Origin of the sequence: Paenibacillus polymyxa M1 (assembly GCF_000237325.1) — a bacterium.
In the GTDB taxonomy this organism is placed as follows: Bacteria; Bacillota; Bacilli; order Paenibacillales; family Paenibacillaceae; genus Paenibacillus; species Paenibacillus polymyxa_C.
Genome location: NC_017542.1, coordinates 2378794 through 2436464 on the forward strand (window position 1 = coordinate 2378794; position 57671 = coordinate 2436464).

Consider the following 57671-nt stretch of genomic DNA (forward strand, 5'->3'; position numbering starts at 1 on the left):
TGGTCGGGTAGTCGCCGAGGGGACGGTAGATGAACTGAAAGCGGCAGTGGGGTCGTCAACTCTGCAACTCAGAGTGCAAAATCAACAGGATATCGGAAGGGCTGCTCGAATCGTTGAACAAGTGCTTTCAGTCAAGTCCAGCGTGTCGGTGGAGGCTGGAAAAATTATTTCTCCGATGGCTAATGCCGATCGGGTGACGGACCTGCTGATTGCTCTCCGTGCTGGAGAAATTCACCTGGCAGAGATGAGTGTGCAAAAGCCAACGCTTGACCAGGTGTTTCTGTCCATCACTGGCCAAGGCGTACAAGTAAATGAGCAGCAGACGGCCCATGAAGCACCTGCCGTAGAGGGGGTGAGAGCATGAAAAACGCTACTGCTATGACAGCTTCTCATCGCACCTTGAAAAAGTCTGTGAGTTTCAAACAGGCGTTCGCCAACTCCATGACGATGGCCTACCGGGGCATTCTGAAGATCAGGCATACTCCTGAGCAGTTGTTTGATGTCACGCTCCAGCCGATTATTTTTACTCTTATGTTTACCTATATCTTTGGCGGGGCTATCTCAGGAGACGTGCAGCATTATCTACCGGTCATCATTCCAGGCATCCTCGTCCAAACAGTCATCTCGACCTCCGTCGTTACCGGTGTGCAACTGCGGGAGGATATGGACAAGGGAGTGTTCGACAGGTTCAAGTCACTTCCGATCGCACGTATTGCCCCTTTGGCTGGAGCTCTGCTGGCCGACAGTCTTCGTTATACTATTGCGACTGTACTTACCTTTGCCATGGGGTATATTTTGGGGTATCAACCAGAGGGAGGACTGCTGAGTGTTGCGATCGCTGCACTTCTAGTCATCGTGTGTTCCTGGGCGGTCAGCTGGATATTCGCCTTCTTTGGCGTGATTGCCCGCACGGCCTCAAGTGTACAGGGTATCTCCATGATTGTTCTGTTTCCACTTACCTTTATTTCCAACGCATTTGTGCCTGTAGATACTATGCCTGGCTGGCTACAGTGGTTTGTGAACGTCAACCCGATTTCACATCTTGTGAACGCGGTTAGAGAGCTTGCGAATACGGGGATGATTGGCGGAGAACTGGCGATCTCTTTGCTTGGGGCGGCAGTTATTGTGGCGATCTTCGCCCCGCTTACAGTTCGTGCTTATATGCGTAAAGCATAGGAAGGGTAACTCTTGACGAGGATGAGAGATTCAAGGCAGAGTTAGTCTGTAGTTAGGGGGTTAAAATGACACGTGTATTAGTGGTTGATGATGACCCGCATATTCGTGAACTCGTCGGACACTTTCTGAGACTGGAAGGTCTGGAAGTCGTCGAGGCGGTGGATGGTTTGGACGCTATGCGCTTGTTTGATGAAACTAAGGTCGATTTGCTTGTCCTCGATATCATGATGCCAGGGATGGATGGCTGGGAGCTGTGCCGTAAGCTGCGCGAGCAGACCGACCTGCCGCTGCTGATGCTTACTGCCAAAGGCGAGACGTCACAGATTGTAAAAGGCTTCGCGCTTGGAACGGACGATTATCTTGTTAAGCCCTTCGATCCTATGGTGCTTGTTGCACGCGTAAAGGCTTTACTAAAACGCTATCGGATCATGGCTTCAAAATCGGTGACTATCGGAGATCTTGTCCTGCGCAGCGATACATTTGAGTGTCAGGCTGGAGAGCAGGGAATTACCCTGCCACGCAAGGAATTTGAACTGCTCTTCAAGCTGGCCAGCTATCCTGGCAAAACCTTTACACGCGACCATTTGATCGAACAGATCTGGGGTTATGATTACGAGGGAGACGAAAGAACGGTTGATGTGCATATCAAGCGCCTTCGGGAACGATTTCCGGAGGCAACCCAATCCTTTGCGATCCGTACGATCCGGGGATTGGGGTATCGGCTGGAGATAAGGCAATGAAGCGGGAACCGGGGTTCCTTCGTATCCTTGCAAGATTCATGCTCGTGTTATTGGTGCTGTATCTTAGCTGGACTGCTGCGTATTTTATTACGGCGGTGATCTATTCACGCTTGTCATGGACTCCGCATGAATTGTTCGTCTATCTTATTAATGCGACACTTGGCTTTTTCTTTTTCGGTATAATTAGTATGACTGTGAGGCGCTTTATCCAGCCTAGAGAACAGCATTTTTTTACCGAAATGATCGATGCTTTAAAGCGAATTTCAGAAGGGGATTTTCACATAAATCTGGGATGGAACTTTGGCACGAGAAACGGAAACCATGATAGGACACATCCTTATATACAGCTGGTGGACAGCATTAATGATATGGCGGCAAATCTGAAGGTCATGGAAGAACTGCGGGAGGCGTTTATTTCAAACGTATCCCATGAAATTGGCTCGCCCCTGACCTCAATCATAGGTTTTGCTAAGGCGCTCAAGGACGATAATCTGGATCGGGAGCAGCGGGACCGATATTTGACGATTATTGAGACAGAGTGTATTCGTCTATCCAAGCTAAGCGATAATCTGATGAAGCTGGCGGTGCTGGATTCGGAGCGGCATCCGTTTCATCCGTCCTCTTATCGGCTGAACAAGCAACTGATCTCGCTTATCCTCGCCTGCGAACCGCAATGGGAGGCTAAACAAATTGACATGATTGTGGACACCCATAACGTTCAGGTCAACGCGGACGAGGATCTAATGGGCCAGGTGTGGGTGAATCTCCTTCACAATGCTATTAAATTCACCCCACAGGGTGGAAGCATATCTGTTTCTCTTTCAAGTAATGGTAATCAGGCAGTTGTCTGCATTACTGATACAGGACCGGGTATTAATGAACAGGATCAACAGCGCATTTTCGAACGATTTTATAAAGCAGACAAGTCACGAACCCGAACCGCAGGAGGTAGCGGCTTGGGACTTTCCATCGCCCATAAAATAACGGAGATGCATAGCGGCTCTATTTCTGTGTCCAGCAAGGTGGGGGAAGGAACGGCGTTTACAGTATTGCTGCCTCTGCAAGAGGAAACAGTAAAGGGGAACAGCAACCATGAAATGAGCGGAAATAGTGGTGATTAACCGGGCTATTGCTGACACTGGTATGCAAGCGTTGATATAGGTTCGACACAGGCGAAAGAAGTTCATCATGATTTATACAATGGTGGGTTTAGACTACAAGCGCTCGGTACAATTACCTACAGCATGGCTGGTACTACTAAACAACAGCTTACGAGTTCATTTGGGAGAATGATTTAAGAAGAAATATGGGACTCCTTACCTTGTTGGGTCATATTAATCTGTAAAAAAATCAAGAAGACGTTTCTGGTACATCTGGAAACGTCTTCTTGATTTTTCATTTTCCAAATCCATTGGCTAAGTGTATGACGTTTAGGAAAGAGTCAGATGTTAGCGAATAACAATGTTTTAGACTAAACAATAAAGAACTAGACTGAGATCAATAAAGTTATAGACTGGAAAATAAAGTATAAAAGATATAAGCTACAAATATGCTTTTTTCTTGAGCCCTCTCATATGATGAGAGTAATTCGGTATTCGAGGAGATGATCTTGATGAACAAGAACATAGGGATTAAGGATATTTTGGTAAGGTTCGACGAGATTTCGAAGCATTATGTTCGGGAGCTGGACAAGTATAGTCTGGCGGAACTGTGCCGCAAGCCAAGCGAGAACGAATGGTCGCTTGGGCAAATGTACCTGCATCTGCCCCATTCCACGCTGAACTTGCAGCTCCGTCTTGCGGAGCAGTGCATGGCGCTCGGTGGCGGCAGCGAGGAGGGCGGCGGGAAGACGGAGGCCGGCCATGCCGTGTTTGAGCAAGGGAGTTTCCCACCGGTTCGCATTCAGGTACCTGCCGACTTGCAACATACGCCTCCTCAGCCAGAGAGCAAGGAGCAGCTTGTCGCCAAGCTGGAGGAAGCAAGGCGCCGCATGCATGAGATTGGGGCGTCGCTACAGAACATAGACCCAGAGCGGCTGCAGCGAAAGGCGACTCATCCGGCCGTAGCCTTCGGCGCGTTAAACGCGGTCGAATGGTTCACGATGGTGGAGATGCATTACCGTCATCATCTTCTTCAAAAGGAGCGGCTGGACGCTTTCTTACAAACTGCAGAGTTATTAGACTAACGGGACACGAAAGTTGAATGTTGACCACAACAGCGGCCAGTCTAGGATTTTATTTTCGCGTCCTTATCTGCCGCTGTTGCATTTGTCGGTCAGTCTAAAACACTTTCTCAAAAGATGACGACCTTTGAAGTGGACAATCGCGTAAAATCAGCAACTCCAGTCTACAACTTTATTTTCTTCGAACATCAGAACCTTTACGTGGCTATGTTTGTTGCAGCAAATTTGATAGAAATCAGGGGTGTTTCTGGAATTTATTCTTACGGGCCATTCGTATGTGTCAGGAATTAGATGTATTTATCGGTTTCATCTCTTGTATAGCTTCCTTCAAACTTTGTGAGCATTGTTCATACAGCTGTTTTCTTTGCTGCTCACTGGAACCAGATGCGAGTTTTTGCAACTCCGTTGTGCATTGCTCCAGCAAAGTCAGCACGGCTTGATTCGAATCCTTCACCTTGCTTAGCTGCACATTATCGCTGTATGGGTCAATATATAGCTCCCCTTGGGTGTCTACCTGGGCAAAAAACACATCTTTGACCGTTAGACTCTTTTCCTTTAGCTTGGCATCCAGCCATTGCTGAGTAATCCCCATATATGCCATTTGTTGTTCCATGAGTTGTCCATCCATAATGACAGCTGTGGGTTCCTTCTCCGGTAATTGCAGCATATTCAGATCCTTAAGTGTCACAGGCTGCTTGTCTTTGGTTAACAGCACGTTGACTTCACCACTGGTTTCCATAAGAGCAAATTCTACATCAGCTACTCTAAATACATTCTTGCTTCGGAGCTGCTCCATGAGTTCATCCAGGGTAAGTCGTTCTTTTCTCAGATTATCCTCTAAAATTTTGCCGTCTTTGATCAGGATGGTTGTCCTTCCATCTGTTATATCTCTGACTTTCTTGCTTTTGATTTGCAGATATTCTATGCCAAGTGTTGTCAGTACCCATACTGACAAGGCTATGAGGCCTAAATACCAAGTGGATTCACGCTCCATAGGAATGGTAGCGGCCAGGTTACCTATCGTGATTCCTGTTATATATTCGAACAAGGAAAGCTGGGATACCTGACGTTTTCCAAGAATTTTGGTGATTAAAAATAATATAGCGACAGCCATTAATGTGCGTATAGCAACCTCGGCCCAATCCTGCATTTGCTCAACCCCATTTCATTTCGCCACAAGGGCGCTACTATTCCAAGGATATCCGCGTCAAGGCACATTTAAACTCCAATTCCCCTAAATTTAAATAACCAAGCTGCCAATAAGCGATGAAATACATTAAAATTTTCTATCGTTCAATTACCATTGTCTATTACACAAGCGATTGACGGAAAAGAGGGAGCAGGATACATTATAGATATAATTCTTATTTAATTCATCGGGATTATAAACATTAAACTCACGGAGGTATGTATATGTCGTCCAAACCTAAAGTTGTAGTGTGGAGCAAAACCGGCTGTCATTTTTGTGGAGAGATCAAATCGTACCTGGAATCCCAAAATCAGCCGTATGAAAATATCCAGGTGGACGGAAATGATGCACTGCGTGATGTGTTGGAGACCAAATATGGTATTCGTTATGTTCCTGTCGTAGAGATAGGTGGAGATAACAAATATGAAGCACTTCTTAACCCGGATCTGGAAGAGCTGGGTAAAGTGCTGGAAAGTTATAATCAAGCGGTATAACAATTATATTCAAGAGAGGTGGAAGAGTCATGGCTAAGAATAGACAAATTAAATTGGGTGCGATTATTCACGGTGTTGGGGGAAGCATGACGACTTGGCGTCACCCTGATGTACCTGCGGATGCAAGTATTAATTTTGATTTTTATAAAACGCAGGCACAAAAGGCAGAGGAAGGGAAGTTTGATCTCGTATTTATTGCAGACGGTCTGTTTATTAACGAAAAATCCATTCCTCACTTTCTGAACCGTTTTGAGCCAATTACGATTTTGTCTGCTTTGGCTGGGGTGACGAAGCATATCGGATTAGTTGGCACATTGTCGACTTCCTATAGCGAACCGTTCACGGTAGCACGCCAGTTTTCTTCCATTGATCATATTAGCGGAGGTCGTGCAGGCTGGAATGTGGTGACTTCCCCGCTGGAAGGTTCTGCTCTTAACTTTAACAAAGGTGAGCATCCATCGCATCCACAACGCTATAAAATTGCCGATGAATACTTGCAAGTTACCAAAGGACTGTGGGACTCGTGGGAAGAGGATGCGTTCGTTCGTGATAAGGAAGCCGGCGTATTCTTTGATCCTGACAAGCTGCATACACTGAACCACAAAGGTGAGTTTTTCTCTGTGCAGGGTCCGCTAAACATTGGACGATCCAAGCAGGGACAGCCGGTTATTTTCCAGGCAGGTTCCTCAGAAGATGGAAAAAACCTGGCTGCCAAGGAAGCGGATGCCGTATTTACAGGACATGAAACATTGGAGGAAGCACAGCAGTTTTACCGTGATGTGAAGGAACGTGCAGTACGCTATGGCAGAGCGGAAGAGGATATTGTCATTTTGCCGGGCATTTCGCCGATTATTGGCAGCACGCCAGAGGAAGCGGAACGTAAGTATGAGGAGATTACCAATTTAGTAACGATTGAGGCTGCGTTAAAATATTTGGGGCGTTTCTTCGATCATCACGATTTCTCACAATATCCGCTGGATGAGCCATTCCCTGAGCTTGATGGTATTGGCAGTAATTCATTCCGCAGCGGTACAGATAAAATCAAACGAACAGCCAAAGAGCAGAATTTGACGTTGCGTGAGGTTGCGTTGCGTTCAGCTACGCCGAGAACCTCTTTTATCGGAACTGCTGAGCAGGTGGCAGATCGAGTGCAAGAGTGGTTTGAAAGAAAAGGGGCAGACGGATTCATTATCGGTTCCGATGTGCCAACGGGCCTGCATGATTTCGTAAATCTAGTTGTGCCTATTTTGCAGGAGCGTGGCATTTATCGTCAGGATTATGAATTTAACACACTACGTGAAAACCTGGGTGTGCCTATTCCTGAGAATCGTTATACAGCAGCCAGATCCAAAGTGAAAGTTGACGCATAACAGAAGGAGGGAAAGAGATGTCCAAGGTTGTCATCCTATCGGGCAGTCCGTCTACACAATCCCGTTTATACGGTTTGATTCACTATACAACTGAGCAGTTGCGAGAGGCTGGAGCGGAGGTTACATTACTGAATGTGGTCGACTTGCCCGCTGAGGATTTGATCAAAGCTAACTTTAATAGTCCCGACGTCACAGCAGCGCTTGCGTTGATTGCAGCAGCGGATGCCGTCATTGTGGCTTCGCCAGTATATAAAGCGGCCTATTCAGGGCTATTGAAAATATTTCTGGATCTGGTTCCGCAGGAGGGACTGAGAGGGAAACCTGTCTTGCCTTTATTTATCGGCGGTACACTCGCCCATCTGCTGGTTATTGACTATGCCCTGAAGCCGGTTCTGAGCGCATTGGGGGGAAGACATATTCTTGGTGGGGTGTATGCAGTGGATCAGTGGGTCGAGCGCCTGCCGGGTGGAGCATATGGGTTGTCCGAAGAGTTGATTGTACGATTGGAACGTTCTGTTAAAGAACTCAATGAGCTATTGAAGTTATAGATATTTTCAATATTTCCATTGACAGGTCGTTCAGTGAGTTTTATGATACAAAAAAACCAAGTTAACTCATTGGATAAATGTATATAAAACTTACTGGGGGACTTGCGTATGAATATCGAGAATATTGAAGCCTTTGTATACGTGAATCATTATGGAAGCTTTAACAAGGCGGCAGAAGCATTGTTCTTGTCACAGCCCTCTGTCACAGCCCGGATTCAGACGCTGGAACGCGAGCTTGAGTGTAAGTTATTCGACCGCCAAAGCAAACAAACGATTCTGACGGAGGATGGACGAAAGTTCCTTCCTTATGCGGAGCAGATGCTGCAAGTGCTGCAAAAAGGGAAGCAAAAGCTTCAACAGCGCAAGAAAGCCCCTCAGCAAATTCGAATTGGCTGCACGATATCGGTGTCGAACTATATCATTCCTGAAATACTAAAACAGCTTCGTGCTCGCTATCCGGAGGTTAACTACAAAATTGTGACCGCTACGACGGATCAACTGCTACATAAGCTGTTGAACCGTGAGGTAGACATTAGTTTTGTCCGTAAAGTGATGCATCCGGCTATTCGTACGCTTGCCTTTTATGAAGATCCGATTTCCCTGTATGTATATGAAGGCCACCCGTTTACGAAGACAGGAAAGGCCAGCATACAGGATATCCAGCGTGAAACCCTGGTATTTTTTGAATGCGGCTCATTAGATTGGATGAGGATTCATCGATCTTTTGAATCACTGGAGCAGCCACCGGATATTGCTTTTCAGGTAGACAATGTGGTCACGGCCAAAAAGCTGGTATTGCAAGAAGCGGGCATTGCCTTTTTGCCGGATGTCTGTGTGAGCCGTGAAGTGAAGGATCAGAAGCTGTTCCGTATTCATATTCCGGAGGTGGCTGGGGTATCTATGCAGATTAGCATAATCGCAACCAAAGAAGACTGCGCAGTGTCCTCCGATTTTGCAGATGCACTGACAGAAGGCTTCAGGGAGGCTGTTTTGTTATAGAAAAGTCCTATAGGTTGGTGGATTGACGTATTGGATTACAGGTGTTAAATTAATCACATCCTAAAACCGATTAAGTTTATAGGAATTGTTAATTATTAAATATTATAGCTACCATGTATGTCGCAAACTGCTGATATGCAAAGAGATGAGGGGGATTCATATGAAAAAGTGGTTTGCAATATTGTCTGTTATGGCAATCATTCTGGTGTTGGCAGGCTGCGGTTCCTCAGATGACACGTCTAGTGCGTCAGGTTCAAGCGGAGACGTGAAGAAAATTATTGTAGGCACAGGCACTCAATTTAAAAATGTATGCTTTATTGACGAAAACGGAAATTTAACAGGCTTTGATGTGGAGCTGATTAAGGAGCTGGACAAGCGCCTACCTCAATACGAGTTTGAATTCAAAACGATGGATTTTGGAAATTTGCTGCTCAGTCTCGATGCCGGCAAGATTGATCTGGTATCGCATCAAATGGAAAAAAACCCGGAACGCGAAGCCAAGTATCTGTTCAACAAAAATCCGTATAGCATTTTTCTAAACAGAGTAGCTGTAGCGAAGGATAATAATAGCATTCATTCCATTGATGATTTGAAAGGGAAAAAGGTACTTACCAGTCCAACCAGTAATGCGGCGTATGTGCTGAAAGAATATAACAAAACCCACGGAGATGCTCTGAATATCGTGTATACGAGTGGTGCAGCCAATGATATGGTGCAACAAATTACGAGCGGCCGTATAGATGCTACCGTTACGACAGACTTTGCGAACCGTTTTAACACCGATGAAAAAGGAGAAGTAGCTCTGAAAACCGTTGGTGATCCTTTAACTCAATCAGATGTACTATATGTACTGAACAAAAATGAGCAAGGATTGGCGGATGACCTGGACAAAGCCATTCAGGAAGTGAAGGACGACGGTACGCTGTCGAAGCTGAGCATTAAATGGCTTGGAGAGGACTTCACGAAGTCCCTGGAGGATGTGAAAAAAGAGAGTACCAGCAGTAAGAAGTAAGGATAGACTTGGACATTTCAGCGGTCAGGGTACTTTATGTATTCTGACCGCTGATGTATAGAAAGGAGGCAGGCATATGAGCAGAGAGTTCAATATTGATTATGTTTTTAGCTTTATCCCGAAAATGCTGTCCTATTTGCACATCACCTTGTTTATTGTAGCAAGCTCGCTTGTGTTGGGACTGATCATTGGTCTGTTGGTTGCGCTGCCTCGCATGTATAACATTCCATTTCTCAAACGTGTTTCTCAGGTGTATGTTTCCTTTTTCCGTGGGACCCCGATTCTAATTCAATTGTTTCTGGTGTATTACGGCCTGCCAGAGCTACTAAAGCTGGTGGATATCAATTCCTCCAGATGGGATGTGTTGTGGTTTGCCGTAGCGACCTACGCGCTCAATAGTGGAGCATTTATTTCCGAAATTATCAGGTCTGGCGTAGGTGCTGTAGATCGGGGACAAATCGAGGCTGCACAGTCCGTCGGCATGTCAGGCTATCAAACTTTTACACGTATCATCTTGCCGCAAGCGTTGGCTGTAGTGGTTCCGGTATTTTCCAATCTGGTCATTGGCAATCTGAAGGATACTTCGCTGGCGTTTACGATCGGTGCGATGGAGATGACAGGAAAATCGCAAACATTGGGTTCGGCTACCCAGCATTTTGTGGAAACGTATATCGCGTTGTCCTTTATCTATCTAGTGATCAGTCTAATTGTACAAAAATTATTCAAGGTGCTGGAAAATACACTTCTCCGGCATGAGCATAGAGATTCAGTACAGAAAGAGCCCGCCAAACGAAAAGGTTTTGTGTTGCGTTACCTGAGAAGTCCTCGTCTGAGTAAAGGAGGTAAAGGCATATGAGTCTGGACTTTGGATTTGTATACACCGCCTTTTTAGGATTGTTCTCCGCGTTGCCCAACACTTTAATCATTACAGTGGTTTCCGTGCTGGCAGGGTTGGTCATTGGGATTATAACGGCGTTGGCACGAATTTATAACGTTCCTGTGCTGTCCCAGATCTCTCACGGTTACGTTACTTTTATCCGAGGTACACCGATGCTCATGCATCTGCTGCTTATTTATTTCAGTTTGCCTTTGTTGATTGATGCAGGAGCGAAGCATTTCGGATGGTCACTGCAATCCAAAGACGTTCCTTATATGGTATTTGCACTCATTTCGTTCTCCATTACCAGTGGCGCCTATATGTCTGAGGTCGTCCGTTCTGGAATCCAGTCGGTCAACAAGGGGCAGATTGAGGCGGCTTATGCGGTTGGTATGACGACATGGCAAGTATTAAGACGCATTGTATTTCCGCAGGCATTCGTGGTGAGTTTGCCGAACCTGACGAATTCTGTTATTGGGATGCTGCATGGTTCTACCTTGGCCTTCACCGTTTCGGTCACAGAAATACAGGCTCAGGCTGAAATTCTGGCATCCACAAACTGGAAATATTTAGAGGTGTATATTGCGGCAGCTCTGCTATTTTGGGGATTGACGGTATTGATTGAGCGAATATCCGGCTTGGTGGAGAAAAAAATCAATGTATTTAATGGAGGTCGAGCATCATGATCCGTCTGCAAAATATTACAAAGTCGTTCGGCAAACATGAAGTGCTCAAAGGCATTGATTTGACCGTGAACAAAGGCGAGGTCGTCGTTATTTTAGGACCAAGCGGTTCAGGAAAAACAACCTTGCTACGCTGCATTAATTATCTGGAAAAGCCGAATGACGGAGAAGTCAGCATTGGAGATTTTACCTTGAATTGCAAGCGACCTGCGAAGAAGGATGTTGTGGCCTTGCGTAAAAAGACGGCTATGGTCTTCCAGCAATATAATTTGTTCAAGCATAAAACCGCGCTGGAAAATGTCATGGAGGGACTTGTCGTTGTCCGCAAGTTTAAGCAGGAGGAAGCGAAAAAAATCAGTGTTGAAGTGCTGGAAAAGGTTGGCCTCGGCGAAAAACTGAATCATTATCCGAGCCAGCTATCCGGTGGGCAGCAGCAGCGTGTCGGCATAGCGCGTGCTTTGGCGCTGAACCCGGAAGTGATTTTATTCGACGAGCCGACTTCGGCGCTGGACCCTGAGCTGGTGGGTGAGGTGCTGTCAGTAATCCGTAAGATTGCGAAGGAAGGCATAACCATGATTGTCGTGACACATGAAATGGGCTTTGCGCGCGATGTTTCAAACCATGTGGTATTTATGGATGGCGGTCATATTATCGAGGAGGGCACACCAGACGCCATTTTTAACCACCCCCAAGAGGAGCGTACCCAACAATTCCTGAAACGAATTACACCAGAATATAACTATTCAATTTAGACGGGAGAGGGAGACATGAGCATTAAAATCGGAGTGTTGGATCAAAGCCCTATACACGAGGGTGAAACGGCGGCACAGGCCCTTCGTAACACGATTAAGCTGGCGCAGCGTGTAGAAGAATTGGGATTCACGCGCTTTTGGGTATCAGAGCATCATGATTCCGAGCAGGTTGCAGGCTCATCGCCAGAAGTACTCATTTCCCATCTGTTGGCACGCACCGAGCGTATTAGAGTCGGGTCTGGTGGGGTGATGCTTCAGCATTACAGCCCATATAAAGTGGCTGAAAACTTTAATGTGCTAGCCTCTCTTGCACCGGGTCGTGTAGATTTGGGCATCGGACGTGCGCCAGGCGGGTTGCCAAAATCCACACAGGCGTTACAACGCAACGTGCATGATGCACCTTCTCTCGAAGAGAAAATTGATGAAGTAAGTCGCTATATTCATAATATCCCGCCTGAAGAAGGACCGCTGGCCGGATTACAGGCGAATCCGATTCCGGAAACACCAGCAGAGATTTATGTTTTGGGTACAAGTACAGACAGTGCTGGAATTGCTGCGCGTTTGGGGTTACCCTATGTTTTTTCGCAATTTATTAATAGTAGTGAGCAGGTTGCACTGGATTCATTCCGTACGTATCGGGAGTCTTTCGATTACAGTTATGGACGTGAGCCGAAGGCACTTTTTGCGCTATCGGTTATTGTGGCAGACACTTCCGAAGAAGCAGCGGAGTTGGCAGGTGAGCAGAAGCTGTACAAGATTCACCTGGCCAGTGGCAAAACGGCTACGGTGGGTGCGCTGGAAAGTGCAGAGGAATTCGGTAAGCAATCGGGTGAAGAATATACAATTGAAGTTACACAAGCACAAATTAACAAAGGAAATAAAGATGAAATCTATGCTGTGCTGACGGAAATTCAAGCGAAGTATCAAGCAGATGAGCTGATTGTAACGACAGGCATACGGGATATCGACAAGCGTGTGCGCTCATTCGAGTTGTTGCATGAAGCTTTTGCCGGGTTGCCTGTGCAGTCCTAGATACTATTGACATAAGAAAGTTGTAACCAATATGGATTCACGAAGGAGGAGTAGGGATGAGTGGATCAACCGGGACGAAGGAGCAGGTTTTGGAGCAGAAGTTGGTAGAAATTCGCCGTCATCTGCACCGTTATCCCGAGCTGTCTAACGAGGAGGTTGAAACTACCGCCTATATTCGCCGCCTGCTCGAAGAACAGAATATAACTATTCTGGATGTGCCGCTGCGTACCGGATTGGTAGCGGAAATCGGCGGACAGCAGGACGGTCCAACTGTCGCGCTTCGTGCAGACATTGATGCACTGCCCATCCAGGAGGAGACGGGATTGCCTTATGCTTCGATATATCCTGGCAAGATGCATGCCTGCGGGCATGATTTTCATACGGCATCCCTGTTAGGTGCAGCCGTATTGCTGAAGCAGCGGGAGCAGAAGCTGAAGGGGACGGTTCGACTGGTGTTCCAGCCAGCCGAAGAGAAAGCCAAAGGCGCTGCCCAAGTGCTGGACAGCGGTGCGTTAGCAGGGGTGCAGGCCATTTTCGGCCTGCATAACAAGCCAGACCTGCCCGTAGGCACGGTCGGCATCAAAGAAGGTCCGCTAATGGCAGCGGCAGACGGATTTTACATCGAGGTGGAGGGTCTGAGCACACATGCGGCAGTGCCGCATGCAGGGATTGACCCCATCGTGGTATCGTCACATATCATTACGGCGCTGCAATCCATTGTGAGTCGGAGCGTTAACCCGCTCGATAGCGCGGTCATCAGTGTCACGAAGCTGCACAGCGGCAATGCCTGGAACATCATTCCAGACTGCGCTCATTTGGATGGAACAATCCGCACCTTTGATGAGAATGTTCGAGCTCAGGTGGCTGAACGCTTCGAGCAGATCGTCAAGGGCGTAGCTGATGCTTTTGGTACGAAAGCGAACATCCGCTGGATCGAGGGTCCGCCACCTGTGCTGAACGACAGTAAGTTGGCTGTGATCGCGGAGCAGGCGGCCGAAGCAGTCGGCCTGGAGGTCGTTCGCCCCATACCTTCCTCGGCAAGCGAGGACTTTGGGCTTTATCAGAAGTACATCCCTGGTGTGTTTGTCTTTGTCGGCACTGCGGGAAGCCAGGAATGGCATCATCCTTCCTTTGATTTGGACGAACGCGCACTGCCGGGAACAGCGAAGCTGCTGGCTTCACTGGCTGATTTGGCATTGAAATCCATAGAGTAGGAACCCGATCCTACTCTATGGAGCTGATCCCCTCTCTATTAAGAGGGGATCTTTTTGTTTGACGGTATATTATTCCAATGATAATATAAAATTGTTATTTAATTCAAAATTTAGAGTGGGTGTAGGTGAGAGAACAAACGTTGTCATTTTAAATGTGCTCGTAAAAATAACAGGTACGGAGGTTGAAAAAATGCCGAAGAAAAAAGGAATGATCATGGCTTCTTTTTCATTGGTAATGGCTGCTTCTTTACTGGTTGGCGGGGCTAATGTCGGTTTAGCAGCCTCAGATTTGGAAAGTACTTCGAATACAGAAACAATGAGTAATAGCTTGGCTGCCGCTGAACTACCTGCTAAATTTAAGCCTTCGGTAGAATGGGTTTGGAAGAATAGGATGGTCAAAGAAGGCTCAACCAACCGTAAAAACTTGATTTTTGATCAAATTTATGCAGGCAAAGGAACACTCAATTATGTAGTTCGCTGGCAATCCTCTAAAAATATCACTCTTCAGCAGCGTAAAGATATGGCTTCCATGCTAAGTCGCCAAATAAATAACTGGAATAAGCAGTTAAAAGGATATGATGGCTGGCCGTATGATCATATTACTGTAAAAATAGTTGGTTGGGCCGTTGCAAATCCGTCGCAGATTCTTAATAAACAATCTAATGAAATCGTTTACACAGATACGATTACCGATGACTTAAGTAAAACAGACCCCAATATTCCTGCTAAACTTCCGGTTGCTCCTAATGCACTATCGAGATTTGAACATTTTATGGACCCTAACTATACTTATCCGGGTGGACTGGACAAGCGGTTTGATATGTACTTATGGGGAACGTCTAATTTTCAGGGTGGAGCCGGTGGTGACTGGGGACAACGTATGCCTGATGATTATATCCTGAACACCTTGAATTGGGATGAAGTTCAGATTACTGAGCATGAGATGGGGCATGGATTCGGCTTGCCTGATTTCTATGAAGAGCACGAGCGTCCACCTGGCGGGTTCCCTGTGCCTACGATTATGTGGGCCGGAAATTCTCCTAAGATAACAGAGTGGGATACCTGGATGTTGCGTTATACCTGGAGCCAGATCAAGAAGGACACCTCTCGTTTTCCTACCCGATAAAAGATACGTAGAATAGAAATATAGGTATTCAAAGGTTGTCTCCTGCGATTCTTGGTGGGTGATAACCTTTTTTAGGATATTCGGATTTTATGGTGGAGAAGGGCTTATAGCTGATCCTTCTCCAATTTCTCGATCAAGGTGGAAAAATCGATTCCCAGCAAGATTATTTCTTCTGGCTCACGAACAACTCCAACAGGTGGCATATTAAGCATCGGGAAGTTTTCCTCCTGTAGATCGTAGCTATCAAACCGCCTCTGGTACTTAGGCTTACGTTGCTTTTTAAGTCCCTCTGTAAAGAGTATCTTGGCTCGTAGGGCTTCAAAAGAGTATCCCCTGCCTAAACGATTAATGACTCGAACAAGGCTGTTTAGAGATTCCGTATAAGCGTTTGTAATGCGATGGTCGAAGTAGGCGAATATTTCCTGTTCCCAGTTCTTCATAGCCTTTGTAAGTGGTTCAAAAGCGGATTGCAGTTCAGTTGGTATTTTAACTTTCCATTCGTGGTATTTAAGGAATGCCGTCTGTCTGCTATCACATTCCCAAATATCGAAATATGATTCCTTTAAGTCATAAGCAGTGCCGAGAGAAGGATGATTTTTTGTCCAAAGGTCAAGCGTAATCTTATCCATCTCTGTAAGCTCTATACGGCGTTTTAGGAGGATAAAACGGTCGTGCATCAGCCCGCGGCGCTCTCTTGGCGATAATCCGTCTCGGAGCTGCTTACGAATGGTTTCTAACGCTTGGTTTGCCATACGGACAACGTGAAACTTATCGACGATGATAAGAGCTTTTGGCAATATAGCCCTCACGGCGTCCTTATATGGCTGCCACATATCCATTGTGACGTATCGTATTTGTCCTCGATTTGGAAGGCGTGAGAGGTAGCCTACAACGGTTTCCTTGTTACGATTGGGCAAAACGTCTAACAAAGTATGTTCCTCAATGTTGGTTAAAACGCATCTTGGCTTAATAATGTGTATTTCGTCAATCCCAAGCCAATTAGGAGTTTCAAATCGAAGCGTTTCTTTAAGACGATTAATGTAATCACGAAAGATGTTACGTATCGTTTTTTCATGCAATCCAACATCCTCGGATATGCTGACAAATGTGCGTTTAAGGCTTTGCTTCTCTATATAAGACAATAATCGTTTGGTGCAGTTTCGCTTTTCGTCTATGGTGTGGTTTAAGTGTTCCCAAAAGGTTCGATTGCAGTCTCTACAGCGATACCTCTGACGCTTGATAAGAAGGCCTACACGCTTGCCGTGAATAGGCAAGTCCATGCAGATCTGTTCCCTGCTATCGTGTTTGTAGAGGTTGGCTATGCACCCACAATGAGGGCAAGCCAAAGGTGGAGAGTTCGTCACCACTTGTATTAGAAAATCAAATTCATTCTCACTAATACTTAGGATGTTGAATTTTGAAAGATTTAGAATATCCATATGAATTTCTTCTATGCATTTATGATGCAAGTTCCTTTTTTGTTTTTGCGTGACTGGTCAAAATACCGCTGAATATAAAGGATAACAACGAACCGGCAAAGCATATTGCCGCAAACATGCCTACGGCGGAAAAACCGTTAAAAGTCGCGTAAATCAGGCCTGCGATCCAAGAACCGAGCGTTGTCGCAGCGTACATGATTGAATTGGCCAAGCTGGAGATCGTGCCGCGGATGGTCGGATTTAATGAATTCAGCATTCCCAATATTAGGGGAAAAGCGATCCCCATGTTAACGAATATGAAAAAGTAAACACTTTCGAAAGCCGCAACCGACGGCAAGAGAGGCAAAAAAATAAAACATATGATAGAGACAAGAAAGCCTACAACCAGCGTATTGAAACGGTTTAACGTTTTGATCACATAGGCACCGCCGAAGCTCCCGACTATATTCCCAAGACCAAGAAAAAACATTACGTATCCCGCTTGATCAATTGAAAGGTGAAAGCGATCCGTCACCCATTTTCCAATGAAAGAAAAGGCAGCAAAGAATCCACATTGAAATAAGAAATGAGCGAGGAAAGCCTTTCTCGCCATTCGGCTATTCAATAGTGGGATGTATCTACTGAAAACCGGAGTCTTGGTTTTTTGGCCTTGATTTGGTTTCATTTTGGGCAAAGCATAGAAGATGAATACTGCTACCAATAATGCACATGCACCGATTGTAAAAAAAGGATAATACCAATGGGTTGAGGCAAGCAGACTTCCAATAGGGATGCCGAACGCTTGGGAAGCAGCCAAGCCTGCCATGACGATTCCTGATACTTTGGCGATTTTTGACGTTGGAAACAGAGCAGGGATCGAGGCCCAGACTTGAGGCGCCGTAAATGCTGCGCTGACTCCGGCTAAAAAACGGAAGAAGAACATTGACCAAAAACCTGTGGCAAAGCCGCATAACATGGTTGAAACCGAGAAGCATACCATGCCGGCAAGCATTACTTTTTTGCGGTCCCATCCATCGGAAAGCGGTCCAGCAATCAGTGCAAAAATGGCATAACCTAAAGCATAAGACCCCACCATCCAACCGGAATATTCAGTCGGGATATGAAACAAGCTCTGAAGAGTGGGGATGAGCGGAGAAATCAAAAACGTATCCGTACCGATAACAAACATGATGAGGAAAAATAAAGCAGTTAATTTGATCATTCTAATCACCCTTTTTAGTTAGTTCTATAGTTCAAAGATTATCGAACTAATGAATAAAAAAAAAGAATTTCTTTCTACAACGTATCCAGAAATCCAGGTAAGTAAGTTTGAAATGTCTCCAAATCGATGCTCATATACTTCGTTTGAGCTTCTTTTCGTACCTTGATCAATTTCGCCTCCTTTAAAGCACGCAAGTGATACGAAGTATTCGATTTCGTAGTATCGCGAATATGTCCTACTTCTCCACAATTCATTTCCTTCTTGCTGGCGTATAGAGCTCGTATGATGTCCAATCTTGTTTCATCGGCTAACGCCTTAAATATTTTGACTCTGAGCTCGTCATTTATTACTTTTTGAGTAGTCATAAAACCATTGTACTAAGATATCGCTACAAATCAAGTCTTTAGAAAAATACCACCATATTCTCCGATTTTTAAGGCAAATGTTTTGATTTTGTTTCCACCATAAAATCCGAATACCCTTTGTTTGTTTTATAGATAAACAGTTTGACTCTAACGGATCTGGCTTTGGCCTTGCATCAGTAATGTGCTAAATTCTCGTATGAATGAATCACTAAGAATGAACGGATGTACGATAGTATGTATAATGGACATCAGATATGAAAGAAAAGAGGACAGAAAGCGATGAGTCACAACGTGAATGCTCCTTACGATGTACATGTAGCATACGGACCGGTGTTTGAACTGCTCAGCAGCTTACACACTTTTATTTGCCGCAAGGCTTACAAAAAAACTGATTTATCATCCGGGTGGGCGGAACAAGTGCGTGGAACGCTGTCTCCAAGTCTGTCCGCGTTACTGGAGTCCATGGAAATCAATACAGATTGGAAGGTTATTTATGGATTTGTCTGTATGCTTTCTGATCAGGGGGGCATTGAAGAGGTCGTAGACCGCTTGGAAAGCCAGACTTTACCGGAATTAAAACAACAGGCATCAGCCTATGGGATTCCGCTGTCTGACGACATGGAGAACCTCCGTAAACTTGCTTTACAACTGCTATCCGGCTGGAACGAGGAGTATTTTAGTCACATGGATACAAGGATTCTCAGCGACCTGAAACTGGAAGCTGAACGCAGAAAGCGGGAGAAGAACGTATATAGCTCTATGGAGTGGGTGGATCGTATAACTAATGGATTCCGATTCGAGCCTTCCGCAGGACTAACGCAGGTGTTGCTGGTACCGCAATATCATTTTCAGCCGATGAATATTATTTATCAATTTGGCTCACTTTTGTTATGTCATTATTCAGCAGGAGTATATGTCCAGGAAGATGATTTTTTATCACCACAAGAATATCGTATGATTCGAAGTTTGGGGGAGAAGAGCAGGCTCAAGATTTTAAAATATTTGTACCAGAGCCAATCTCCGCGAACCTTTATTGAGATTGTACGTCATCTCCAGCTATCCAAGGGAATCACACACGATCATATATTTAAGCTCCGTGCCGCTGGCTTCATTCATGCACATTTTGATGGCGAAACATTGCTCGGCTACAGTGCACGGCTTGCAGCTGTGGATGAGATGCAAGGGAGTATCCTTGGCTACATGGAGCGAATATAGAATTATTTGTTTGCCAAGATCATCGGGAAGTTTGATCGTTTTTGATTATGCAGACGATTCATTATATCCATGCTGTAAAAAATATATAGTAATCAGTAAGAGACTGCCTCTCAATCTACTATTAGGGATTGAGAGGTTTTATTTATATTTGTACATGAATTCGGATCGATGTTTATGAGCAGATTTTTTATATAAAAAAATGCAGTTCTCCCTTTACAGAACCCCAATAAATTCCTATAATGAGGTTTATCTTCTTAATCACAACTTGTTCTATCGGAATTTAATAATTTAACTCGGGGGGATTATGTTGAAAAAAGGTATTATTTTACTTAGCAGTCTGCTTCTAGCGAGTTCTACCTTGCTGGCAGCTTGCTCTAACGGTGGATCGGATAGCACCAACAATACTACTGCCCAAAATAATGGGGACACACAGACAACTGCTATAGCGCAGCCATTAACAAGTCTGGTAAAGGCTTCTGATATGTCCAAATTGCCGGAAGTGTCTAAAAAAAGAAACGACACCATTATTGTCGGCCTGACTGACCCGGCCGGGGTATTCACTCCGTATTTTAATCAAAGCGGCTATGACGGCAACGTCATTTCGCAGTTATGGACTCCGCTGGTGACCGTAGACGAAAAAGGGCTTCCACTGCCCAATCTAGCGAAGAGTTGGGATATTTCCAAGGATAATCTGACGTATACGTTTCACTTGGTTCCCGGTACCCAATTCAGCGATGGCTCGCCTTTGACAGCAGAGGATGTCGCTTTTACCTGGACGTTGATCTATGACAAAGCTTATCCTGGCGACAGCCAAATTCGGAAGCTGAACATTAAAGGCGGTAGAGCCTACAGGGAAGGCAAGGCAAAGCAAATTGATGGAATTAAGGTAATCGATCCACAGACTATTTCAGTAACATTGGAAAAGCCGAACGCGCTGGCTCTAACCATTCTCGGTGAATATGTGCTGTCCAAAGCTTACTACGGCAAGGATTATAAGTTCGGACAGCTGGATTATTTTAAAAATCTGCATGGTAGCCCATTGGGGAATGGGGCATATAAGCTTGAAAAATTCATTCCCGGGCAAGAAGTTCGTCTGGAGGCGAATGATCACTTTTTTAAAGGCAAGCCGAAAACGAAACACTTCATTTATAAGACAGCGGAAGGTGATGCATGGCAATTCATCGAAACAGGTGATACCGATTTTGCTTCCTTTACCGCAACGCAGGAAAATATCGACAAGCTGAAAGGGCTTGGCTTTTTGAATATTCTTCCATATACCCCGAGCACCTACGGATATTTGCAACTCAATCTGGAAAATGAAAAGCTGAAGGATAAAAAGGTTCGTCAAGCATTGACCTATGGATTGGATCGCAAAAGCATTTATGTTGATGCAGCACAGGGAGCAGGGGCGGTCGCCAACATTCCGGCTTCTCCTATATTCTGGTCATACACGACCGATGGGATCAATCCATACAACTACGACCCGGAGCAAGCAAAAAAGCTGCTGGATGAAGCAGGCTGGGTAGAAGGCAGTGACGGCATCCGTGAGAAAAACGGTCAAAAGCTGACCATTCACTTGCTGACCTCTAAACGTCCGGAAACAGATACGTTTATTGCGCTTGCGGCTGAGAACTATAAAGCGATTGGTGTTGACCTGCAACCGGAAATCTTCGCAGATTTTAATGCGATGGTCGCTAAAGTAGAAGGCAAAGATTATGATCTCGCGGCCTTCTCGACAGCCATGCTGACAGACCCATCGGATGGAATTGAGCCATTCGTCAATGGTGAAATCAAGGGATATAACAATCCGAAGCTCAAAGAGCTCTATGAAAAAGGCTTGGCTACGACGAATATAGAAGAACGCAAGAAAATATATAAAGAATTATATGTGCTGCTAAATGATGAACTCCCTGTTATTTTCACCAACTACAAGAAGACAGTATATGCTTACAATGGTCGGATGGAACATGTAAAGGTCAGCCCATTCATTGGCTTGTCTGGTAATCTGTTCGAATGGTCCCTTAAATAAGCCACCTTTGCAGGCCCCTTGTGAAGAACGCCAGGTTCGGATCAAGGGGTCTCCCAAATGGAGGATGCGTAATGGGTAGCCCGACCATGAATTGAAAGGAGTCTGTCATGAGCTCGTTTTTAACGAAAAGACTGTCGTATATGATTATTATTTTGTTGGCCGCTTCAATGATGATTTTTTTCCTGTATGCCATGACACCGGGAGATTTCATTAGCGGTAATCTGAAGCTATCGCCAGAGAGAAAGGCGGAGCTCAGGGAAATTTACGGGTTGAATAAGCCTATTCTTGAACGCTACGGAAACTGGCTAGGCAACGCGCTGCATGGTAATTTCGGCTATTCGCTCGCCCAACAGAAACCAGTGCTGACCTTGTTTAATGAATATATCTGGAACTCGTTCTTGTTAGCCATTGTATCGACTTTCCTGACCTGGCTGATTGCGGTCATTATTGGTGTAGTAGCTGCTTACAAGCAGTATTCATGGTTCGATACGTTGGTCATGGTGTTAATTTTTGCCGCGATGTCTGTTCCATCTTTTTTTATTGGACTATATCTAATCAAAATTGCGGCGGTCGATCTGAAGTGGCTGCCACCGGGCAGCATGCTTAATACGGGCAGTAACGCTACAGGCTTGGAGTATGTGAAGGAGGTTCTCCAGCACATGACCTTGCCGGTGATCGTAATGACACTGCTGGGATTGGGTTCGCTGACCCGCTACTTCCGCAGCAATATGATCGACGTGATCCAGCAGGACTATGTCCGCACAGCCCGTGCAAAGGGCTTAAAGGAAAGAAAGGTGCTTTTTACACACGCATTGAGAAATGCATTATTGCCTGCGATTACGCTCGTTGGCTTTGAATTGCCTGCGCTGTTTGGCGGATCTCTGATTATTGAAAAGATTTTTAACTGGCCCGGGATCGGTCAGTTGTACATGCAATCCTTTTCGCTTCGGGATTATCCGCTGCTTATGGGCTTTACGATGTTAATTGCCATATTGAGCGTGATCGGGACGCTGTTATCCGATATTTTGTATCGCATTGCTGACCCGCGTGTGAAAGTGTAGTAAGGGGGCTAAGGAATGTCATCCGTGAGCAGTAATTTGAGCACGAGCAACAGCAGACTGCGCACAACTGCCAAATCTTCAATGTGGCAGCAAGCGCTCCGGCAGCTGTTCAGAAACAAGCTTGCTATGGCTGGACTACTCGTCGTGGTATTTATGTTTTTGCTCTGTTTTATCGGTCCGTTATTTTCTCCTTATTCCGATAACAAAACGAACATATTAATAATGAACAAAGCGCCGAATATCCATCACTGGCTAGGAACAGACAAGCTGGGACGGGATGTGCTGACACGTGTGATGCAGGCAGGTCAAATTTCTCTTACTGTGGGTTTGGCTTCTATGGTGTTGTCTGTTTTTTTAGGAGCAACGCTAGGGGTTATATCCGCCTATTTTCGCGGAATTGCGGATCAAATCATTATGCGCATTGCCGATTTGCTGCTGACTATACCCAGTTTACCATTGCTATTTATTATGGGGGCGCTGTTATCTGACTGGAAGGTTCCGCCTGATCAACGGATGTATATCGTCATGTTGATGCTGAGTCTAGTCAACTGGCCGGGGATTGCACGGATGGTGAGAGGTCAGATGCTTAGTTTACGGGAACGTGAATTTATGCAAGCCGCGACGGTGCTAGGACTATCGAATCGCCGAAAGCTCTTTAAGCATCTGCTGCCGAATATTTTGCCGTTGCTGATCGTTATCGCTACATTGAATATTGGCGGAGCTATCTTGAGTGAATCTGTACTTAGCTTCTTTGGTCTTGGGGTGCTGCCCACGACACCGACTTGGGGCAATATGATTGATGCTGCCAACAATGTATTGGATTTTCAGCAACGACCTTGGTTGTGGATACCGCCAGGCCTGTCTATTTTTGCTACAGTCATCGCTATTAATATTTTTGGTGACGGGCTGCGGGATGTACTCGACCCGAAACATAAGAGGTAGGTGATCATGCACCATGGACAATTTACTTTCTATTGAACATTTAAGCACTCATTTTTATACAGAAGAAGGAACGGTCAAAGCGGTGGATGATATCAGCTTTCGCGTGAAGCCGGGGGAGACGGTATGCATTGTGGGTGAATCGGGCTGCGGCAAAAGTATTACCGCCATGTCGATCATGGGCCTGATTCAGAGTCCCGGTGGTAAAGTGGCAGGTGGAAGTATCCGTTTTGAGGAAACCGATCTGCTAGAGCTTAGTAGAAATGAGATGCGCACGATTCGCGGACATGAAATCTCCATGATTTTTCAGGAGCCGATGTCTTCATTAAATCCGGTTATGACCATTGGTGAACAACTGTCGGAGCCACTGATTGAGCACTTAAAGATGGGCCGAAAGCAAGCTCGCAAGCGGGCACTGGAGTTGGTTGAACAGGTCGGTATATCCCGACCGGAGCAGATATTAAAAAGCTATCCCGATGAACTGAGCGGAGGGATGCTGCAGCGCATTATGATTGCCATTGCTGTTTCTTGCGGTCCAAAGCTGCTTATTGCGGATGAGCCGACCACGGCACTGGATGTAACAATTCAGGCACAGATTCTCGACATGCTGCGTGAATTTAAAGCCCAGTCCAATATGTCGCTTATGCTGATCACCCATGATTTGGGTGTTGTTGCGGAGATGGCAGATTATGTAATTGTGATGTATGCGGGCAAGATCGTCGAGGAAGGCGAAGTGGTGCAGCTATTCAATCACCCCAAGCATCCCTATACACAAGGCTTGCTCAAGTCCAAACCGGTGCTTAATCAGCGCCAAAAGGAGCTGTATTCCATCCCTGGGCAGGTGCCTAATCCGCTAGAGCTGACGACGTCCTGTTATTTTCATGACCGCTGTGGGCATTGTATGGACATTTGTCGTATAAAGGAGCCTACATTAAAAGAAGTTGCAGCTCAGCAGAAAGCATCCTGCTGGTTGTATGAGGAGGCGGTTGTTCATGGCTGAGCCGTTGCTGGAAATAGACCGTTTAAAAACGTACTTCCCGGTGAAGTCGGGGTTTATGAACCGTACTTCAGGACATGTGCGGGCAGTAGACGATATAAGCTTTACGATCCGTCAGGGTGAAACCTTTGGCCTGGTGGGGGAATCGGGGAGCGGTAAAAGCACGGTGGGCCGCACGATTGTTAGATTGACGGATAAAACAGATGGTACCGTCAAATACAAAGGGGTGGATCTCCACAGCTTGTCAGCCAAAGGGATGCAGGAATTTCGTCCCAAAATTCAGCTGATCTTTCAAGACCCGTACAGCTCGCTGAATCCGCGTGTACGAATCGGAGATGCCATTGGTGAGGCGCTGCTCGACCACGGTATAGCTACCAAAGAAGAGGTCCGGCAGATCGTGCTGGACGTGCTCAAGCTGTGCGGATTGTCGGAATATCATATCGACCGTTTCCCACATGAATTTTCAGGAGGTCAACGTCAACGGATCGGCATTGCCCGCGCGTTGGCGCTCCAACCGGATCTGATCATCGCTGATGAGCCGGTGTCAGCGCTGGATGTGTCCATCCAGGCACAGATTATTAACCTCTTTGCTAAATTGCAGGCCGAGCGGGGGCTGACATATTTGTTCATCTCTCACGATTTAAGTGTAGTTGAACATTTATGTTCCCGTATTGGCGTGATGTACCTAGGCTCTATGGTCGAAACAGCTTCGCGTGACGAGCTATTCGGCAATCCGCTGCATCCGTATACGAAGGCGTTGCTGTCGGCTGTGCCTATTCCGGTGCCGAAGCTGAAAAGAGAACGTATTTTGCTAAAGGGGGATATTCCAAGTCCGGTGAATCCGCCTTCGGGCTGCAAGTTTCATACTCGCTGCCCCTTTGCAATCGACCGTTGCTCTCAAGAGATTCCACGCTATCGTGAAGCTCGTCCAGATCACTGGGTGGCTTGCCATTTGGCTGAATGAACGAAGTTAAGTCAGCAAGTTTTGCAGCCGTTGACACAGCAGAACGTTCACCGCAATAAAAAGGTTCTGCTAGATCAACGGCTTTTTGCTTTGAGGAATCCGTAGCTACGATCTTCCGTTTCGTGAGAGTCATGGGGAATCTTTACGATGGAATATATTATCATGAGTATTGATTCTCCTCAGTTGGTTAGGTAGAATATGGACGGGTTAAAAATAATACATAACAAGCGATTACATAATGTGGATATGTCAGATTATGTATACCTCAGGAGGAGCTACAAGATGGAAGTGAAACAGAGAGAGGACTCCTTTTGGAGTATGGTCAAAAAAGGAAATAAATCTTCAGGCTCGGCGGCATTGGGTAATACTGGCATTGCCCTGATTAAGGGGATTGCTTTTGCCTTGACAGGCAGCGGCTCTATGTTTGCTACGATGATGCATTCCATTGCGGATGCGGTGAACCAAATGTTTGTATTTGCGGGCAGTGTATTGGCAGAGAAAAAACCTACGAAACGTTTTCCTACCGGCTTCGGACGGGTAATTAATCTTTTTTGTATGGTTGCCGTTATTGTCGTAACGATTATGGCCTACGAAACTGTATTGGAAGGAGTTCATTTGCTGCAGCATCCGGCCGAATCCGCACAAGGATTTTGGATTAATGTAGTGGTGCTGGTTTTGTCATTGGTGGTTGACGGATTTGTATGGAGCAAAGCGATGAAAGAAGTGCTGCATGAATCCAGAGTGGAAGCGAAGGGGCTAGGTATTTTTACCTCTGCCTTTCGTCATGTGGGACGTGCTGCGCCACCAACCCGCTTGGTGTTCTATGAGGATTTGGTAGCAACGACAGGCGGGGTACTTGCCCTGCTTGCTGTAGTTGTCACATCGCTGACAGATTTTAAGCTGCTGGACGGGATTTCGAGTATTCTCATCGGCTGTCTGATGGTCGGTGTAGCTTTCCGGGTCGGTTATGACAACATGGTGGGCTTGATTGGTGTATCTGCACCTCCTGATATCGAAGAACGTGTGGCTTCCATTATTTTGGCAGATACACATGTGACCGATATTTCTCAAATGCGTATTTTGCAGGAGGGACGTTACTATCACGTCGAAGGGGTGATCGAGCTTACTTCGGGCATGACGCTGGCAGATGCTGATGATATTAAATTTAGAGTCGAGGATGCTCTGCTGCGTGATCCTAATATTTCAGATGCCGCATTGGGGATTCTAGAGGATGACGGGATTAGAAACTGGAAACAAGAGAAGCCTAAAGCGTAGAAAAATGGACCAAAGCGAATCTGGACGGAACTCAAGAACGTAAATAAGAACCTTCATGACCACGACAACGTGGCGTGGAGGTTTTTTTATATTTTTCCAATTATATTCTTACCCCCCTTTGAATTTAGGCAGATTGTTAGATACAATGAAAGCGTTAACAAAAAAAGAAAGTGAAACGAATGCTTCTCATGGGGAGGAAATGCGAATGAGTCTTCTGAAGGAGGCTTGGCCTGCTTCGCGGCTCGTCAACGCGCTGGCTGGCGGAGTGCAGAATTCGGCAAGACAACGGTTAAGGAGCAATTGGACCCAAAGGCTGCGGGCAACTGTCGATGAACCGGCATACGCCGAGCTTTGGAAGGACATCGAACGTATCTGCAATGATGTTCGGGAAGCACCACGGCTTGAACTACCGTTGTCTCTGTTCCAGCAATTTGCTAATACAGGGGAGCGCAAGCCGTATGAGGATGTATACTTTGAACGGCGCGGACGACTGGTTGCTATCGTGCTGGCAGCAGTTGCCGATCCGGAGCATCGGAAGATGAGAGAGGTGGAAAGCGGACTGCTGGACATATGCACCGAGTACACTTGGGCGCTTCCTGCACATGTCAACGAAGAGGACACTGTAACACCGCCTTGGCAGCAGGTGGATTTATTCGCATCAGAAACAGCGCAAATGCTGGTTGAAATTTTATTGCTACTTGGAGAACGACTGGCTGATCACGTAGTCGTTCAGGTACACAAAGAGGTTGAACGCCGTGTACTGGAACCTGTGTTTTGGCAGCCTCACCATTTTGAGTGGGAAACGGCAGAGCATAACTGGTCGGCAGTATGCGCTTCAGGTTGCGGAATTGCTGCATTGCTGCTGGCAAAAGACGACTTTTCCAGAGCGGTAGCCATCGAGCGTATGCTGGGTGCACTGGATTGTTTTTTGGCAGGCTACAGAGAGGACGGGGGATGTCCCGAAGGCGTAGGTTACTGGGTGTATGGCTTTGGGTATTTTATATATTTTGCCGATATGCTGCGTGAGTTTACCGAGGGAGCTGTGGATATTTTGAACTCAGAAAAGGTAAGACAAATCGCAGCCTTTGCAGAACGAGTCCATCTGTCAGACGGTATTTTCGCTAATTATTCAGATAGTAGTGAAACTGAACGGTTGCCTTCTGGACTCATCTCTCATGTGAATTTTTTGCAAGGACGCCCATCTACACTCCCCTTTCGGGTACCTGGTTTGTTGGAAGATCCGTGTCGCCGCTGGGCTCATGTATTGCGTAACCTAGTCTGGACCAATCCCTTGGTATATGGATGCGGTGAAGCCGTAATCGATTATTTGCCGCAACTCGGCTGGTTGATGTGCCGCAGCCTCTGCTCTAGTCATCATGGATCTGGGGGACAGCAGGATAACCCAGGTGCCGCACTTGCATTTTCAGCCAAGGCTGGGCATAACAATGAGCCGCACAATCATAATGATCTTGGACACTTCATCCTTCATGGCGGTGGCGAAAATCTACTCTGTGATCTAGGAGCAGGCTTGTACACGAAGGCCTATTTTTCACCAGGACGGGAGTCGATTATCAACATTTCCTCCAGCGGTCATTCCGTGCCTATCATTAATGGAGTCACGCAGCAATCCGGAGCAAAGGCAAGGGCGGTTGTGCTGGATATTGCTATGGATGAGCAGGAGGGAGCACAGACAGTTACAAGCTTTAAGCTCGATTTGACATCTGCTTATGCTGTAGATGAATTGGTTGTTTTCACTCGCTCCTTTGCCTGGAGTGTGCCGGAGGGTAACGAGGGAGCAAGGCTTACTGTCACAGATCATTTTGAGTTTGAGACGTCTGGTATGAACGTGAAGCCGTGGGAGGTGGAGGAGCTTTTGATCAGCCGTATTCAGCCTCATACAGGAGTAGGCTTCGTGGAATGGAAGGGAACGAACGCAGTGGTTAGGCTAGATTATGATGCTGGCGTGCTGAGACAGCGGCTGGAGGCTGTGAAGCATATAGATCATGACGGAGTGGCTTTTGTGTTTTATAAGACATCACTGCAACTAGACTCTAATCGCTGGAACGGTTCAGCAAGCATCGATTGCAATCTGTTTTTTACCATACATCAATCTTCATGTTGAATGGGAGGCATACAGAATGAATAAGCTTCAAACAGGCAGCGTGTACCCTTGGCAGACGGAACTGGAGAGATTTATAGAACAGGTGGAAAGCGCACCAAATCGAGAAAATGATGGATGGACTCACGAACGTAAGCTGGATGTGCTGGAAAAGCTGGTTCGCGCATATGCCTCGTATCAAGATGAAAACGGAGCTATCATTGATCCTCATTCTGAAAGTGAACGGTATTACTCCACTCCATCCTATGCGTTGGCTGCGGCTGTGCTGGTCAAAGAAGGCCGGCATGATTTACTTGAGTCTGCTGCTGCGGCCTTGACGCATAGCATAGCCTGTGTAGTCGAGGAAAAAGCACCAGATCATCACCCGGACTTTTTTCCAATTATGATGATGGGGGCGTATCGTATCCTTAAAAATCTGCTGCCAGAGCAGGCCACGGCTTGGAAACAGCAATTGAGCAGGATTCAGCCTGAGCAGACCTACATTTTTACGATGAGCAAAATGAAAAATCCAAACCGGATGATCAACTGGAATGCGATCATGATTTCCGGCGAGTTTTTGCGTGCCACTGAAGGGATTGCAGCCGATTCTGAGTGGATGGAGACGTATATCCGCAACTACCACTTACCTCGCTTTACCAGTTTGGGGCTGTACCAAGATGGTCCGCTGGATCGGCCCAATAGCCCATTCGCCTACGATATTGTCACACGGTTTCATCTAGGTGTGATGCTGGAGAACGGATATAATGGCGGCTGTGCTCTCGAAGTGCGTGACTACCTTCGCAGGGGAGCACTCAGCTCATTGCTGACTTTATCCCCGCATGGGGAAATTCCTCCGCGTGGAAGAAGCGCGCAACACCAATGGAACGAAGCGGCTGCGGCCTTTGTTTTTACAACACATGCGCAGCAGGCGTATACAGCAGGCGAGTATGGGCTTGCAGGTGCATTTCGGCGGGCAGCAGATCTATGCTGGCAATCGATTGGCCGTTGGCAGACCGATGATGGCAAACTGCATATCGTCCGCAACCATTATTCATCTGAGGCACGCCATGGCTTTGAGGTGTACTCGAATCATACCTGCTACAGTCTGTGGACGGCAGCTGTGCTGGCCCATACGCTCCTACATGGGAAGGAGATTGATTGTATTCCTCCAACCTCTATCCCGGCGGAGATCGGCAGTCGGGTATTGGCAACGGATGGCTGGTTTCAGACCGTCATTGCAGCTGTAGACGGGCAGCAAATGTTTGTGCAAACCTCAATCAACGATCCGTACAATATTCCGGGTATCGTACGTATTCAACGTTCTGCGTTGCCATCTCTGATCGGCCCATCCTCAGCAGGACACGCAGATCGCGGCTTTACGGGTTTCGCGGAGGGAGATATTTTCCCGCTGAGCTATACACCCGCCTGGCAAACCGAAGACGGAAAGTGGCACAGCTTGTCAGAAGGAATCCCTGGCACATTGGAGTTCGACCGTGATGGAGGGATTGATCCGCAGGATGGCGGAGGAAACGTACAGATGGAGCGCAGTTCAGCATCTGATGGAGAGACAGACTTTACTCTGCTGTGGGAAGGTCCATTCCCGGGAGTGAGGGAAATCCGAACGCATTATCGTCAGGTGCCTGGCAAAATTGAAGTGTCGTATGAGCTTCAAGGCAATATTCAGAATGTAGGGGCACTTATTCCATTGATGGCGTATGACGGTCGGGAACGAAGTGTGATTCATCATGTGATGACAGCCGGGAAAGAAACTGAAAGCATTCGAGTCGAATACGCAGGCGCAAGCCTTGAAGTCATCCCCACGACGGAAGGAACAAACGTGGTATGGCCGGAAGAATTGACTGCCGTAGCCTGCCGAAATGGTTTGCTTAAGGGAGCGCGTCTGGAGTGTGGAGGCAGCCGCATTTCCTTTATCATTCGGTTACCTGAATAGATTAGGTCGGGAGCCATAGTTATCTTCAATCCTGTGGAAAGGGAGAGGAAAAAGAAATGACAAAATCAGAAGCATGGCTGGAACAATCGTGGGAGCTGGCACTGAATAAAACGCTTGCCTTGGCGGCAAGACTGGGGGACGCCTTTCCACATGTTGCAGAGGGTGGACGTTATGATAATTGTGAGGAAGCGTGGTGGACAGCAGGCTTTTATCCGGGACTGCTATGGCTGGCCCATCGGGCACGTCCTGACAGTGAGACCGCTAAAATTGCACAACGCTGCGAGGCTCGATTGGAAAAAATACTTTATAATAGCGAAGCTGTAGACCATGATCTCGGCTTTATTTGGCTGCTCAGCGGTGTGGCCGCCCATCGGTTGACTGGTGATGCAGAGTCCAGAAGACGGGGGTTATTGGCTGCTAATTTGCTGGCTGCTCGTTTTAACGTGAATGGCCGCTTTATTCGCGCGTGGAACTTCCACTCGAAGGATATGGATACACGGGGTGTTGCGATCATAGACAGTATGATGAATTTACCCTTGCTCTATTGGGCCTCGGAGGAAAGTGGAGATCCACGCTTTGCTGCTCTCGCTGTTCAGCATGCAGATACCGTGGCACGTGAGTTCGTTCGTTCGGACGGCTCCATCGCGCATGTAATTGAGTTCGATCCGGAGATTGGAAAAAAGGTCGCCGAGCATGGCGGACAGGGATTTGCTCCCGGTTCCGCCTGGGCACGCGGCACGTCTTGGGCGCTGTACGGTTTTACGCTTTCGTACGGGTACACGCGCGATCCGCGTTATTTAAAGGTAGCCGAGAACACGGCTGACTTTTTCCTGTCCCAACTGGGCGATGCTTGCCTGCCTGTGTGGGACTTTAGAGCAGAAGAAGGGCACCGCGAAGCATGGGATTCGTCAGCTGCAGCCATTGCAGCTAGCGGTTTGCTGGAACTAGCAAAATATTCGGCACGTGCAGAGCAATTTACCAAAGCTGCAGAATCCATCCTCAAGGGCTTGCATCACACAGGTACGGCATGGTGCCAAGAACATGAGGGATTGCTGATGAACGGAACCGTACATTATCCTGAGCAAAGACACATCAATGTGCCCATTATCTACGGCGATTACTTCTTTGTCGAAGCATTGGCAAAGCTGCGTGGTGAGGAAGGTTTGTTTAGTGTGGAGGCAAAAAACATAGTGCGTTAGATGGTCGGGAACAAGCTCATTCGAGTTGAGTTGTTGCTTGTCAAATCCACAGAATAAATAGTGTGGCGGCGTATGTGTAATCTCATTTACACATACGTTGTTTTTTTATCCGTGAAAAAGGCTGATTCTAATTCGATGCCAAAGTACTACGTATAGGTAGATAAGAGACTGTGGCGCGCTTATTTCGTGCCCACTCAGAGTAAAATTACGGTGTATAAGCGCTTAAATCCTAAAAGAATGTTCATTTTAATGCATGAAAATAGGTCCTTTTACTTGTATATGATGTTTCTTCTTAAATTGACAAATTAGGGAAGTGAGCCTATGATATCTCTTTGGGTAAAGGAATAAAATGGATTTTAACGAATGCAAAGGAGTTATATCATTATGACAGTGACAAGTGATAGTGTGAGAAAGATTTACGGAGGATTTTGGGTGAGAACGGCAGCGTTTATCATTGATCTGATCATTCTCTTTGCCATAGTCCTTTTAGTTGGGGGGACATTTTCCATAATTCCAGTTCTTCTGGATATAGAGGAGACGGGTTTCATACTAGAATTTTTTATTTGGATGCCGCTGATTCTTTGGCTTGTGCTACCATGGCTATATTGTGGTTTTTTGGAATCATCGAAAGTACAGGCTACGCCGGGGAAGCTTGTGTTTTCTCTAGTTGTAGTTAACAGCAAAGGAAACCGTCTAGGATTCTTACACGCATCCGGACGGTACTGGATTAAAGTCATTTCTTTTATGCTTGTTCATATTATTTACATTGTGGTTGCTTTTACTGCGAAAAAACAAGGAGTCCACGATTTATGTGCCAAAACCTTAGTTGTAAATAAAAAAGAGTTGCAGCGACATGAGCAGCAATCATCCTTGCCTCCAGCAGCTTCTAACATCATAAATTAAGGAAATTAACGTTGCGGAAGATGGAAGGGTACTTCCTTCATTTATCGGGGATGAACTTTTTATTCTGTCGGATCAGAGTCAAGAAACAATTGCAACAACCCAGAAACCTGATGAATAGTGAAGTGTGGAAAACGATTCCTGCCGTTCAGAATAAACGGGTATATACGCTCGACAGTTCGTGGAATTTTGATGATGCCATTACGAGAGAGCGATTGCTGTAACAAATTCCAGATTTGATGAAGCAAAAGTAAACAAGGAACCAGCCAGCGCCTGAAAGCATTCGCTGGTTTCTTTGTTTTCTCATTATGTCATGAAAAAATTCCATTGTGACAAAATAAAAAATGTAAGTTATTCTTACAGTTTACATGTTCTTTTTAGCTTGTTTTGCGTTATAATGAAAGGATGCACATTATGAACGAATTGGAGGCACAGCCCGATTGACTACTTACCCTTTTGCCTTTGATCCGTCCAAGCCGTTTATTGAGCAGGCAAGTGACTGGATTGCAGATGTATTTTATGAAGTTTTGCCTGAAGTCGGCTTTGAGGTTCGGGATGAACAAATTTATATGGCATTCCAGCTAGAACGTGCCTATAAGGAAAAAAAGACCATTTTTGCAGAAGCAGGTGTAGGCACTGGTAAAACGCTGGTATACCTGCTGTACGCTATTGCATATGCCCGATACATGAGAAAACCGGCGATTATTGCCTGTGCGGATGAATCATTGATTGAACAACTGGTGAAGCCAGAAGGAGATATCGCCAAGCTGGCGCGGCATCTAAGCTTGACAATTGATGCCCGATTAGGGAAATCGCCAGATCAATATATTTGCTTGAACAAGCTGGATGAGGTGAGAAGCGGACTGGATGAGGACGCGGATGTTTTTCGCGATATTTATCAGGGTCTGCCTGATTTTGTCCATTTTCCAGATACGTTACAGTCCTTTACTCCATACGGGAACCGGAAAGAGTATCCTGAGCTAACAGATGGACAGTGGAGCAGACTTGGATGGGATGTATTTCAAGACTGTCTCGTCTGTCATCAGCGTCATCGTTGCGGACAGACGTTGTCTCGTGATCATTACCGCAAAGCGGCAGATCTGGTCATCTGCTCCCATGACTTTTACATGGAGCATGTATGGACCTATGAAGCGCGAAAGCGCGAGGGTCAGCTGCCATTGCTGCCGGAGCACAGCTCTGTTGTTTTTGATGAAGGACATTTGCTGGAGACAGCGGCACAAAATGCGCTTACTTACAAGCTTAAGCACACTCAATTTGAGTCTATTATTACCCGACTGCTAGAGGGAGAAGTGCGGGAATCTCTGGCCATGACGATCGAAGATGCAATCTCCCAAAGCGAGGTTTTGTTTGCTGCGCTCAATAAGAGCAGTCAGCCAGTACAAGGGTCTAACCGCAAGGAGTTTATCCTGAATGAATCGTTGATTCGGGAGGTGAACCGTTTTGGTGAACTGATCGGTACGATCGAGGAAGAGCTTGTGTTTGAAAGCGGGTTATTCTCTTTGGATGAGTATCAAGTCAAAATTGTAGAAGAACATTTGGAAATGATTCAAACTGCTTTGGCTTTGTTTAAGCGTCCTGAACTTCTCATTTCGTGGGTGACAGAGGATCAGGATGGATTAACGCTTGTGGTTATGCCGAAGATGGTAAAAGAGATTCTCAAAGAACGAGTATTTGCGCAGCATATTCCAATCGTATTCTCTTCGGCTACACTTTCCGTGGAGGGTTCATTTGACTATATGGCGCAGAGCCTCGGTATTGAAAACCCGCTAACGTTTTCCGTCGCTTCACCTTATGACTACAGCGATCAGATGCAAGCCGCACTGTACCCGCTACAAGCGGGACATAATCCAATCCAGAGGGCGCTGATGCTGCTGGAGAAATCGCAGGGAAGAGCGCTTATTCTGTTTCCTTCTCAGGAGGAACTGACTGCCTTCCAAAGGGGTCTCTCTGCTTACCCAGAGGCATCTGCCTATCGTTTTCTGTATGAAGGCTCGGCTGAAATTAGCCATCTGATCTCCGCTTTTCAGAATGATGAGGAAAGTGTGTTGTGCGCTGTTACATTATGGGAAGGATTGGACATCCCTGGACCATCCCTGTCACATGTCATCATCTGGTCGCTGCCATTTCCTCCGAATGATCCGGTTTTTACGGCTCTGCGCAAGGATGCAGCAGATCCGTTTACTGAGATAGATATGCCTCACATGGCACTTAGACTCAGACAGGGCATAGGGCGTCTAATCCGCTCGCGTAATGATCAGGGCTGGATCTCGATCATGGGTCAGGATTTGAATCGTCCAGAAGTACGCACACAAGTTGAACAACTACTGCCTGCTGGCGTAGAATGCACCATAATTGAAGGAAATCCGGAGGGAATAAAAACATGTTGAATTTTACAGCATACACAGTAGATCAAATTAAAGATGCTTTTGGTATTTTGAGTGGACAGCGTTATGAATTTATCATTGAGGTAGAGGTAGAGGAAGACGACGAGCTATACACTGAAAACGGAATATATATCCGTGCTCTTTATTTAGTAGACGAGGAAAAGACAGGACTGCTGAAGTATGAATTGTTTGAAAAAGCAACGGATCGTTACATTGAGCTTGAACTTGAAGAGGATGAGCTGCAAGCAGTTGAAAACTTCTGTAAAGAACATGTACAGGATGGAGCAGTAAATTAACAGTAAGGACACTTTGCTAGCACAGCTAGATATATATTGCAATCTATAATGAGGATATCAAGGAGCCTTTGCATGATCGGGCTCCTTTTTTCTATGACCAGTGAAGAAACTTATGTGATCTAACGCAGTCTGTCCCACACATTCACCATAAACAGCATAATACCCGCCGCGAGTAACACCCACCCTATGACGACCCACACCCTAGCCTCTGCAATCGCGTAATTTTTACCTATGATACCCAATATCAACACTGGCAGACTGATGTTATGTATCCAAAAGTGGATACGTGCCAGAATCGTAACTGAAAGTGCAGGAAAGGTCACATAGATCAGACCTATGATCCCAAGAGTCGTCCAACCCAGCAAATGGATATGAGACTGAATAGGGGACAGGCTATAATCACCCGACACGCCAATGATTAGACTGAACAGCACACCGAGGGCAAAATATACAGCAGCTATCTTTAAACATTGCTTACCCATAGATGACATCCTCCTATGTTAGACGTGGGTATTTTGAGAGATATTTACCATCATATCGAGGCAGAATATCAAGGGTGTGGGTATTGTGACTGGTCCATTTGACAAAAGCTTCAAATACACATAAAATCTTATTGCATCAATACTTACCGCATTACTATGTTTTTGGAGAAGACAGCGAATTTCTCCGACAATGGGCGCTAATTTTTGACCATTGGTTTATTTTGGATTCGCCATTAAAAGGAGCCTGAAATTATGAATGTATATCGCAATACCCTTGAACTCATCGGGCGCACGCCATTAGTGGAGCTGAATAGCTATTCTCTACCCAGAGGAATTCGCCTGTTCGCCAAGCTGGAGTTTATGAACCCCGGCGGGAGCGTAAAAGACCGGGTGGGAAAGGCTTTAATTGAAAAAGCGTTAAAGACAGGCCAGTTGAAGCCGGGCGGGACTTTAATAGAAGCAACAGCAGGTAATGCAGGTATTGGTCTTGCGATGGCCGCGCTTCATTATGATATTTCGGTTATTTTTGCTGTGCCTGAGAAGTTCAGCCAAGAGAAGCAGGACTTGATGAAAGCATTGGGAGCACGTATCGTTCATACCCCGACAAGTGAGGGAATGAAGGGAGCCATTGAAAAAACAAAGCAATTGGCTGCTGAAATCAAAGATGCATACTTGCCGCAGCAATTTAGCAATCCTGATAATCCAGAGGCTTATTATACGACAATGGGACCTGAAATTTGGAACGATCTGGACGGTAAAGTCGACGTATTCGTGGCAGGAGCAGGCTCAGGGGGCACATTTATGGGAACCTCGCGTTATCTTAAGGAGCAAAATGCAGCCATTAAAACTGTCATTGTGGAGCCTGAAGGGTCCATTTTGAATGGAGGCGAGTCAGGCCCTCATAAAACAGAAGGAATCGGCATGGAATTGATCCCTGAGTTTGTGGACAAAGGCTATTTTAATGCCATTCATACCATTAGCGATGTGGACGCATTCAACCGCGTCAAGGAATTGGCCGAACGTGAAGGGATTCTCGTGGGCAGTTCCTCCGGTTCTGCCCTCCATGCTGCTTTACTGGAAGCAGAGAGCGCACCGGATGGTGCACATATTGTCACCATTTTCCCAGATAGCAGTGAACGTTATTTGAGCAAAAAAATATATGAAGGCGGGATATAAAATGAAACGCAAAACAAAACTGATTCACGGTGGACTCCCTACCGATCCTCATACTGGCGCGGTTAACGTTCCTATTTATCAGGTAAGCACTTATGAGCAAGAGGAAATCGGCGTTCATAAGGGATACGAGTATTCGCGTACAGGCAACCCGACTCGGTTTGCACTGGAAGAGCTGATCAAGGAACTGGAGGAAGGCACACGCGGTTTTGCTTTCGGTTCGGGTATGGCAGCGATTCATGCAGTGTTTTCCTTGTTTAAAGCAGGGGATCATATTTTGCTGACCGATGATGTATACGGGGGCACTTATCGTATTGTAAGCAAAGTGCTTAGTCGGATCGGGATTGAGTCCACATTTGTGGATACAACTGATCTGGAGGCTATTTCTAAAGCAATCCGTCCGAATACGAAGGCATTGTATGTCGAAACACCAACAAATCCGCTGTTGAAAGTTACTGATATCCGCGCAGTTTCAGAACTGGTGAAAAAGCATGAGCTTTTGTTGATTGTGGACAATACATTTGCTACCCCTTACTGGCAGACGCCAATTACACTCGGGGCTGATATCGTCGTACACTCCGCAACCAAATATTTGGGTGGACACAGCGATGTTGTAGCCGGTCTGGCTGTAGTCAACAGTGAAGAGCTGGGCGAGCAGCTTCATTTTCTGCAAAACGCCATTGGCGGTATTCTCGGTCCGCAGGATTCATGGTTATTGATTCGTGGTATCAAAACCTTGGGTCTGCGTATGGAAGCAATTGAGAAAAATGCAAAGGAAATTGCAGCCTTTTTGGAAAAGCATCCGAAGGTTAGTAAGGTGTACTACCCTGGGCTGGAAAGCCATGCACAGCACGAGCTGTCCAAAATTCAAGCTGAAGGCTTTGGCGGCATCATTTCCTTTGATGTAGGTAGCGATGCTAACGCGGTTGCCCTCCTGAAAAAAGTAAAGTATTTTACATTGGCTGAGAGCTTGGGAGCGGTTGAAAGTCTGATTAGCGTTCCAGCACGTATGACGCACGCCTCCATTCCGGCAGAACGCCGTGCAGAGCTAGGTATTACAGAAGGCTTGGTACGGATTTCGGTTGGGATCGAAGATCTGGAGGATTTGATCGAAGACTTGCAGTCAGCATTGTAAGAAAATAAGCATAATGATCAAGAGAGGTGGCAGAAGCTGCCTCTTTTTTTGTTGTGAGAATAGCTTCTTTTTTGAAAAGCACGGAGGAGTACGCAGAGGTGGTAACGAATAGTTTTATATAGTTCAATTGAATGTTAAACGGAATATAACGCGGCTACGTCTCTGAGGACACAAAAACCTGGAGGGGGAATGTTATGAGGTTCACACATCTGGAAAAAGCAACTACTGTGCTGTCGGATCATCCGGTACGTCTGGCGTCTGCTTATGCAGTCGGCCCAGTCGAGCTTCCGGAAAATTGTGGTGTGGGCAGGGAATGGTCGAGTCATTTTACGCAAGAGGAATGGAATTTGGAAAAGGCTTGTGGTGAAGATGGAATCGAGCTTTCAGCAGGAGGAAAGGCAGTGTGCCGATTACTGACCGAGCTTGACCCTCGGACCTCTGAACTGAATCTAGGTGTTTTTCCGCCTTTGGCTGAACACGAAAGACTTTTGCTGGTTTCAAATCTACGTTGTATGACTGCACAGGAAGTGATTTTCAGACCGTTTGAAGGAACCGGACAAATTTGGATAGATGGCACATTGGTATATGCCGAATCCGGTCCCTTTCGCTTGTATTTGGAGGAAGGTGATCACACGGTCGTTATCATTGCTGCATTTATTCCTGATGAGGCCCGCTCTATTCGTATCAGTGGAAATCAGGTATGCGATGAACCAGATGTGATAGAGCTGCATCGTGAATTCGTAGAGCGTAATATACGTAATCATATGGCATGGTTAGAGGTTGAGCAAAGTGCTGGCAGGGAAGGAGAAGACAGCCCGATTTTATTTTATTTGCTGCGTAAGGATCGGATACTTCTTCCCTCAGATCAAACGTTATGGGTCGAGGTAACGAATGATGAGGGCTTGAAGCTGGATCAGTTTCCAGCCCATTGGGAGCAGGAGCAAAGCTACGCCTGGGATGAGGAGAAGATCGGGAATACGGGAATGCTGCACTTCACCGTTACCTATCGGGATTATGAGGCTGTAGAACATCATTTTGTGTATTCGGTACTTGTGCGGCCTTTGTCAGTCGTCGTGGAGGGCTTGCAGGAAGAGTATGACCAGTACATGCAAGCCTATGCTAAAGATGTTCTTCATTCTGCGCAGAAAATACAAATAAAGGGCCTGCTTGAGGAATTAAACAGGTTAACGGATTCGCCGGAAGATCCTTTTGAAATCTGGGATTCCCGGGTGGTGCGTGAATATATTAAGCTATTAAAACAAATTTTTATATCTGGACATACCGAACAGTCACAGCACTCATCGTTACTTCAGAAAGAACATATTTTTTTGACGGCCGACGGCATTGGTGAAGGTTTTTTTGTCTCCCGTTTGGACAATAGTTTGCAACGGTATACCATCCAGCTTCCCAGCAACTACACGGCTGAGCGACGGTATCCTCTGATCGTTCTAATGCCTGGCAAGCGATATGAGCTGGGACTGCCGGATTTTCAGAATAGAGGTTTTGGGCGGGGTTGGGAAGACGAGGCTATATTTGTTACTTTTTCGTGTCGTGGCGTTACGCTGGGCAGTTATATTGGAGAAGCTGCTTTTTTGGAGGGGCTAGATGTCATACTGCAAGCGTACCGAGTGGACGAAGAACGTATCTATCTGACGGGTTACTCAAATGGTGCATATGCTGCATGGGCGATGGCACAGGCTTATCCTTCTCGGTTTGCAGCTATTGCGGTAATCTCAGGGACGCCACACCCCAAGCATCTGAAAAATTTGATCAATATTCCAATATTGGATGTGTGTGGTGACCAGGATTACTTATTTGCCCAAGCATACACAGCTCCGGTAACCGAGCTTTCATCGAACCATTTTAAAGGTGTGATAGAGCGGCAGTCTAATCATTGGGATACGCATGAGTTAAGACTTTTGGATGGCATACTGGGTTGGCTTATGCAATGGAAAAGAGTTGCTGTACCTCAGCGTATTGCCTATCGGACGGAACGGGGCAGACATAATCGAGCTTACTGGCTGGAAGTGACACGCATGGATGAAAACGAGGAATATGCGGAGTTGTATGGCGAAATGAGTTCCACGGGTGAATTGGATATTGAGACTGTTCACGTCGAAGAATTTGTGATTCATCTCTCACAAGAGGACATGTCCCTGGAACTGGCCCAAGTTCGTATCGGAGCCCGCATTTTCATGTTGGATTTACGAGAATACAGCCGCTTTCGCTTTGTTAAAACACACTCGCACAAACGCCCTTCACCCGAATACCGTTTGATTGCTGAACGGGAGGGAGAGAGCTGTGAAGACTCCACCAAAAATGCGGATGCAGCTAAGAGTGTTGCGGATTTGCAAAGCGTGGGAAGAAATGGTGCGAGTCACGGTATGGGTGTACTTGATGTTTATATGAATCGACTTCACATTGTTCTTCCATCCAGTTATGCTACACCAGAGGAAGAGCAGGCGGTGAAACGAACGGCGAACGCCTTAGCTAGTCCGCGGACAGCGACTTGGAACCCGTACATTGGTGTTCATTATCCCGTGGTTTCTTCTAAAGATATTTCAGAGAAAGAACTGGCTGATAGCAACGTGATTTGTATCACTTCGGCCTTGTCCAGACATGAGCTGCTTCAAAAGTATCAAGCTCATCTTCAAATTGAATGTACCGAGGATGGGTATACATGGGGTGACGATTTTACGGCAGGCGAATACTGTTTGTCATATATTCAACCTAGCCCATGGTCTGCAACCCAGCAGATGCTTGTTGTAGCGACCAATTCACCCCGTCTGCTGGGTAAAAACCTTTTTATGCGCAGACTGATTATGCCCGGATATTTTAATGGTCTACACCCGTATTTAAATAAAGAGATTATTGTGTATGATAGCAAGGGAGTACGAGCATTTAACTTTACTTCCATTAAGCATGCGCAGCATAAACTGCAAGGTCAATAAAGATGCATGAGCGTCATTATAATCCATATTTAAAAAACCGTCTGGAGGCACATTGGCGATCCTGACGGTTTTTTTGCTGATCCATTGCAGTGATTCCTTGACTGGGATACGTCATATATAAAAGGGCATTATGGCAACTCAGCTTTTATACTGCTCCATCAGGTACATGATCTTCACTTCATCGGCCAAATCTCCAAAGGGTTCTAACGGATTCTCCTGGATGATATGATATAAACGTTGGATTCGTTCCTTTGGCAGCTTCCGAACATATCTGGAAATGAAAGCGGCATGGGTGACTATGTAGCGTTTTTTACGGATAGCGGCACTGGCTACGCGAACGAGAATATCTTCGCCTCCTGCCATTTCTAAAATACGGCGCTCATAAAAAGCCACATACCGGAATGTCCGATCCTTAATCAGCTCACGATTGAGTCTGGCAACCTCTCCAATGTATCTGACCATAAGGGGTTCAAAGCTTTTGATCAGGAGAGGATCGAGCGTTAATTCCATATCTTTGCGAAGAACAAATGATTGCAGCAGAGCGACCTGCTGGAGCCTTATCCGATCATTGTGAATGAGTACGGCAATTTCGCGTAGCATTTCATAGCAGACACGCTCACTAAGTTGCCGCAGGGCAACTGCATTTTTCTGATTCACGTTCAATCCTTCCTGGATCTGTCCTATACGCCCTCTGAAAAGGCGTATAAGCTGCCTACGCTGTTCATAAGGAACAATGCGCTGCTGTAGAAGGATCAAGGGCAACAGGAGAAACGCACCGACGATACCACACAGTAGCATTTGCTGTGACGAGTGACCGAAAAAGATAGAAGCAGCCAGCAACGCGATGCCGACGGCAAGGTCTTTATGAAAATAACGTTTAGCTCTGAGTTTGGCATATTGCTCTACAGGAACCAGCGTATCCCGACCACACGATGTACATTTCTCTTCCCAAAGGGCGGTGAATTGTCCGCAGCGCTTGCAGACTCTCAGCTTTTGGAAGGCATGCTCTGTGCGGGTAAAGGGGCGAAATTGCACAGCCTGTTTGGAGCTAATCATTGCGCTCACTTCTCCGGTTCAGCAGTGCGAGAAGCTCGGTGTCGATTTGTGTAATCGACGGGGCGCGTCTTTTATGTATATAGTAGATTAGTGATTTAATGGCGACAAAAAGAAACATAATCGCCAGACATCCGTATGAGATCATAGTGTACTTCCTCTTTCTGTTTAGATTTTTATTTTACTGTTTTACATGAACGGGTTTCGCTAGGGTTATTTTTGTCGTATAAAGGAGAAGGCTGGTGCCCGATTGCCCTCGTTGGGGTATAATTATATCATTACTGCAGGATATTGGTAAAATATCGCGGTATAATAGGCTTTTTGGTCGTATTCAGGCCGCTCGGACAGGATTTTCAGCTGGCGCTCATGTAAAACTCATTATAATTTAATAGTAGTGGAGTACAACTGTAATTTAGAATGAGAATTAATCGGCAAAGGGGTACAAGCGATGTTTAGTAGAGACAGAAAATGGTTTTTGGTCATCGGAATCATATGTACAATGATCATGTCCTCGATTTTGGCCTGGCAGCCACAGACGGCGAATGCCGCTTCACCCTCAGCTTCTAAAGTGGATGCGGTGCTGGTAGTCGATGTAAGTAATTCAATGAACACCAGTGATCCTGGGAAAATTGGCAATGAAGCCATGAAAATGTTTATTGATATGTTGTCAACACAAAATGACAAGGTTGGGATTGTAGCCTATACGGATGTCGTACAGCGCGAGAAAGCCTTGCTTAATATTTCATCCGAAGCAGATAAGCAGGAGCTGAAGACATTTATTGACGGGCTGAACCGGGGAGCGTATACTGACACCTCCGTAGGTGTCAAGGAAGCGATCCGTATTTTGCAGGATGGCAAAACAGCCGGGCATGCGCCTATGATCGTTATGTTAGCTGATGGTAACAACGATTTTAATAAGACGACAGGCCGAACTGAAAGCCAATCCGCTCAGGATATGGCACAGGCTGTAGCCGAGGCTAAAAAAAGCGGTGTGCCGATCTATACCATCGGTTTGAATGCAGATGGAAAGCTGAATAAAAATAAACTCGCCGACATCGCGCAGCAAACGGGTGGCAAGTCCTTTATTACAAGCTCGGCAGACGATCTACCGAACATTTTGAGTGAAATTTTCGCCAGCAATTTGAAATTGAAAGTGGTGCCCTTGCAGTCCATTACGGCAAACGGCGACTATCAGGACGTTACAGTAACCGTACCAAACGATAGCGTGCTGGAAGCCAACATTTCGATCATGTCCTCGAAACCGGTGGACGCGAGATTAATAGACCCATCGGGCAACACGAAGTCGATTCCTTCGAGCGATGTACTGCTGTCCAAGTCCAAAAGCTACTCGCTGATTAAATTGCTCAAGCCTGTGGCTGGCGACTGGAAGCTTCAAGTCAAGGGAGTGCAGCAGGATAAGATTGATATTAATCTGGTATTTAACTATGATTTGGAATTGAAGCTGGACGCACCGCCTGCCAAATCATACAAAAAAGGTGACTCGGTTCAAATTCGTTCCTATCTGACGAGCAATAACCAGCCGTATCAGGATCAGGAATTGTATGCGAATATGAATGCGGTCCTGAAGGTCAAGGACCTTGATACCGGCGCAACGAATGAAGTGCCCCTAACAAACGCAGGCGATGCTTTTACCGGCTCCTATACGATTCCGGATGAGCATGACTATGAGCTAACCGTCAGAGCAGAGGAGAAGAGCTTCTACCGTGAAACGCAGCCTGTAACCATCAGTGCCAAAGCTGGGGCAGCGAGCGGTACGAATACTGGCACAACTCAGCCTACGGCACCTGCTGAAAAGTCTAAGCTATTGCCACTCATTCTTTTAGGGGTGGGACTGCTCGTTCTGCTAGTGGCGGCATATTTCATCTGGAAGGCTGTCAAAAAAGCCAATCGTGGCTTTGTCGGTCAGATCGTACTGGAAATCCGGGACGAAAATACCGGCGAAAAGACATACCCGCAGTATAAGAAGCTGAACACCTTCCGGGGCAAATTCAATTTACACCAGTTGCTGCAACTGGCGCCAGAATTTGCTGGAACCGATAAGGTCGTGTTCACGCCAGCGAACCAGGATCGCATTGTGGTGCGTAGTACCCCAGAGATTACGATTGAAAAATCCGGGCGTGCTGTAGACGCAGGCAATGGTCTTGAACTGAAAAACGGTGATCGTCTGACGATTCCGCTGGCTAGTGTGGACAAAACCATTTTACTGGAGTTTATTTCAGTAAACAGCTAAACGAACCCTTAGGAGGTCATATCTATGAAACCAGTAGTTAGAGAGCATATCCAACAATTAGACGTATCACTCGGCGGAGGGATCGTAAGCGATAAGATCAGAGTAGATACCATCGATAATCCTATTTTAATTATCGGACTTGGGGGAACGGGGATTGACGCCCTTCTCCGCTTGAAATATCAAATCAACCGTAGATTCAAGCTGCCTGCGGACCCGATTTCCAAGAAAAAGAGCGAGAAACCGGATAACGTGGAATTTCTCGCTTTTGAAACGAATGAACAAGACCGCAACAAAAAATACAAAGGGATTGGTTTGGACCCCATCAATGAGTTTGTACTGCTGTCCAATGCGGAAATCGGCGGGTTGCTGCAAAACCGCAGTATTTTGGAGCCGTACATCACTGACTGGCTGTCTCCCGAGCTGAGCATTACCGATGGTATGAACGGGGCGGCAGGGGTACGTCAGGCTGGACGATTACTATTGTTCACCAAAATCAATCAGGTCGTACAAAGTATTGACAAAAAAATCAAAACCCTGTCTGAAGGTACTAACAAGAAGCTTATGGTGTTTTTGCTATCCGGTTTGTCCGGCGGTACAGGAAGCGGTACTTTCCTCGATATCTCATATATCGTTCGAGGCATTATTGAGCGGGACTATGGCTCCGCAGGTGTAGACCGTGTAAACACGCTGGGTTATCTGTTCACACCGGATATTAATCTGGCCAACAAAAGCCTGAGCGAGCATACGCGTGAATATATTAAAAAAAATGGCTATGCTGCACTGAAAGAGCTGGACTACTGGATGAATGTGGACAGTCGTGGTGAACGCTTTAAGCAACAGTACGGTAACATTTTGACTGTAAACTCGCCGTTGCCGCCGTTCAATCTGTGTCACCTTATTTCGGCTACGAATACGGAAGGCAAACTACTGGAAAATGCTTATGATTACTGCATGAATGTCACCGCTGAGAACATCACCAACTTTATGGCGAGTGAGGAAAAACAGTCGGGTGAAGAGTTCGCCATTCATGACTATATCAGCAACATTCGTACCAACATCGCGCAAATGAATAAGGCGTATCCAGCAAACTACGATTACAATATTATCGGAGCTTCCTCGGCAGTGCTGCCTATGGAGGAAATGACGACATATCTGGCTTACCGAATGTTTGGTAAAATGTCCAAAATGTTTGAGCAAGCGCCAAATCAGGAGGATGTAGAGAAGTTTGCCCGCAAGCTGGGCGTGGATCTGGATAGCATGATCAAAAACTTTGAGTCCCGTGTACCTGAGCCGCTTCCGGGCTTTGAAAACAGTGAACGGTTAAGTTATAACAATGTTGTTAAGATGCAAGTAGTTAATATGGACACTGAGCTGGAGCAAACGTTCCTGACGCGTGCTCGCGAAGAATATATCAAAGCGAAGAAACAGCTTCCTGGCGAAATTGTAGGACAGTTTACGGACCAAATCCGCCGGATGTTCCTACATCCCGAGCAAGGGCCGTTTTATGTATCCCGCATGATATATACTGAAAAAGGGTTTAGCTTGCTGAAAATGCTGCTTTCCTATGTTGAAACGTTGCGTGAATCACTGCACCGTATTCCTACGGACATTGAATGGGCGCGAGAGCAGGCGAACGAGAAGCTGGGCGATGCTAAGAGTGCGTTTGTATCCAAGGATAAGAAGAAAAATGCATATATTGAAGCAAAAATCAACGAATATTGGCTGCGGGCTGATGTGGAACGTACAGAGCAGCTCATTGAATTCTATGAAGACCTGTATGACCTGCTAAATAAAGAAAATAACCGCATTTATAATGTATTTACTGAAATTTTGAACGCACTGAGTGCCATTTTCGAAAAGAATGGTGATCTGCTGATTAATGGCGAGGAACAATCCGATCACAAAGGTAACAAGACGTATTATTGGAATCTGGTAAGTGTACCGGATATTTCGGAAGTTGTGACCAAGCTGCTGGATAACCGCAATGGTGACGACTTGATTCGTGATTTTGCCCAAGAATTGCTGGAAAATTCAGATCAATGGGTGAAAGATCAGGATATGGACATCATCAGCTCGATCTCCAATTTCTTGACTGACAAATTTGGTGATCTCATTACCCGTTCCATGGAGGATTTCCTGGTCATGAAGTACGGGCAGGATGAAGCGATTGAAAAATTTGTAGAGCGTTACATTGCAAGCAAGCTGGATGAGGAGGCTGTACCTGTCTTCCATTTGAGCAACAGTTCTGGCAATTTGTATTTCCCGTCCTGGGGATTCGTTTCGGTACCTGTACAGTCGCCTAATATCCTGAAAGGCGTTCGCAATTATCAAAATAATGCAATTGGCAAATCGCACTTCACTATTAAAGAAAGTGAAGTCCGTAACCGGATTTTCTGGCTCAATACGCGTAATGGTGTTCCTCTGTTTGTATATACGCCGCTCAAAGTGTATGAAGAGAGCTATGAGAAAACCATTCTTGACCGTGAAGGTATTGGCCGACATCTGGTGCAGACAGGTCAGAACAACTGGACGAATCTGCCGTCGCCGATTCCTGAAAAATCATGGGGAGAAACTTACATCAATTCGCGTGTGCAAGCTCACAATGCCCGCATTCGTAATGATTTCGACCGGGCCAAGGCACTCGGAGTGATTCGTGAGAAAGATGTCGATCAAAATACAAGCAGCCGTTTTACTGTAATTCGCTCACAAGCGCTAGATATGAATGCGCTACTGGCAGGCTACGATATGCGCTTACAGGAATCCAAGCCGAATTTGGGCGAGGTGAAAAGAGCATGGTCTGAGCTGAAGCGTCTACTGGCTGAAGGGCTGGAGCAGACCGGAAGCAAGGACATCTTTGGCAGCATCAATGAAGAGATGGCCAAGGAAAACCTGATCCGTTCACCGGAGTTAACGCAGATGGTTCGTGATGAGCTGGCGAAATATATTCAAATCGAAGCAAAAGCCGCTGAATTGGAAGCTTTACTGGGCAAATATCAGGATGAAGAAAAATGGTTGGATCAGTTCATTCAGGCCCTCTATACAGACACAATTACGAAAAAAGGCGCTTTGTACGTCTATGATCGTGATGAAGAGGAAGAGGCGTGGGAGCCGTTTGCCAACGTCATGAAGAGCCGCAATTATGTGGAGTTTGAAGTGTTTACAAACTTCCGTGGATTGGATGAAAAGAAATTTGCAGCACTAATGCGTAAGGCGGATCGCCGTGATGCTGTATTGACTTCATCTGAGGATATTACACCACTGCTGGCGAAGTTGGATGAGCTGGCTGCCACTTACACAGAGGCACGCAATCAATTGGAATATGAAAAGGTAGAGCTGGCTAATGGAGCGGAACTTTATGCATTTTATGCTCAAATGGCCGGAAAATTAAACGACATCCGCAGAAAGTTGAAGTAAAGTATGAGAGAGCAGCTGTTACGTTATGCGGCTGACTATGCAGCCGCAGAGGACCAATTAATCGGAAGCGGGGATGGACGCAGCAGCATCCATTTCCCGTCCGTGTTTCTTTTTATCGGCGATCACATGAGCCCGGTGATGAACACAATTGCAGATATCAACCGGACCAAGTGGGATAACAGCACAGGAGTAACCTATATTCAGATTTGCTCGCAGGAAGAGCACGAGGCTGCAGACCGTTCGGTAGAGGCCATCGTTCATACGGTAGCTGTACCGGAAGAAAGTAGTCACCAAACGTTACGCCGTGACTTGCACCAGGCTTTTTATACACATGAATCAAAGCTAATTGAACTTAACACCGCGTTACGCCGGGCTAGTGGACATCTGGCTGATTATGGTCGGTTGTATTCCTCGTTTGAGCGTGTACATTTGTCGATCCTGACAACAGCGGATGATCCCATGAACGTATTAATTCCTGAAATTACGCTGTTGGCAGAGTATATTTTTGCCCAATCTTTTAAATCGGTACAAATGGATCTGTATGTGTTGATGAGCGAAAGCGACCAGGCTGCCCAATTTGGCTACAGAAGTGCAACATCCGTTGCTTTTATGCGGGAGTTGGATTACATCCAGAGCCCAGCATATACGTTTACAGCACCGCTTCATATGACCGAGGACAAATTGACCATCCCGGTATCTCATGCTCCATCTCCGTTGTTCGATCTTGTCTATGTGCTGTCCGACAAGAATGAGCGCGGCGTAACGGTGCCGAATAGCCTGCGCGAGAGCTGTGATATTATTTGTCACATTCAACTTCTTAAAAACCGTTATCAGGCAGGAGATTCCTATCGGTCACAGGATGGAGGCTACAATAATACATCGTTTAAGAATAACATCATGACGGAATCCGGGCGGCAGGGTTATGTGTCGGCTGGATTTTCCCGGGTTAACCGCCCTAATCAGTCGATTGCGCTTACGGTGTTGTATCACTTTTATGTGAAGCTGCTAGAGCGTATGAGAACAGAGCAGGATTGGGACATACGCGATAAGCTAAATTATTTTGGCTTAGATGCTGCTGAGCGCGGTCGTACACGAAATGATCTAGTACCTGGCAATGAAGCGATCATGGACATGAGCGCACTAATGACGAGCGGAGCCAGCTACGGCTCGCTGAAACGAATGTCATTACGTGAGGCAGAGGAAACCTTGTTTGGTCAGGGGTGCGAAGCCTTTTTCCGCGATAACTGTGAACGGATCGTACAGAAGCGCTTGGGAGATTTTCAGGCGGATATGCGTTTGCAGGTGGCTGTGAATGCAGCTGCTAAGGAACATCCTCATATCGGCTTTTTCGAGCTGACAGATTGGACGGATGAAAATCAAACAGGGAATGTGCTTACGGCTGTTCGGGGAATGATTCGTGATACGTCCAATGATTTGCAGATCAGTGCGGCCGAACTGGATGCGCTGTATAGCGGACGAGTGGAAGATCAGCCTTTTCAGCGACTGCCGCTTATGGATAAACATAATGTGCGTAGCTTGATCCGTTACCTCACTGAAACAGTCTACGGGCATAAAATGCACATGTTGCGGATTCAAGTGGATTTGGAGCTACTTCGCCGCTATGAAATGGCACTGGAAAAATGGCATGCACAGGCGAAGCATATTACAGTACAGCTAGCCAACCTGGAGCGTGAATTGCATCAAGCTGCAACGGATAGTATTCGGCAGGCTGACAGTTACACAGGTCAAAACCTGTTCGAGTATTACGAGCGTGTGACGGAGGATGTCATGCATGAGTTGGAAAGCAAGCGGGGGAAATCTATATTCTTTGACGCCCGGCATATGGGACCTGTATCTGGGTTGCTGGATGAAGGTCTGTCTGCACTGGTGGATAGACTTACGCAGACCTGCCGTACCTTGATTCTCAGCTCACAGCCATTTAATCAGACATTCGAAGAAGAATTATTACGACGTGCCAATGTAGCTGCTGCATATGAAAATCGGCTGGTCGTTCCGAAGGATGAGCTGTTTAAAAAACTGTATCAAACGTTAGAAGAGCACGGCGGAATCAATGTACGTTTGCTCGACTATACCCATGAGCATCGGTATGAAGAAAAGTATTTTTTTGGTGACTACGAAGGCGAATTTCTTCCTTATGCGATGGACGTCGACATTACTTCGCGAATTTACAAGCTGGGTTTTGTTCATGAGCGTCGCAGTAGCGGGGTGGAAAAACTGCATTTGATGGGCGGCTTCCATCTGGAGGATCTGATGGTTTACCGCAACGGCAAAACGTATTATGAGACATATACTGCGAATGGTTTCGTGTTTCATGGAATCGACGTGGACCGGTTGCCGGAATTGCGGTAGCCATATATTATCCTACTTTAATGATGGAAGGAAGCAACGAATCTTATGAAGCAACGAAAATTTAACGTTCTCCTATTGGTGTTTGGCTTGCTGGGCGCTGTAGTAGGCTTCATCTTAGGAGAGCTTATTCTTCACAAATTGATAGGCCACTGGCCGCATATCATCGTGGTCGGGCTATATTTTGGCATCATGGCGCTGTGCATTGGTCTAGGTTGCCTTATCGGCGAACTAATTTCGCCACAGTTAAATGGACATTCATGGCGACAACGATACTCAGGATTGTCCTGGAAATTACTAGTACCTGCTACACTGGTCATGTTGCTCGTGGCAGGTCTGTTATTGGAACTGGGGTATCAGGTTAACCCTGAAGGGCGTAAGAGTGTACAGGACCTCGTGCTTGTGATTGATAATTCCGGAAGCATGCAACAAACAGATCCCGATAATGAACGCCTAACGGCTGCTAAGAGTCTAATTGGGCAAATGGATGGAGACAAGCGCGTAGCCATTGTTTCATTTGAATCCACTGCGCAGTTGGTGCAGCCATTTACTCCCATTGGCACAGATGCAGAGAAGCAAGCGGTATATTCCAAAATCGATAGTATGCAGACTATAATGTCAGGCGGTACAGAGATCGGGCTTGCTTTGGACGAGACGATCAAGGAGATTGAAACCCAAGGCAATGCGGAAAAAGGTTCTCTCGTTATTATGCTCTCTGACGGCTTTAGCGAACTGGATACGCAAACCGCATTGGCTCCTTACATTGCCCGTCAGATTCCGATTAATACGATCGGCCTGAAACTGGCAGAATCAGAAGGTATAGCTTTGTTGCAAAATATTGCCAGCCTAACGGGTGGAACTTATTCTAATGTAGCTAATGCCCAAGGACTTACGCAGGCGTTCGGTAAAATATATAACAAAATTGGTGATCGCACGCTGGTAACGGAGCGGACAGGTGAGTATGCCGACAGTCTGTATTTTGCTATTTATCGCGTAACGGCTCTGGTTATCATCGGAGTTCTATTAGGGTTGGCTCTTGGATTGATGTTTGATAACCGTTTTCTCGCGCGGAATTTCGCAATTGGTGGAGTTCCAGCCGGCTTGCTCGCTGGCTTGATTTTGGAAAGAGGGTTATCTGGCTCGCCTATAGGTGACTTGATGATTCGTTTGCTAGCAGCGCTCGTACTGGCGGCCCTTATTGCTGTCTTTTCACTTGTTCTGCCGATTGCGGAAAATACTCGCCGATCTTCTGGTGGTGGGAGCCAAGGTGGGTCATCAGGCCAACGGAGAGGGGCACCGGAAGGCCCGACGCGCAATCGACGCAGCAGTGGATTTTAGAACGGGAGGCTGGAACTTATGCAGTATAGGGATGCACAGCCCGGTGATCCTGTGATTTCGGAGCTGAGCCACAAAATTGACGACAACCGGGTAGTGTTACGCTGGCAGTGGCCTGAAGGTGTAGCCGTAGTCTATATTGCCAAACAATCAGCCGATGCAGGTGCGAACGGGCAGAATGAAACGCCGACTTCTGACCTGAAGCTTTTTACACGAGAGGAATATAAGGCCGCTGGCAGCTATCGTGACCGGATTGAAGGCATTGGACGTGTGCGGTATACCGTGTATCCGGCTGTTCGGGAGGAGGGTGACACCTTTGTAATCCGTCAGCCAGACGGAACCAACCAACTGGAGTTGAGCACGGGTAGAGCCAAAATTAAATATGCGGTTCACCATAAAAAAAGCTGGTTTCGCAGCCGCAAAACAGTCCAGATTCAGGTGACAGCCGAAGTTCCTGTTCCGCAGGAGGCGCTTTGCTACGTAAAGAAGCGTGGCGGCTATCCGGTTGACCGGGACGATGGCACCTTGTATCCGTTCACGGCACCCTTTGCTGCAGGACGGAATGTTTTACCCGCTATTGAAGTGGGGGGAGATGAGTATGTGCGGCTGTTTTTTACGGACGGTCAGAAGTATGGCACGATATATGAATTAGTTCCTGAATGAAAGGAGGCCACAACCGATGAGTTTTCTTAGCAATTTATTCAGAAGAAAGCCACAGGCCGAACCGCGGCCGTTATTCTATGATATTGTGTGCCCTTATTGCTTTAGTAAATTTTCCCCAGAAGAAGTGGTATTCCGTGCTTCCCATCACCGTGAAGATGATGAGGATTACGCTTTGGGTGAAGATGAACTGTTGAACAAATATCGGGAGCGTTTTGGCTTGGATAGTGTACATGATATGGAGGCAATTCTTCATCCCTATGATGTACCTGAGGAACATCGCTTGTATTCAGATCATGTGTTGACAGGTCTGACGGACCGTTACGGTGAGCTGACACGTCACCGACTGTGCCCACACTGCCATAACGAGCTGCCTGTGACCGCAGGCAAGGTGCCGAGTAATATCATTTCGATTATTGGAGCTTCGCAGGCGGGAAAATCTGTATTTATGACCTCTCTGATTCACACGCTGCAGCATGTGACGGCCGATCATTTTGATGCAGCTTGCATGCCGCTTAATGCAGAGATCAGCCGCAAGTTCCGCACGATGTATGAGGAACCACTGTTTGAACGAGGCGATCTGCTTACATCGACACAAAAAGAAAAGATGCAGGAGCCTTTTATTTTCCAGTTTGTATTTAAGGATGAGGAAAAGCCACCACTGACATTGGTATTTTTTGATGTAGCTGGTGAGGGTATGGTCGATCAGGACTATCTGGGACTTCATGGACAGCATATTAAAAATTCTGCGGGTATTCTTTTTATGGTCGATCCACTGCAAATCCGTTCTATCCGGGAACGTATTAAGATTAATCTTGGCGATAAGCCTGGTGAATGGGTCTCGCAATATGATGAACCGCGTGATGTCGTACTTACGATGTTCGGTGACTTTATTGCATACCAGGAAAAAGGCAAGACGGACATTCCGACCGCTGTGGTCCTGACCAAAAGCGACATGCTTACTGCGCTGGCAGATGAAGAAGGCACATATATCAAGACAAACAGCAATATTTTTAATCCAATGGAACATCGCAAATACATGGATTTGGATGAGTTCGCGAACATTGATGGCGAAGTTCGGCGCTTTATCGAGAAGGTGGATAAGCCGTTCAAGGGCACAATGGATGTATATTTTACAGATACAGCCTATTTCGCAGTTTCTGCTCTAGGTAGCAATCCAGTGGACCAAAAGCTGCAAGGGTTGGTTAGTCCGATCCGTGTAGATGAGCCATTCATCTGGCTGCTCTATAAGTTGAAGTACATTGAGGGGAGAGAATCACATTGAGTTTATCTACCTCTCATATGATACAGCAGCAAATGTATACACGGGAACGGCGCGGTATTTTCCGTTCTACGGAAGGCTTCGATACAGTAGCTAATTCCAAAGGGTTGGATGCTTCATTTATTAAAAAGGTGTTGCATCCTTTATGTGTGTATGATGCGCCTGCGGCTTTGACAGCGCGTGGCGAGAAGCAGGAGAGTGTCTATCCCGAAGCTTTACATCTGGTACGGACAGAATCCGGGGGTGTTGTGCTCGGACGCAGTATTTATAAAGCAGCGGATTTCACTGGGCTTCGGAGCGCCTTTTTTACGCATAACTATGTGATTCCGGCTGGACATGGTGAATCTCCGTCTGATTATAAGCAGTGGCTGAACACTTCGTTTGCCGATACCTATGATATTGAGCAGGGAACGGAATTACCGGAATTAGAGCGTCTACCAGGTGGTAGTGTATTTCCCGCTGTTGACCCGTCTGCAGTACTGGCTCAATTGCAGCTGAGCGAAGAAGTGTTCAAGCAGCTTTTATACGCTGTAATGATGTCAGCTGCGGGTCGCAAAAAGGTATATGTAGCGCTGAATGTTCCAGCAGAAGCGGTAGCATCTTCAGCCAAACAGCTACTGGGTGTGTTGTATGCGGCATTGCCTTATGCATTTCGCAACAGACTCGGATTTCTTACATATGCGCAGGAACCGAACAGCAGAAAAGGCATTCACTTAATGTTTGTTGAGCCATTCAGCTTGCGTCCCGGTGATCGGAATGTAGAAAAGGACTTTGTATTTGACCTCTCTAACAATAGTCGAATACTGAATGTGGATACAGAGCAGGCGAAACAGCCGTATTTTGACTGGATTGTCCGTACGCTACTGAATGGCGAGGCTCCAGACGATTTTCTCAAATTTGCCGAGCAAATGCTGACAGGCATGGAGGCAGGGCGTGAACTAACGCCTTCCAGCTATCATGAGCTCATTACGCTGTACAGAATTGAGCAGGGAGAGCGGTCATTATACAACGAGCAGCGAATCACTGTGTTACGAAGCTTGACTGATTATTTATCGCCATCCGATGCGCTGCCACGTAAAATGCGGCTGAATGATCTATTTCTGTCCTTTTTTGATCATGAGTTTGATCGGGTGAAGGATGGACACATTCCAGATGTAGGGCTGGTTGATTGCTTCAAGGACTATTATAAAGTTCATGCACGCAGTAGCGAAAATCGGCTGGTGGAGTATTTAATCCGTTCGCTAAACAACGCTTATACTGCCAGAAATACGGAAGCAGTCACGTATATTTATCATACGATTGAAGAGAATCCGTCATTAGGCAAGGTCTATTTTACGAAAGTACTGGGTAATCCGGCACTCACGAAAATGCTGTTCATTCCCTACATGGACAGTCAGATGAAAAGAACGCCTGATGTAAAGGGTCTATTGGCTGTGGTGCATGAATGGGGCAGTCGGTATATCGAAGTGTCAGCGAATGCCGATTTTCAGCTTTTGGCCGAATCTGCATTGATGGGCAAGCTGCGTGCCGAGAGAAAGCCGGTAGAGGCTGTGGCTGCCATTCACCAACGCTTCCGTCAATGGGACAGTAGTTCTGCCGTGGGCACACTGTCCCCGCTGCAGCAATCCGGATTAACAGAGCGCTTACGGGAAGCATCGGATCGATATTTACTCACTGAAGTAGAGCTAAAAGAAATATCACCTGATCAGGTCGTACAGATTCCCTTTTTTACACGGCCCGATTTGGTGCAGTGGGTTGGAAAGTTGCCTGTTCCTCTCAAGGGACAAGCAGTGCGATTGATTGCGGCTTATGATTGGTTTAACACGGAGGACCCGGAACCATCGGTGCTAGACGGTCTGGAGCCAAGCGAAGTAGAAAAGGTGCAGGATTGGGCTTACGGTTGGCTGCCCCAGCAGCTTGCAGAAGGCCATTTTGCCCGTCTGTTGCCAGCTTTCTATCGTTCTGATGGTACTGGCGAAGGAATACTGGATTTTGCCCGCCTGGTCAGTTCGATCCGCAAATGGGCAAAGGATAACGATACGATGTACCGCTTTATCCGCTGGTCGGAGGAACACGCTGAGTTTGCTACTCCACGTGGTGGTTTTGAACCAGCCTACCGGCGTGCGTTGCTTTTATTCTTCCAAAAGGAAGGACGAGAGGGCCTGCATAAAAAGACGCTATGGCGTCAATATTTTGAACCAGCTAAGCCTGTTTTTAAAAATTTCTATCAGGCAGCAAAGCGTGAGACAGACACGCCTTTGGTCAAAACGCTTCGTCGTTTCCGCAAAGGCGGGGTGATTTCCGGGATCGTATTAATCGTTATTGCAGGAACATTAGGCGGTCTGAAAGCAACCGGGATCATTGGATCTGTTGACACACCAACGCCTGCCGCTGCTCCAAAGCCTGTACAACAGCCAGTAGAGCCTACAGTGCCGGTAAAAGAGGAGCCTGCTGCAATAGTGACACATGTACCTAACACCAAGTCCACTACGAAAATGGTCAAGCTGTTGTTTGCGTTTCAAACATCGGCAGAGCAGGCAGAATTTAAGCCTAAAAAACTCGTCATTGTCGGTGCGGATCAACAGGAGCACTCATACGAAAATTTTACGCTTACTGAACAGAACGATAAGAGAGCAGCCAGTAAAGCTAACAATGGTTCGTCCGGTGACGTTAACACTGAGGGCGCTACCACCAAAAGCAAGACAGGTGCCGGAGAATCCACAGGAAGTGGTTCTACAGATCTGAGCGGTACATCCAGCGGAAAAAGCGCTGATCAGACTGGAGCAGTGACAGACAACACAGCCGGAGGCGCGACTTCAAAGATATCAACTGAGGGTAGCGGTATAGCAACCGATCAAACCATCACCAGCACGTCCGATGATGGTACAGGGACAACGGAATATGATCTCGACAAGTATCCTTATCGTACGCTGTTGACTATTTGGCAACGGCTAGAGCTAAATGATGCTAGCACGGTTACTGTGGATGGAAAAGATTATCCGCTGGTTCAAGTGAAAGCTGCGAACTAAGCAACTATAGACAGTAAAAAGACGGGTTCTTTTTGGAACCTGTCTTTTTATATGTATAAATTTATACATATAATGTATTCGTGATTCTGAAACTGACTGTATTTAGTAGACGATCATTTTACGAAGGTATTGACACCAAATAGGCAGCTGATTAAAATTAGTTGGAATTCAAACTATTAAAATTCGATGGATAAGGAGGTTAGCAGTGAAATGGGAAGTGAGGTGTATCCCGTTTGTCTTCCTTGGGAAGAAGAGAGCACGATGTACTTAATTAAATGGATTTTCACCACCGTCCGGCGTGAGATTGAAACAGCACTGCGCCCTTTGGGGCTTACCTCCCCACAATCGCAGACGCTCTATATACTGGCGATGTCGCCTGGAGTCACCAATACGGAGTTGGAAAAGCTATTGCTTATTGATAAATCAAGTGTTACCAGCCTGGTAAACGGGATCGTTAAGAAAAACTGGGCAGTACGCCAAAGTCATCCGGAAGATGCACGAATGAAGCAGATTTATTTGACCGAGGAAGGCTTGGAGATTCACAAGGTAGCCGAACGTACCATTGAGCAAATTAAAAGCTCCGTAGGCAAAACGTTATCTGTCGGAGAGTCGGAGGCGCTGCGTGGTTTGCTCAAAAAAATTCTTCACGATTACCGTCCTGCGAATGCTTGCGTTTGAGCGGATAATTAGAAAAGTTTGCCCGGCTGAGGAATCTATGAGCTATAAAATGTCACCTAGATAAGATGTTTACAGGAGAGGGAGAAACCAAATGATAAAAGAACAAACTTATCCCAATGCGGATAAGCTTATG

General features: G+C 46.4%; 49 protein-coding genes (2 of these 49 only partly in view). 42 read left to right on the forward strand and 7 right to left on the reverse strand.

All coding sequences use genetic code 11. The features are described from left to right. The 5 genes from PPM_RS10860 to PPM_RS10880 form a co-directional block, all read left to right on the forward strand. Positions 1–364, forward strand: partial view of a daunorubicin resistance protein DrrA family ABC transporter ATP-binding protein gene (locus PPM_RS10860; RefSeq protein WP_014599695.1) — the final stretch only. The gene continues 656 nt to the left of window position 1, outside the view; the window shows 364 of its 1020 coding nt (coding positions 657–1020); the start codon falls outside the window, past its left edge; it ends in the stop codon at positions 362–364. Beyond that, positions 361–1176, forward strand: a complete 816-nt coding sequence (locus PPM_RS10865) for an ABC transporter permease (protein WP_013370890.1) — start codon at positions 361–363, stop codon at positions 1174–1176. The genes PPM_RS10860 and PPM_RS10865 overlap by 4 nt, the downstream gene beginning before the upstream one ends. A 65-nt stretch (positions 1177–1241) precedes the next feature. After that, positions 1242–1916, forward strand: a complete 675-nt coding sequence (locus PPM_RS10870; RefSeq protein ID WP_013370891.1) for a response regulator transcription factor — start codon at positions 1242–1244, stop codon at positions 1914–1916. Beyond that, complete coding sequence (locus PPM_RS10875) at positions 1913–3037, forward strand: sensor histidine kinase (protein ID WP_013370892.1); 1125 nt, start codon at positions 1913–1915, stop codon at positions 3035–3037. Before PPM_RS10870 ends, PPM_RS10875 begins: the two co-directional genes overlap by 4 nt. Before the next feature lie 491 nt (positions 3038–3528). Then, entirely contained in the window at positions 3529–4101 is a 573-nt protein-coding gene (locus tag PPM_RS10880) for a DinB family protein (RefSeq protein WP_013370893.1), read from the forward strand. A 277-nt stretch (positions 4102–4378) separates the two neighbouring features. On the opposite strand, the gene PPM_RS10885 is transcribed toward PPM_RS10880, so the two are convergent. After that, positions 4379–5248, reverse strand: coding sequence for a DUF421 domain-containing protein (locus PPM_RS10885; protein WP_013370894.1), 870 nt, complete (start codon positions 5246–5248; stop codon positions 4379–4381). Between the two features lie 263 nt (positions 5249–5511). Between PPM_RS10885 and PPM_RS10890 the strand changes: the two genes are divergently transcribed. The 11 genes from PPM_RS10890 (at position 5512) to PPM_RS10940 (ending at position 15394) form a co-directional block, all read left to right on the forward strand. Further along, positions 5512–5781: a glutaredoxin family protein gene (locus tag PPM_RS10890; RefSeq protein WP_013370895.1), complete on the forward strand. Its 270-nt coding sequence runs from the start codon at positions 5512–5514 to the stop codon at positions 5779–5781. Between the two features lie 29 nt (positions 5782–5810). After that, positions 5811–7151, forward strand: coding sequence for an LLM class flavin-dependent oxidoreductase (locus PPM_RS10895; RefSeq protein ID WP_013370896.1), 1341 nt, complete (start codon positions 5811–5813; stop codon positions 7149–7151). Positions 7152–7168: 17 nt separating this feature from the next. Next, entirely contained in the window at positions 7169–7699 is a 531-nt protein-coding gene (ssuE, locus tag PPM_RS10900) for an NADPH-dependent FMN reductase (RefSeq protein ID WP_013370897.1), read from the forward strand. 108 nt (positions 7700–7807) lie between these two features. Then, entirely contained in the window at positions 7808–8698 is an 891-nt protein-coding gene (locus tag PPM_RS10905; protein ID WP_013370898.1) for a LysR family transcriptional regulator, read from the forward strand. 160 nt (positions 8699–8858) lie between these two features. Continuing rightward, on the forward strand, positions 8859–9710 hold the full coding sequence (locus PPM_RS10910) for a transporter substrate-binding domain-containing protein (RefSeq protein WP_013370899.1): 852 nt from the start codon (positions 8859–8861) through the stop codon (positions 9708–9710). Between the two features lie 76 nt (positions 9711–9786). Beyond that, positions 9787–10566: an amino acid ABC transporter permease gene (locus tag PPM_RS10915; RefSeq protein ID WP_013370900.1), complete on the forward strand. Its 780-nt coding sequence runs from the start codon at positions 9787–9789 to the stop codon at positions 10564–10566. Next, positions 10563–11273 carry an amino acid ABC transporter permease gene (locus PPM_RS10920; protein ID WP_013370901.1) on the forward strand — a complete coding sequence of 237 codons (711 nt, stop codon included), beginning with the start codon at positions 10563–10565 and terminating at the stop codon, positions 11271–11273. Before PPM_RS10915 ends, PPM_RS10920 begins: the two co-directional genes overlap by 4 nt. Continuing rightward, on the forward strand, positions 11270–12022 hold the full coding sequence (locus tag PPM_RS10925) for an amino acid ABC transporter ATP-binding protein (protein ID WP_013370902.1): 753 nt from the start codon (positions 11270–11272) through the stop codon (positions 12020–12022). The genes PPM_RS10920 and PPM_RS10925 overlap by 4 nt, the downstream gene beginning before the upstream one ends. A gap of 15 nt (positions 12023–12037) precedes the next feature. Continuing rightward, positions 12038–13054 (forward strand): LLM class flavin-dependent oxidoreductase, encoded by a 1017-nt coding sequence (locus PPM_RS10930; protein ID WP_013370903.1) that lies wholly within the window; start codon positions 12038–12040, stop codon positions 13052–13054. A 56-nt stretch (positions 13055–13110) separates the two neighbouring features. Then, positions 13111–14268, forward strand: a complete 1158-nt coding sequence (locus tag PPM_RS10935; protein ID WP_014599696.1) for an amidohydrolase — start codon at positions 13111–13113, stop codon at positions 14266–14268. Positions 14269–14458: 190 nt separating this feature from the next. After that, positions 14459–15394, forward strand: coding sequence for a dockerin (locus tag PPM_RS10940; protein ID WP_043921441.1), 936 nt, complete (start codon positions 14459–14461; stop codon positions 15392–15394). Between the two features lie 104 nt (positions 15395–15498). On the opposite strand, the gene PPM_RS10945 is transcribed toward PPM_RS10940, so the two are convergent. The 3 genes from PPM_RS10945 to PPM_RS10955 form a co-directional block, all read right to left on the reverse strand. Further along, positions 15499–16833 carry an ISL3 family transposase gene (locus tag PPM_RS10945; protein ID WP_043921403.1) on the reverse strand — a complete coding sequence of 445 codons (1335 nt, stop codon included), beginning with the start codon at positions 16831–16833 and terminating at the stop codon, positions 15499–15501. 19 nt (positions 16834–16852) lie between these two features. Then, positions 16853–18034 carry an MFS transporter gene (locus PPM_RS10950; protein WP_014599699.1) on the reverse strand — a complete coding sequence of 394 codons (1182 nt, stop codon included), beginning with the start codon at positions 18032–18034 and terminating at the stop codon, positions 16853–16855. A 74-nt stretch (positions 18035–18108) separates the two neighbouring features. Then, positions 18109–18399, reverse strand: a complete 291-nt coding sequence (locus tag PPM_RS10955; protein WP_014599700.1) for an ArsR/SmtB family transcription factor — start codon at positions 18397–18399, stop codon at positions 18109–18111. Positions 18400–18678: 279 nt separating this feature from the next. Here PPM_RS10955 and PPM_RS10960 point away from each other — a divergent pair, with 279 nt between their 5' ends. The 14 genes from PPM_RS10960 to PPM_RS11020 all read left to right on the forward strand — a co-directional run bounded on the left by PPM_RS10960 (position 18679) and on the right by PPM_RS11020 (position 35728). Further along, positions 18679–19614: an ArsR family transcriptional regulator gene (locus PPM_RS10960; protein ID WP_013370909.1), complete on the forward strand. Its 936-nt coding sequence runs from the start codon at positions 18679–18681 to the stop codon at positions 19612–19614. Between the two features lie 304 nt (positions 19615–19918). Further along, entirely contained in the window at positions 19919–21643 is a 1725-nt protein-coding gene (locus PPM_RS10965) for an ABC transporter substrate-binding protein (protein ID WP_013370910.1), read from the forward strand. Between the two features lie 107 nt (positions 21644–21750). Further along, positions 21751–22704 (forward strand): ABC transporter permease, encoded by a 954-nt coding sequence (locus tag PPM_RS10970; RefSeq protein WP_013370911.1) that lies wholly within the window; start codon positions 21751–21753, stop codon positions 22702–22704. A 15-nt stretch (positions 22705–22719) separates the two neighbouring features. Further along, a complete protein-coding gene (gene opp4C / locus PPM_RS10975) occupies positions 22720–23646 on the forward strand; it encodes an oligopeptide ABC transporter permease (RefSeq protein ID WP_013370912.1) in 927 nt (308 codons plus the stop codon). Positions 23647–23659: 13 nt separating this feature from the next. Next, positions 23660–24643, forward strand: coding sequence for an ABC transporter ATP-binding protein (locus PPM_RS10980; protein WP_013370913.1), 984 nt, complete (start codon positions 23660–23662; stop codon positions 24641–24643). Then, positions 24636–25604 carry an ABC transporter ATP-binding protein gene (locus PPM_RS10985; protein WP_013370914.1) on the forward strand — a complete coding sequence of 323 codons (969 nt, stop codon included), beginning with the start codon at positions 24636–24638 and terminating at the stop codon, positions 25602–25604. Before PPM_RS10980 ends, PPM_RS10985 begins: the two co-directional genes overlap by 8 nt. 282 nt (positions 25605–25886) lie before the next feature. Beyond that, on the forward strand, positions 25887–26879 hold the full coding sequence (locus tag PPM_RS10990; RefSeq protein ID WP_013370915.1) for a cation diffusion facilitator family transporter: 993 nt from the start codon (positions 25887–25889) through the stop codon (positions 26877–26879). Positions 26880–27084: 205 nt separating this feature from the next. Continuing rightward, positions 27085–29001, forward strand: coding sequence for a heparinase II/III domain-containing protein (locus tag PPM_RS10995; protein WP_014599701.1), 1917 nt, complete (start codon positions 27085–27087; stop codon positions 28999–29001). 16 nt (positions 29002–29017) lie between these two features. Beyond that, positions 29018–30928, forward strand: a complete 1911-nt coding sequence (locus PPM_RS11000) for a hypothetical protein (protein WP_013370917.1) — start codon at positions 29018–29020, stop codon at positions 30926–30928. 56 nt (positions 30929–30984) lie between these two features. Then, complete coding sequence (locus tag PPM_RS11005) at positions 30985–32127, forward strand: glycoside hydrolase family 88 protein (RefSeq protein ID WP_013370918.1); 1143 nt, start codon at positions 30985–30987, stop codon at positions 32125–32127. Between the two features lie 384 nt (positions 32128–32511). Then, positions 32512–33030 (forward strand): RDD family protein, encoded by a 519-nt coding sequence (locus tag PPM_RS11010; RefSeq protein WP_013370919.1) that lies wholly within the window; start codon positions 32512–32514, stop codon positions 33028–33030. Positions 33031–33050: 20 nt separating this feature from the next. After that, a complete protein-coding gene (locus PPM_RS29040; RefSeq protein ID WP_228392925.1) occupies positions 33051–33251 on the forward strand; it encodes a hypothetical protein in 201 nt (66 codons plus the stop codon). 216 nt (positions 33252–33467) lie between these two features. Continuing rightward, positions 33468–35435: an ATP-dependent DNA helicase gene (locus PPM_RS11015; RefSeq protein WP_013370921.1), complete on the forward strand. Its 1968-nt coding sequence runs from the start codon at positions 33468–33470 to the stop codon at positions 35433–35435. Further along, positions 35429–35728 (forward strand): DUF6509 family protein, encoded by a 300-nt coding sequence (locus PPM_RS11020; RefSeq protein WP_013370922.1) that lies wholly within the window; start codon positions 35429–35431, stop codon positions 35726–35728. The genes PPM_RS11015 and PPM_RS11020 overlap by 7 nt, the downstream gene beginning before the upstream one ends. A gap of 119 nt (positions 35729–35847) precedes the next feature. Here PPM_RS11020 and PPM_RS11025 read toward each other — a convergent pair whose 3' ends face one another. Then, the gene (locus PPM_RS11025) at positions 35848–36210 is read right to left on the reverse strand and encodes a hypothetical protein (protein WP_013370923.1); all 363 of its coding nucleotides are present in this window, start codon (positions 36208–36210) and stop codon (positions 35848–35850) included. Positions 36211–36462: 252 nt separating this feature from the next. On the opposite strand from PPM_RS11025, the gene PPM_RS11030 reads away from it, so the two are divergent. From PPM_RS11030 to PPM_RS11040, 3 genes are all read left to right on the forward strand, one after another. After that, positions 36463–37386, forward strand: a complete 924-nt coding sequence (locus tag PPM_RS11030; RefSeq protein ID WP_013370925.1) for a PLP-dependent cysteine synthase family protein — start codon at positions 36463–36465, stop codon at positions 37384–37386. Position 37387: 1 nt separating this feature from the next. Next, a complete protein-coding gene (locus tag PPM_RS11035) occupies positions 37388–38518 on the forward strand; it encodes a bifunctional cystathionine gamma-lyase/homocysteine desulfhydrase (RefSeq protein WP_013370926.1) in 1131 nt (376 codons plus the stop codon). A 194-nt stretch (positions 38519–38712) separates the two neighbouring features. Continuing rightward, entirely contained in the window at positions 38713–41469 is a 2757-nt protein-coding gene (locus PPM_RS11040; RefSeq protein ID WP_014599702.1) for a PHB depolymerase family esterase, read from the forward strand. Between the two features lie 138 nt (positions 41470–41607). Here PPM_RS11040 and PPM_RS11045 read toward each other — a convergent pair whose 3' ends face one another. Together PPM_RS11045 and PPM_RS29625 are read right to left on the reverse strand one after the other, a co-directional pair. Next, positions 41608–42525 carry a hypothetical protein gene (locus PPM_RS11045; RefSeq protein ID WP_013370929.1) on the reverse strand — a complete coding sequence of 306 codons (918 nt, stop codon included), beginning with the start codon at positions 42523–42525 and terminating at the stop codon, positions 41608–41610. Continuing rightward, complete coding sequence (locus PPM_RS29625; RefSeq protein WP_013370930.1) at positions 42518–42670, reverse strand: hypothetical protein; 153 nt, start codon at positions 42668–42670, stop codon at positions 42518–42520. Before PPM_RS29625 ends, PPM_RS11045 begins: the two co-directional genes overlap by 8 nt. A 300-nt stretch (positions 42671–42970) precedes the next feature. Here PPM_RS29625 and PPM_RS11050 point away from each other — a divergent pair, with 300 nt between their 5' ends. From PPM_RS11050 to PPM_RS11090, 9 genes are all read left to right on the forward strand, one after another. Beyond that, on the forward strand, positions 42971–44773 hold the full coding sequence (locus tag PPM_RS11050; RefSeq protein ID WP_013370931.1) for a vWA domain-containing protein: 1803 nt from the start codon (positions 42971–42973) through the stop codon (positions 44771–44773). A gap of 24 nt (positions 44774–44797) precedes the next feature. Continuing rightward, positions 44798–48187, forward strand: a complete 3390-nt coding sequence (locus PPM_RS11055) for a tubulin-like doman-containing protein (RefSeq protein WP_013370932.1) — start codon at positions 44798–44800, stop codon at positions 48185–48187. Between the two features lie 3 nt (positions 48188–48190). Further along, positions 48191–50557, forward strand: a complete 2367-nt coding sequence (locus tag PPM_RS11060) for a hypothetical protein (RefSeq protein WP_013370933.1) — start codon at positions 48191–48193, stop codon at positions 50555–50557. Positions 50558–50602: 45 nt separating this feature from the next. Further along, on the forward strand, positions 50603–51892 hold the full coding sequence (locus PPM_RS11065) for a vWA domain-containing protein (protein ID WP_013370934.1): 1290 nt from the start codon (positions 50603–50605) through the stop codon (positions 51890–51892). An 18-nt stretch (positions 51893–51910) separates the two neighbouring features. Next, a complete protein-coding gene (locus PPM_RS11070) occupies positions 51911–52552 on the forward strand; it encodes a hypothetical protein (RefSeq protein ID WP_013370935.1) in 642 nt (213 codons plus the stop codon). Positions 52553–52568: 16 nt separating this feature from the next. After that, complete coding sequence (locus PPM_RS11075) at positions 52569–53834, forward strand: TRAFAC clade GTPase domain-containing protein (protein ID WP_013370936.1); 1266 nt, start codon at positions 52569–52571, stop codon at positions 53832–53834. Beyond that, positions 53831–56860: a hypothetical protein gene (locus PPM_RS11080; RefSeq protein WP_013370937.1), complete on the forward strand. Its 3030-nt coding sequence runs from the start codon at positions 53831–53833 to the stop codon at positions 56858–56860. Before PPM_RS11075 ends, PPM_RS11080 begins: the two co-directional genes overlap by 4 nt. A gap of 210 nt (positions 56861–57070) precedes the next feature. Further along, positions 57071–57538 (forward strand): MarR family winged helix-turn-helix transcriptional regulator, encoded by a 468-nt coding sequence (locus PPM_RS11085; protein ID WP_013370938.1) that lies wholly within the window; start codon positions 57071–57073, stop codon positions 57536–57538. Positions 57539–57629: 91 nt separating this feature from the next. Next, on the forward strand, positions 57630–57671 hold the 5' end (the start) of the coding sequence (locus PPM_RS11090) for an MFS transporter (RefSeq protein ID WP_014599703.1). The gene runs 1335 nt beyond the window's last position; 42 of the gene's 1377 nt are visible here — the first part of the coding sequence; it begins with the start codon at positions 57630–57632; the stop codon falls past the right edge of the window.

Bases quoted from the DNA above. Each gene is read 5' to 3' on its own strand.
- PPM_RS10915 (WP_013370900.1), top strand. From the start codon at position 9,787: ATGAGCAGAGAGTTCAATATTGATTATGTTTTTAGCTTTATCCCGAAA.
- PPM_RS11060 (WP_013370933.1), top strand. From the start codon at position 48,191: ATGAGAGAGCAGCTGTTACGTTATGCGGCTGACTATGCAGCCGCAGAG.
- PPM_RS10950 (WP_014599699.1), bottom strand. From the start codon at position 18,034: ATGATCAAATTAACTGCTTTATTTTTCCTCATCATGTTTGTTATCGGT.
- PPM_RS11020 (WP_013370922.1), top strand. From the start codon at position 35,429: ATGTTGAATTTTACAGCATACACAGTAGATCAAATTAAAGATGCTTTT.
- PPM_RS29040 (WP_228392925.1), top strand. From the start codon at position 33,051: ATGGAAGGGTACTTCCTTCATTTATCGGGGATGAACTTTTTATTCTGT.
- PPM_RS11040 (WP_014599702.1), top strand. From the start codon at position 38,713: ATGAGGTTCACACATCTGGAAAAAGCAACTACTGTGCTGTCGGATCAT.
- PPM_RS11025 (WP_013370923.1), bottom strand. From the start codon at position 36,210: ATGGGTAAGCAATGTTTAAAGATAGCTGCTGTATATTTTGCCCTCGGT.
- PPM_RS10980 (WP_013370913.1), top strand. From the start codon at position 23,660: ATGGACAATTTACTTTCTATTGAACATTTAAGCACTCATTTTTATACA.
- opp4C (WP_013370912.1), top strand. From the start codon at position 22,720: ATGTCATCCGTGAGCAGTAATTTGAGCACGAGCAACAGCAGACTGCGC.
- PPM_RS10970 (WP_013370911.1), top strand. From the start codon at position 21,751: ATGAGCTCGTTTTTAACGAAAAGACTGTCGTATATGATTATTATTTTG.
- PPM_RS11030 (WP_013370925.1), top strand. From the start codon at position 36,463: ATGAATGTATATCGCAATACCCTTGAACTCATCGGGCGCACGCCATTA.
- PPM_RS10865 (WP_013370890.1), top strand. From the start codon at position 361: ATGAAAAACGCTACTGCTATGACAGCTTCTCATCGCACCTTGAAAAAG.
- PPM_RS10885 (WP_013370894.1), bottom strand. From the start codon at position 5,248: ATGCAGGATTGGGCCGAGGTTGCTATACGCACATTAATGGCTGTCGCT.
- PPM_RS10880 (WP_013370893.1), top strand. From the start codon at position 3,529: ATGAACAAGAACATAGGGATTAAGGATATTTTGGTAAGGTTCGACGAG.
- PPM_RS11045 (WP_013370929.1), bottom strand. From the start codon at position 42,525: ATGATTAGCTCCAAACAGGCTGTGCAATTTCGCCCCTTTACCCGCACA.
- PPM_RS10870 (WP_013370891.1), top strand. From the start codon at position 1,242: ATGACACGTGTATTAGTGGTTGATGATGACCCGCATATTCGTGAACTC.
- PPM_RS11050 (WP_013370931.1), top strand. From the start codon at position 42,971: ATGTTTAGTAGAGACAGAAAATGGTTTTTGGTCATCGGAATCATATGT.
- PPM_RS11075 (WP_013370936.1), top strand. From the start codon at position 52,569: ATGAGTTTTCTTAGCAATTTATTCAGAAGAAAGCCACAGGCCGAACCG.
- PPM_RS10995 (WP_014599701.1), top strand. From the start codon at position 27,085: ATGAGTCTTCTGAAGGAGGCTTGGCCTGCTTCGCGGCTCGTCAACGCG.
- PPM_RS11000 (WP_013370917.1), top strand. From the start codon at position 29,018: ATGAATAAGCTTCAAACAGGCAGCGTGTACCCTTGGCAGACGGAACTG.
- PPM_RS11010 (WP_013370919.1), top strand. From the start codon at position 32,512: ATGACAGTGACAAGTGATAGTGTGAGAAAGATTTACGGAGGATTTTGG.
- PPM_RS11085 (WP_013370938.1), top strand. From the start codon at position 57,071: ATGGGAAGTGAGGTGTATCCCGTTTGTCTTCCTTGGGAAGAAGAGAGC.
- ssuE (WP_013370897.1), top strand. From the start codon at position 7,169: ATGTCCAAGGTTGTCATCCTATCGGGCAGTCCGTCTACACAATCCCGT.
- PPM_RS10945 (WP_043921403.1), bottom strand. From the start codon at position 16,833: ATGGATATTCTAAATCTTTCAAAATTCAACATCCTAAGTATTAGTGAG.
- PPM_RS10965 (WP_013370910.1), top strand. From the start codon at position 19,919: ATGTTGAAAAAAGGTATTATTTTACTTAGCAGTCTGCTTCTAGCGAGT.
- PPM_RS10890 (WP_013370895.1), top strand. From the start codon at position 5,512: ATGTCGTCCAAACCTAAAGTTGTAGTGTGGAGCAAAACCGGCTGTCAT.
- PPM_RS10985 (WP_013370914.1), top strand. From the start codon at position 24,636: ATGGCTGAGCCGTTGCTGGAAATAGACCGTTTAAAAACGTACTTCCCG.
- PPM_RS11005 (WP_013370918.1), top strand. From the start codon at position 30,985: ATGACAAAATCAGAAGCATGGCTGGAACAATCGTGGGAGCTGGCACTG.
- PPM_RS10905 (WP_013370898.1), top strand. From the start codon at position 7,808: ATGAATATCGAGAATATTGAAGCCTTTGTATACGTGAATCATTATGGA.
- PPM_RS10990 (WP_013370915.1), top strand. From the start codon at position 25,887: ATGGAAGTGAAACAGAGAGAGGACTCCTTTTGGAGTATGGTCAAAAAA.
- PPM_RS10955 (WP_014599700.1), bottom strand. From the start codon at position 18,399: ATGACTACTCAAAAAGTAATAAATGACGAGCTCAGAGTCAAAATATTT.
- PPM_RS10925 (WP_013370902.1), top strand. From the start codon at position 11,270: ATGATCCGTCTGCAAAATATTACAAAGTCGTTCGGCAAACATGAAGTG.
- PPM_RS29625 (WP_013370930.1), bottom strand. From the start codon at position 42,670: ATGATCTCATACGGATGTCTGGCGATTATGTTTCTTTTTGTCGCCATT.
- PPM_RS10920 (WP_013370901.1), top strand. From the start codon at position 10,563: ATGAGTCTGGACTTTGGATTTGTATACACCGCCTTTTTAGGATTGTTC.
- PPM_RS10910 (WP_013370899.1), top strand. From the start codon at position 8,859: ATGAAAAAGTGGTTTGCAATATTGTCTGTTATGGCAATCATTCTGGTG.
- PPM_RS10875 (WP_013370892.1), top strand. From the start codon at position 1,913: ATGAAGCGGGAACCGGGGTTCCTTCGTATCCTTGCAAGATTCATGCTC.
- PPM_RS10960 (WP_013370909.1), top strand. From the start codon at position 18,679: ATGAGTCACAACGTGAATGCTCCTTACGATGTACATGTAGCATACGGA.
- PPM_RS11035 (WP_013370926.1), top strand. From the start codon at position 37,388: ATGAAACGCAAAACAAAACTGATTCACGGTGGACTCCCTACCGATCCT.
- PPM_RS10940 (WP_043921441.1), top strand. From the start codon at position 14,459: ATGCCGAAGAAAAAAGGAATGATCATGGCTTCTTTTTCATTGGTAATG.
- PPM_RS11065 (WP_013370934.1), top strand. From the start codon at position 50,603: ATGAAGCAACGAAAATTTAACGTTCTCCTATTGGTGTTTGGCTTGCTG.
- PPM_RS10895 (WP_013370896.1), top strand. From the start codon at position 5,811: ATGGCTAAGAATAGACAAATTAAATTGGGTGCGATTATTCACGGTGTT.
- PPM_RS11055 (WP_013370932.1), top strand. From the start codon at position 44,798: ATGAAACCAGTAGTTAGAGAGCATATCCAACAATTAGACGTATCACTC.
- PPM_RS11070 (WP_013370935.1), top strand. From the start codon at position 51,911: ATGCAGTATAGGGATGCACAGCCCGGTGATCCTGTGATTTCGGAGCTG.
- PPM_RS10935 (WP_014599696.1), top strand. From the start codon at position 13,111: ATGAGTGGATCAACCGGGACGAAGGAGCAGGTTTTGGAGCAGAAGTTG.
- PPM_RS10930 (WP_013370903.1), top strand. From the start codon at position 12,038: ATGAGCATTAAAATCGGAGTGTTGGATCAAAGCCCTATACACGAGGGT.